We start from the raw sequence: 43,621 nt of genomic DNA, 5'->3' as shown, positions 1-43,621 counted from the left end.
CGGCAGCACTTCGTCCCGTGTCCTCACCCGCCAGCAAGTGCTCATACGCACACGCACGAACCGACCACGGCAACTTCTTGACCATGACACCCCTCCAACTACAGGGGTGTTGCACTAGCCACCTGAAGACGCCGCACCGGGACTGTCATTAAGTGCCACCTCGGGGAAGCTACGAAACCGGCTGTTGGAACACGTGGCGGCGCACCCACGCGTGCATGGCGATGGCCGCCGCGGAGGCCGCATTCATGGACCGGGTGGAGCCGAACTGCTCAATGGACAGGGTTGCGACGGCGGCATCGTGCACCTCAGGCGTGAGGCCGGGGCCTTCCTGCCCGAACACCAGGACGCAGTTCTTCGGGAGATCGTACGTTTCAAGCGGTACGGAATCCGGGAAGATGTCGATGCCGATCACGGCAAGCCCCTCCGCCTCGGCCCACTGGACGAAGTCCTCAACCGTGGGGTGGTGGCGGACGTGCTGGTAGCGGTCGGTGACCATGGCCCCGCGACGGTTCCACCGCCGTCGGCCAATAATGTGGACCTCCTTGGCGAGGAAGGCGTTGGCGGTCCGCACCACGGTGCCGATGTTGAGGTCATGCTGCCAGTTCTCAATGGCGATGTGGAAATCGTGCCGCTTCGAATCGAGGTCGGCGACAATAGCTTCGTGCTTCCAGTAGCGGTACTGGTCAACCACGTTGCGCCGGTCGCCGTCACGCAGGAGGTCCGGATCCCAGTGCTCGCCAACGGGCCACTCGCCTTCCCAGGGCCCGACGCCGACCTCCGCCTTCGCTTCGGCCTCGCCTTCTGCGGTGGTCCCCTCCGGGGATGCGGCAGGGGCGGGCAGGGCTGTGTTGGGGGGAAGGTCAGTCACCCCTCAACTTTAGCCCTGCCGTTTCCCCGCTTGGGCCCGTGCCCCGATTGAGCCCCTGGCCCGCTGAAGTGCGGGTTCCTAGCCCATCTTCCACTTGTTGATGCGGTAAGAGTTACCCAGCTGCTCGAAGAGACCCGGGTGCGCGTCCCAGTAGGTCTTGTGTCCGCTGACACCGAGCATCTGCGGAGTGCCCCATGGCGTCACGGAGAACAGGTTCACTGCCTGGATGGCCTCGCCGCGGGCGTTGGTGCAGGTGAATCCGACAACCACAGCCGCGCCACGACGGAACTCACGGATCTCCGGCATGGAGGTCTTGAAGTCCGAGGCGCACTTGTGGCCTACCAGGTTCTGCGGCAGTTCAGTGGTTGTCATGCCCTTGTACCGGGCCTCGATATCTTCCAGGGCCTTCTTGATTTCCGCCGGATCCTTGCCGAACTTGCCTTCCTCGGATTCAGCGAAGAAGGCATAGGCGAGCGCGATCCCGTCGCCGTCGGTCTCCACCGTGCCTTGGGCCTTCTTCTGGATCTCTTCGCCCGTGGTGGGGTCCTTGGTGATGCCGAATGATTCGTCGTGGGTCCACTCGGCCAAGTACTGGAAGGACGATTCGCCCGTGACCCATTTGCTGAACAACGGGTCGCCGTCCGCTGGAACGTTGCTGGGGCCCGCGAAGTTCTCCCATGCTGACGGCAGCGGGATGGCCCCGGCCGGGATGTCGGTGGACGCCGACGCGTCACCGGAAGGCTCAGCCTCAGCGGACGGATCCGCAGACGGCTCAGCGGCCGCATCCGACGCCTCGTCCGAGGACGTCACCGAAGGCGAAGGCGAGTCAACGGCAGTCGGCTTAGCCAGGGACGGAATCAACCAGGTGAACGCCACGACCAAGGCAATGATCACGACGACGGCGACACCGCCGAGGATCAGGAACAGGGACTTCCTGTTGTGGTCACCCGGGTTCTGGCCGGGTCCCGTTGGCTGGCCCGGGTAGGGGCCGCCGGGCGGTGGGAAACCCGGCTGGTTGGGGTTGCCAGGGTGGCCCGGGTAACCCGGCTGGTTGGGGTTGCCGTGCTGGGCCTGCTGCAAGGGGAAGGCCTGGGTGGGATCGTGCTGTGCAGGAAAAGCCTGCGTCGGAAAAGCCTGCGTCGGCGCGTCCTGCGGCTGGGCTGGCTGCGGCTGTGCTGGCTGCGGCTGGGCTGGCTGCGGCTGGCCTTGCTGCTGGGCCTCCGGCTGGTACATGGGCTGCGCTTGCCCGGGCTGGTACTGGCGGTACTGCTCTTTGCCCGTGTCGTAGCGTGGCTGCGGTACGCCGTCCGGATTGTAGGGAGGCTGGGGTACGCCGTTGTTGTTGCTCATGGCAAGGCCCTTTCACATGCTGTGGGCACCGGAACATCCTTGCGGACACAACCGGTGGTCTATCCGGAACGAGGGACCTGCTGAAGCGGACGGCGTGGTGCTCACCGTGTCGATCCCCCGACCCACGGTGCCGGCGCGCAGCCACCAGCGTAGTGCAGGACGTCGAGGACGGCACAAGTCAAAGCCGATATCCGCATGGGCAGAACTACCCACATAAGCAGAACTACGTGATGTCCGGCAGCCCGAATGATGAAAGACTGGGAAGCAGTGCATGAACAACCCCAGCCGGAGGCAAATATGGCAGAAGAAACCACGCCCCACCCGTCCACGTCGGTTTACCGTAATGGCCACGAGATCGAATGCTGGCTCACGGACATGGACGGCGTCCTCGTCCACGAAAACCAGGCCATCCCCGGCGCAGCCGAGCTCATCCAGCGCTGGGTGGATACGTCCAAGCGCTTCCTGGTGCTGACCAATAACTCCATCTTCACCCCGCGCGACCTCGCAGCCCGCCTTCGTGCGTCCGGCTTGGAAGTCCCCGAAGAGAACATCTGGACCTCCGCACTCGCCACAGCCCAGTTCCTCAAGGACCAGGTGCAGTCCTCCGATTCGGGCAACCGCGCGTACACCATCGGCGAGGCCGGCCTCACCACCGCCCTGCACGAAGCCGGATTCATCCTCACGGACACCGACCCCGATTTCGTGGTCCTCGGCGAAACCCGCACCTATTCCTTCGAAGCGATCACCATGGCCGTCCGCCACATCCTGGCCGGCGCCCGCTTCATCGCCACCAACCCGGACGCCACCGGCCCTTCCAAGGACGGTCCCATGCCCGCTACAGGTGCCATCGCGGCCATGATCACCAAGGCCACGGGCCGCGAACCGTACATCGTGGGCAAGCCGAACCCCATGATGTTCCGCTCCGCCATGAACCAGATCGATGCCCACTCGGAGACCACGGCCATGATCGGCGACCGCATGGACACGGACATCGTGGCCGGCATGGAAGCGGGCCTGCACACGGTCCTGGTGCTCAGCGGAATCACGCAGCGCGAGGAAATCGTGTCCTTCCCCTTCCGGCCCAACCAGATCCTGAATTCAGTGGCCGACCTGAAGAGCCAGATCTAAGAAGGAACCACCATGGCTGTGCTCAATCTGCGTCCCCTGGCCGGGGGACGGATTCTCAGGGGGAGCCAGCCGTTCGGCTTGGATGCCGCGGCAACGTCAGGGTTCCTGGTGGAACACGGCATCCAAGCCATCGTTGACCTGCGCAGCGAGCTGGAGCGCTCGCTGGTTCCGTGGTTGGTTCACGACGGCGGCGGCGGGCCGGCCGCTGCAGCCCCACCCGCCGTCGAACTCATCCATAACCCACTGGACCCCAACGCCATCGCGGGGTCGCTCCAAGCCGTGGAGACGGCCGAGGACCTGGGCGAGCTGTACCTCGGCTGGATCCGGCTGCGGCCCGAATGGGTGGCCGACGCCCTGCGACCCGTGGCGCGTGGCAAACGCACGCTGGTGCATTGCTCACTGGGCAAGGACCGGACCGGCGTGGTTTCCGCGGTCGGGCTCCTGGCAGCAGGCGGGACCGAGGACGACGTAGTAGCCGACTATGTGGCGACCACCGCCAACCTGCCGGACGTCCTGGAGGTCATGGCCGAAACATGGCGGCTCAGCGTCCCATCAACTCCGGCAGAGTATTTCAGCCCCGACCTCATGATCCTGCAGAGCCCGGAAGCTGCCATGCGGCACTTCCTGGCCGGATTCTCCAAGGAATTCGGCGATGTCGGCGGCTTCCTGCGTGAAGCGGGCCTCACCGCCGTCGAGGTTGAAGCGTTGCGCTGAACGCTCCAGCCACCTTACGCAGGCCTGATGATCTTCCCATTGGGCTCCTGGTACGACGGTTCCTCCGGTTCGGGCGGCAGGGGCAGGAGCTCATCCTGTACCTTTTCCAGCAATGGCCGGTATACGCCGGCGTTCCACTGCGGACTCGCGTGCGCCGGCCGTGCGCCCTCGGTACTCAGGGTGGGCAGGGCCATGTTGGCGCCGAAAACCTTGCTCCATCCCGCACGCGCCGATTCGTAGTCCACGGTGCCGTCCTTGGAGTTGCCCATGAACGCCATCTTGGCGCCGCCGATCTTGCCCGCGAACCGCAGCCCGTCAAAGTGGTAGATGTAGGCCGACTCTGTCTGGATCAGCACACTGGAAGGCGCGATGGGCGAAAGCTGTTCCATCGTCTGATCGAGGATCTGCCGCCACGTGCGCTCGTCCTTGTGAACCACGCGCTCCCCCAGCTCATAGCCCCCGCGCAGCACCGAAGGAATGCGGAAGCCGTTCTCATAAAGGAACACAACGCCGTCGAACCAGCTCTGGTCCAGGACATCTGCGCGGCTGAACGGACTCGAATCCAGGACGATCACCTGCGTTTCCACGCCATGGAGTTCCAGCAGGCGTGCAGCAACCTGGGTCGCGAGCATTCCGCCAAAGCTGTGACCGTAAAAGTACAGCTTCTCCAGTTCCAGCTCGCGGACATGCAGGATGATTGCGCGGACTACTTCATCGACGTCCAGGCCCAGATTGGAATATCCGACGGCGGCCAGGCGGCCGCGTTGGTGCAGTGCAGGACGCAGCGAGTTGAGGATCCACTGCGCTTCTTCCCAACTGGTTTTGTACCCGGGAAAGAGGATCCAACTGGCTTTGGGAAAGTACAGGTCCGAGTACGGATCCGGAACCCGAAGGATCTTGGTGGCCCGGCGCTCCGCCTGGACGCGCCTGGTGAATAGCATGTCCCCGGCCAGGGCTGCGGAAATGCCGGCGTAGGTCAGGAAATTACGGCGGGACGTCTTCTTGAGCCGGGCAGCGTAAGGCAGGATCCGGGCCCAGGAGCCCGGATCCCCCGCCGTTTCAGGTTCCGGAGTTACCGGCGCGGGAGGGTTTTCAGTCACCTCCGGCGGTGCCGGCAGCTTCCCTACTTGAACGTCCACGCAGCAAGCATAGGCTTCGGCGGCACTGCCTTACATCCCCGCAGTTTGCGCACAGCCGGTGCCCTTAGGATGTGCTCTTGCAATCAGTAACCGGACGGAATCTGTTTAGTCCAGGCCCAGTTCGTCCTTGCCGAAAGCGAAGAGGTACGGAACGCCGGTTTCGGCTTCGATCTTCTCTTTGGCACCGGTGTTGCGGTCCACGATCACAGCCACGGCCACCACGTTGCCGCCCGCCTTGCGGACACCTTCGACGGCGGTCAGCGCGGACCCGCCGGTGGTGGACGTGTCCTCGAGGACCACCACGTTGCGGCCTTCGACTGAGGGACCTTCCACCTGGCGGCCCATGCCGTAGGACTTCTGGGCTTTGCGGACGACGAAGGCGTCCACGGCACGGCCGGCGTCGGCAGCAGCGTGCATGACAGCGGTACCGACGGGGTCGGCACCCATGGTGAGTCCGCCTGCGCACTCAACCGCAACGCCGGCGTCGTCGATCATTGCCAACATGACCTGGCCTACCAGCTTGGAGGCCTCGTGGTGCAAGGTGATGCGGCGCAGGTCGATGTAGTAGTCCGCTTCCTTGCCGCTGGAGAGGATAACCTTGCCGCGGACCACCGCCAGCTCTTTGATGAGTTCAAGAAGGCGGGCACGGGCAGCAGCAGTGTCGACTGCAGGGAAACTGGTGGAAGTCATGGCTCCTAGTTTAGTGTGCCGGTGCAGCCGTGGTTGCCCTGATGACCAGGCGCGGATCCACGATCTGGTCCCGGGTTCCTGCTTTCCCCTCCAGCTGGTGCAGCATCTCTTCCATGGTTTTTCGCCCGAGTTCTTCGAAGTCCTGCTTGATGGTGGTCAAGGGAGGCATGAAGAACCCGGCCTCCGGCTGGTCGTCGTAGCCCACCACGCTGATATCGCCTGGTACGTGGCGGCCGGCTTCCTGGAGGGCGCGGAGGACTCCGACGGCCATCTGGTCATTCGCTACGAATACAGCGGTTACGGAGTCGTGGTCGATGAGTTCCCGTCCGGCCTGGTATCCGGATGCGGCATCCCAGGCACCCTGGAGCAGGACGCTCGCCTCGAGTCCGGCCGTGTCCATCGCCTCCCGCCAGCCCTCAATGCGCTCCGCGGCGTCGATCCAGTGCGTGGGCCCGGAAATGTGGGCGATGCTGCGATGCCCCAGCCCGATCAGGTGCTCCACGGCCAGCCTGGCTCCCAACCGCTGGTTGAGGGACGCTCCGGTGAGCTGGTTTCCCGCACCGGCGCCTACGGCCACGATCGGCACAGGGACTGAAACGTCATGCAAGGCCGCAAGGACATCGGGATGCGGAACCAGGATGACGATGCCGTCCACGGATTGGCTGCGGAAGTGGCCCATGGCGTCGTTGATACTGTCACTGGTCACTTCGCGAAGATTCGCGATGCTGACGAAGTACCCGGCTTCCCTGCCCGCCTGCTCGACTCCAAGCAACGTGTTCGCGGGCCCGAACTGTCCCGTTTCGCAGGCAAGGACACCAATGGTCCGCGACCTCCGCGTCACCAGGCTCCGTGCTGCGGTGTTCCGGCGATAGCCGAGGCGGGCTATCGCCGCTTCCACCCGTTGCCTGGTGTTGTGGCTGACGTTCGGATGGTTGTTCAGGACACGGGAAACCGTTTGGTGGGAAACCCCGGCCATTTTCGCCACATCCCCCATTACCGGGGGCCGGCTCGGTGAGTCGGGGGCGGCCCCGGGCAAAACCCGGGGCCGCAGTGTTGGCGGTTGCTCACCGCGTGGCATCAGATGCTACTTCGCGTCGACGCCCACAGGCTCCGCCGTGGAAGCGGGTGCCGCTTCGGCAGCTGGAGGCGTGGTCTTCCACTTGAACCGGCGGCCCATGGAGGAACCTCCGCCGGCACCGGTCCGGTTCTTGTTGAAGATGTCGAAGCCGACAGCCAGCAGGAGCACCAGGCCCTTGATGAGCTGCTGGTAATCAGTGCCCAGGCCGAGAATGGACATGCCGTTGTTCAGGACGCCCATGATCAGGCCACCGATCATGGCTCCTGCCACGGTGCCGATGCCGCCCTGGACAGCTGCGCCGCCGATGAACGCTGCAGCGATGGAGTCCAGCTCGAACCCGGTACCGCCGGCAGGCTGTGCCGAGTTCAGGCGGGCCGTGAAGACCAGGCCCGCCAGCGCGGCCAGGACGCCCATGTTGACGAAGAGCCGGAAGGTGACCTTCTTGGTCTTGATGCCGGACAGCTCGGCGGCGTGGAGGTTGCCGCCAATGGCATAGGTGTGGCGGCCAAAGATGCTGTTGCTCATCAGTGCCGAGTACAGGATCACAAGGACTGCCAGGACAACCAGGACAATCGGGGTTCCACGGTAGCTGGCCAGCAGGAAGGTGATGATGAGCATCAGGAGTGCGATGAAACCGTTCTTGACGGCGAACCACGCCATCGGTTCGTTCTCCAGGTTGAACTTGCGGCGCACCCGGCGTTCCTTCAAAGCCTGGAAAAGGATGGCTGCCGTACCGCCGACACCCAGGATCACGGTCAGCCACTCAAGGACGGACGTGCCACCGGAGATGTCCGGCAGGAAGCCGCCGCCCAGGGCGCGCAATTCGTTCGGGAACGGGGTGATCTGCTGGTTCTTGAGGGTAATCAGGGTCAGGCCACGGAAGATCAGCATGCCGGCAAGGGTGACGATGAATGCGGGGATACCAACGTAGGCAATCCAGTAACCCTGCCAGGCACCCACGAGGGCTCCCACCAGGAGGCACGCCGGGATGGCGAGCCACCAGGCCCAGCCCCAGTGCACGATCATCACACCGGCCACGGCGCCGATGAAGCCGGCAATCGAGCCGACGGAGAGGTCGATATGACCGGCAATAATGACCATCACCATGCCGATGGCAAGGATCAGGATATAGCTGTTCTGGACCACCAGGTTGGTGACGTTCTGGGGCTGAAGGAGGATGCCGTCGGTGAGGACCTGGAAGAGGATGACAATCAGGATCAGGGCGACGAAGATGCCAACCTGGCGGAGGCGGCTTGTGAGGAAGCCAAGGGATTCTCGTAGGGCGGACATGGTGGCTATTCCTTCTCTTGAGTCATGTAGTGCATGAGGGTTTCCTGGGTGGCTTCGGCGATGGGGACCTCGCCGGTGATGCGGCCCGCTGAGAGCGTGTAGATCCTGTCGCAGATGCCCAGGAGTTCCGGCAGTTCGGAGGAGATCACAATGACCGCTTTCCCCGAGGCCGCCAGCTCGGCGATGATCGTGTAGATCTCAAACTTGGCGCCCACATCGATCCCACGCGTGGGTTCGTCCAGGATGAGGACGTCGGGGTCGGAGAACATCCACTTGCTGAGCACCACCTTTTGCTGGTTCCCGCCGGAGAGCTTGCCCGTGATCGCAGCGACCGAAGGCGCTTTGATGTTCATGCTCTTGCGGTAATGGTTGGCCACCGTGGTTTCCTGGTTGCCGTCCACCCAACCGCGTTTGGCCAACTTGTTCAGGGCAGCCATGGAGATGTTCCGCTTGATGTCTTCAATCAGGTTCAGGCCGTAGTGCTTCCGGTCCTCGGTGGCGTACGCAATTCCGTGCTCGATTGCATCCGAAACCGTGGACGTGTTGATCTCCTGGCCGTACTTGTAAACCTTGCCGGAGACCGCACGGCCGTAGGTACGGCCGAAAACGCTCATCGCGAGCTCAGTCCTGCCCGCACCCATGAGGCCGGCCAACCCAACAACCTCACCCTTACGGACCGTCAGGTTGGCGTTGCTGACCACCATCCGCGAGTGGTCCTGTGGATGCTGGACCGTCCAATCCTCGATGCGGAGGACTTCTTCACCGATGTTTGGTGTCCGGTCCGGATACAGGCTTTCGAGATCGCGTCCCACCATGCCCCGGATGATGCGTTCCTGGGTGATCTGTCCCTGGTCCAGGCGCAGTGTCTCGATTGATTTGCCGTCGCGGATGATGGTGACGGCGTCGGCCACTTTGCGGATCTCGTTGAGTTTGTGGCTGATGATGATGCTGGTGACGCCCTGGCCTTTGAGGTGCAGGATGAGGTCCAGCAGGTGGTCCGAGTCTTCGTCGTTCAGCGCCGCCGTTGGCTCATCGAGGATGAGCAGCTTCACCTCCTTGGAGAGCGCCTTCGCGATCTCCACCAACTGCTGCTTACCCACGCTGATGTGCTGGATGGGCGTTACGGGATTCTCGCTGAGACCCACCCGGGCCAGCAGTTTGGCGGCCTCCAGGTTGGTCTTCCGCCAGTCCACCCAGCCGTTCTTCGCAAGCTCATTGCCCAGGTAGATGTTCTCGGCGATCGACAGATACGGGCTCAGGGCCAGTTCCTGGTGGATGATCACGATGCCGCGCTTCTCGCTGTCCGTGATGCTGGAAAATTCGCAGGGTTCGTTCTCGAACAGGATGTCGCCGTCGAAGGTGTTGTGCGCGTAGACGCCGGACAACACTTTCATGAGGGTGGATTTCCCGGCTCCGTTCTCACCACAAATGGCGTGAACCTCACCTCGGTTGACGTCCAGGGTGACGTCCTGAAGGGCTTTTACACCGGGGAAGGTCTTGGTGATTCCTCGCATTTGAAGAATGGGTACGTTCATCGTCAATTCCCGCTGACTGGTTGAAACTGGGCCGGGTCGAGGACTCGACAGGCACTGGGATGCTGTGGCCCCACCGCTGCGCGCTGCAACACAGGGCGGTGGGGCCACAGATTGGGGAGGTGGTTACTTGACGTCGGCTTCGGTGTAGTAGCCCGAGTCGATGAGTTCCTTCTTGTAGTTGTCCTTGGTGATGATGACTGACTTCAGAAGGTATGCCGGAACAACCTTGACCTTGTTGTTGTAGGTCTTGGTGTCGTTGGTTTCGGGCTCACTGCCCTTGAGTACGGCGTCTACCATTTTCACGGCCTGGGCGCCGAGCTGGCGGGTGTCCTTGAAGATGGTGGAGTACTGCTCGCCGGCGATGATGGACTTCACGGAACCCTTTTCAGCGTCCTGGCCGGTCACGACCGGGAGCTTTCCGGTGGAGTAACCGCCGGTGCTGGTAAGAGCGGAAATGATGCCGATGGACAGGCCGTCATACGGGGACAGCACGCCGTCGAGCTTGGTGCCGGAGCTGTAGGCGGAGGTGAGGATGTCTTCCATGCGCTTCTGGGCAACGGGTGCCTGCCAGCGGAGGATGGCTGCCTGCTCGAACTTGGTCTGGCCGCTGGGGACCTTCAAGGTGCCTGCATCCAGGTACGGCTTGAGGGTATCCATTGCGCCGGTCCAGAAGAAGTTGGCGTTGTTGTCATCCGGGCTGCCCGCGAACAATTCGACGTTGAACGGGCCCTTGCCCTCTACCTTCTTGCCGCTGGCATCAACGAGTCCCAGACCCGTCAGCAACGACGTGGCCTGCTGGACGCCCACGGTGTAGTTGTCGAACGTGGTGTAGTAGTCCACGTTCGGCGTTCCGTTGATGAGGCGGTCGTAAGCGATGACCTTGACGTTCTGTTCCTTGGCCTTGGCTAGGACGTCCGTCAGCGTGGTGCCATCGATGGCTGCGATGATGAGTGCCTTCGCACCCTTGGTCAGCATGTTCTCGATCTGGGAAACCTGCGTGGGGATGTCATCGTTGGCGAACTGCAGGTCCGTCTTGTAGCCGAGGTCCTTCAGGGATTTCTCAACATTGGCACCGTCTGCGATCCAACGCTCGGATGTCTGCGTCGGCATCGAAATGCCTACCAGCGAATCGCTGGGCTTTGCGGTGCTGGAAGACTCCGCCGCGCCTCCACGGCTGCCGCAGCCTGTGGCTCCGACGGTCAAGGTTAGGACGACCGCTACGGCGCCCAGGAGTTTTTTCAATCTCACGATGCTCTCCTTCCGCGGCAGCAGTGCCGCGAACTCTGATGCAGCCGGAGCATCTGCGCGTCCGGCACGGTGAAGCTGGATGTGGCCTGCGTGCTGGGGGCTGCACAAGCCATTGAAAAGGTATTGCGAATGCCATTGTGAACGCTAACAATACCCGGGGTCAAGTGCTGTAGATCACGAATTGGTTGCAGGCGGCGCCCCTTCGCCAAAGTCTTGATTTACAACGTTGTTAGCGTTCACAATGACCCGCGTCACTCTCCGGAACAACAAAACCCGGCACCGCCTGGTGGGCGATGCCGGGTTTGAGGTGTTGCTCCGCGGTGGCAGGGAAGGACAATGGCGATTCAGACGCGCTCCGTTGTTGGGGTATCCAGGCCAGCCAGCGCTGAGTCCACCTCATTCACGATGTCCTCGACGGGCTGTGCGATGTCCACCACTACCCCGGCTTCGTCATTCTGCAAGATTTCCAGCGTGGCCAGTTGGGAGTCCAGCAACGAAGGCGGCATGAAGTGCCCGGGCCGCGCCTTCATCCGGGCGTCCAGCAGTTCGCGCGTCCCTTGCAGGTGCACGAAGACCACGGACGGGTCGGCGCTGCGGATGATGTCCCGATAGGAGCGCTTTAGCGCGCTGCACGCGATGACAAGAGAAGATTCCGACGCCGGGAATCGCCTGCCGATCTCGGCCAGCCATGGTGCGCGGTCGTCGTCGTTCAGCGGGGTACCCGCTGCCATCTTGTCGATGTTCGCCTGCGGGTGCAGCGAATCGCCGTCGAGGAATCCAGCGCCGAGGCGTTCGGCGAGGGCCGCACCCACGGTGCTCTTTCCGCAGCCTGCGACGCCCATCACCACGATGTGGTGATAGGCGCTCGCACGGGACAGAGGTTTACCAGTCATGAACGGTGCCGTCCACGAGGCGGTTGTAGGGCAGGTAGGCCTGCTGGTACGGGAATGCGGCAGCGGCCTCCTCATTGAATTCGACGCCGATGCCGGGGTTGTCGCCGGGGTGCAGGTAGCCGTCCTTGAAGGTCATGGACTGCTGGAAGACCTCGTTGGTCTTGTCCGAGTGCTGCATGTATTCCTGGATGCCGTAGTTGTGGATGGCCAGGCCCACATGCAGCTGCGCGGCGAAGCCCACCGGGGAAATGTCCGTGGGGCCGTGGAAGCCGGACTTGATCTGGTACTGCGCAGCGAAGTCCATGACCTTCTTCAGCGGTGAGATGCCACCGAAGTGGGTGGAGGCCGCCCGCACGTAGTCGATCAGCTGTTCCTTGATGAGGGTCTGGTAGTCCCACACGGTATTGAAGATTTCGCCAATGGCCAGCGGGGTGGTGGTGTGCTGCCGGACCAGGCGCAGGCCTTCCTGGTTCTCGGCAGGAGTGCAGTCCTCCAGCCAGAAAAGGTCGTAAGGCTCCAGGGCCTTGCCGAGTTTGGCGGCCTGGATGGGGGTCATGCGGTGGTGGCCGTCGTGCAGCAGCGGGATTTCCGGACCGAACTCGTTGCGCACCGCTTCAAAAACGGTGGGCAGGTGGCGGAGGTACGCGCGGGTGTCCCAGTCCTCTTCCTGCGGGAAGGCACCGCGTCCGGCGGGCTCGTAGTCGTAACGCTCGCCAGAGGCTTGCGCCTGCGCGGCCACACCGTAGACGGCCTTGATACCGGGGATCGCGGTCTGGATACGGATGGACTTGTAGCCCAACTCCAAGTGCTCCCGGACCGAGTCGAACAGCGACGGAATGTCCGCCCCCGAAGCATGGCCGTAAGCGCGCAGCCCATTACGGGAAGCCCCGCCCAGCAGTTGGTAGACCGGCATCCCGGCGACCTTGCCCTTGATGTCCCACAGAGCCATGTCGACGGCGGCAATCGCCGCCATGGTGACGGGGCCACGGCGCCAGTAGGAGCTGCGGTACAGGAACTGCCAGGTGTCCTCGATCCGGTGCGGGTCCTTACCGATCAGAAGCTGCGCGACGTGTTCCTTCAGGTACGCGGCAACGGCGAGTTCACGGCCGTTGAGCGTCGCGTCCCCGATGCCCGTCACACCGTCCTCGGTGGTGATGCGCAGGGTGACGAAGTTGCGGGACGGGCTGGTCACGAAGACTTCAGCGGCAACGATTTTCATGGTGTGGCATTCCTTCCAATGGCTATGCGTGGGTGCGGGCAGCGGCGATGGCGTCTTGCTGCCGGTGAACATGGGAAACCAAGGCACTGTCCCCGGCCAGCCCTGGGCTGAGGAGTGCCAGCAGCGCAGCGGTGCGTTGTTCGCCGTCGAGCGTCTTTGCGGTTTTGATGTCGTCTGCCAGGGGGTCCTGGAAGTCTTCAGCCGCGGACAAGTACGCGGCCCAGGCCGCGATCATGCGGGCAGCGCCGTCTCCTGAACGGCCAAGGGCACGTTCAGCGGCCAGGACAGGCAGGGCGCGCATACGCAATTTGGTGGTTCCGTCCATGGCAATCTGCGCCAGATGATGGGCAATCCGCGAGTTGCCAAAGCGGTCCAGGAGGGCCCTGCGGTATCCGGGAATATCCAGGCCTTCGCCGGGCAGATGGCGGGATGCTTCATCCCAAAATGCCTCCACGGCGGCCCTGCAGGTCCCGTCGGACAGCGCTTCTGCCACGGTTGTGTGGCCCCGGACCAAGCCAGCATAGGCAAGGATTGAGTGCGCGCCGTTGAGGAGCCAGAGCTTACGGTTTTCGTAGGGCTCAATGTCGTCCACGAAAACCGCGCCGGCATCCTCCCACCGAGGACGGCCGCCCGGAAAGTCACCGCTGAGGATCCAGTTGTGGAAGGGTTCAGCCACCACGGCGGCCTCATCCCGGTAGCCGCACTGTTCGGCCACTTCCGCAAGGTCCTCCGGAGTGGTGCGCGGCGTGATCCGGTCCACGGAGGTACCGACAAAGCTCACGTTGGCATTGATCCATTCGCCCAGGGCCGGGTCAGTCGCCTCTGCGAGGGCCCGCACCGCCTTCCCGGCAACCAGGCCGTTTTCCGCAAGGTTGTCGCAGCTGACCACGGCGATCGGACCGGCGTCGGCGTCCTTGCGGGCAGCGAGCGCCGTGACCAGACGGGCCAGCGGCGTTTCCGCGCCAACCGCCGCATACGCCGCTTCCGTGATGGTCAGCGTGACCACAACCGTGGCGGGTGCTGCCAGAAGCCCGGCCAGCCGCCCGATGTCGGAACCATCCACGGCTTCCACAATGCTGCCGATGACCTCGAAGGTGTCGCCCGCGCCCGAGCGCTCCACCACAGTGAATACACCGTCCTGCCCGGCCAGCAGGTCAGCCGCGTCGGGCCTGCGTCCGGTGAAGGCCGCGATGCCCCAGTCAGCGGCATCGCCGGCGTGATGGGTGTACCAGGCCTGGTGGGAGCGGTGAAACGCCCCCAGGCCAAGGTGCACTATCCGGACCGGCGGTGTGGCTTGCCCCGGAAACGCGCTGGCGCGGCTGAGCCGCGGGGTCGTCTGGGCACTCACAGTTTGAAGACCCTTCGCGGGGAAGAATCGACGACGTCGACAATCAGCTCGTGTGCGCGGTCCTCACTGATGCGGTGCTCGGCAACGAGCCGTGCCAGGAACGAGGCCTCGATCCGTCGTGAGGCGTCGTGCCGGGCGGGGATGGAGCAGAAGGCGCGGGTGTCATCGATGAACCCGGATGACCTGGAGAAGCCTGCGGTTTCCGTGACGGCTGAGCGGAACCGGAGCATGGCATCCGGGGCGTCAAGGAACCACCAGGGCGCCCCGATGTAGACCGAGGGGTAAAAGCCTGCCAGTGGTGCGAGTTCGCGGGAGAAGACGGTCTCATCGAGCGTGAACAACACCAAATGGAAGTCCTTGGCAGTGCCGAAGTCCTGCAGCAACGGCCGGACCGCTTCGGTGTAATTGACGGCGAACGGGATGTCGTGGCCCGTGTCGGCGCCGAAGGCTTCGAACGTGGGCTGGTGGTGGTTCCGGAAGGAGCCTGGATGGATGGTCATCACCAGCCCGTCCTCCACCGACATCCTTGCCATCTGGTACATCATGTGGGCTTCGAAGGCATCACGGTCCAAGGCCGTGGCGAGGCCGGCACGGGCCTTGTCGAACAGGGCCTCCGCTTCGGCCTCGTCCAGTTTCAGGGTTGCCGGTGTCCTCACGCCATGATCTGCGGACACTGCCCCGTGATCCACGAAATAACGACGGCGATTCTCCAGGGCGGTGAGGTATCCCCGGTAGCCTGTGCCGCCGTCGGACGCTTCGGCAATGAGCCGATCGACGTTGGCCGCCCACGCCGGGTGCGCGATGTTGATATACGCGTCCGGGCGGAAAGTCGGCAGCACGCGGCCGTGGAAGGACGGATCAGCGGCCAAGGCGGCATGGCTGTCCAACGAGTCAAGGGGATCATCGGTGGTGGCGAGGACCTCAATATTGAAGTCCTTGAACAATTCCCGGGGACGGAACCCGGGCTCCACCAGCTTGGCGGAAATGGCATCGAAGCTCGCGTCCGCGGTCTCCGCGGACAACTCCCCCTGCCACCCAAAAACCGACTCGAACTGCGTCCGCAGCCAGTACCCGGAGGCGGTGCCATCGAACAAGGGCCACGCCTCACAGAAGGACCGCCAGATACTGCGCGCCCCTGCCTGCGGCTGCAGCTTTTCCAGCGGAACACCGGAAGCATGAATCAGTCGCGTCACGTAGTGGTCCGGGGTGACCAGCAATGCCGCGGGATCAGGGAACGGCGTGTTCTGTTCGATCACTGCCGCGTCCACGTGGCCATGCGGGGAAATGATGGGCAGGTCCTGGACACGCCCCAGCAAGGAACGCGCGATGCTGCGCGTCCCCGGATCCGCTGGAAGGAGGCGGTCGGGATGGGTGGCAAGGGAATGGGACATGGTCAGCCTTTCGGGATGGAACCGGCGGAGAGATCGGCGCTGGCAGGAACTGACAGTCCGGCCAGCTCTGCTACCCGGCGCAGGTACTGCAGGTTTCCGGCGGTGCGTTCAGGGAGCGGGACATCCGTGGAGAAGTCCTCTACTGTTACCCATTCGTCGTAGCCCACCTCGGCCAAGGCTTTGAAGTAGCCAAGGACGCTCCCCTGCCCCTCGGCCAGCGGCGCCCACTCATTCACCCAAACAGCAGCTCCGGCTTCGTCACGTTCCTCCGTACGGATCCACCGGGCATTCTTGACGTGGATGTGGGCAAGATACGGGCCGAGCAACTGCAGGGCGGGCAAAGGTGATTCCCAGCCTTCGATCAACAGGTTGCCCAGGTCATGGATGACCCCAACGTGCTGCGGGTCCAGGCCTTCCAGGAGCCTGCGGGCCGATGATGCCGAGGCCGTCACCGTGCCGTGGTGCAGCTCCACGAGTGCCTTGACGCCATGGTGCGCGGCGCGTTCGGCCACCCACTCGTAGTGTTCCCGGGTGGCCGCAAACAGCTCAGGGTAGGACAGGCCGCTGGGCTCGCCGCCCCCCATGGTGGAGTTCCCGAGCGGCAGGACGTTGACCCGGACCTGGCGTGCGCCCAAAGCGGCGGTGGCGGCAAGAACGCGCTCCACGCCGTCGTGATTGTCGCAGCGGGCGTAACCGCCCAAGCCGGAGTACTCCAAGCCGGCATCCGTGGTGATCCGGGCAATCTCCGGCAGCGAATCCTCAAGGCCGGTCATGGGCCAGGTGGCCCTGTTCCCTGCCCAGAAGCCGGGTTCGGGCGAATCAGCCTGGTCGGTGACCCGCCATTCGATGCCGTGCCAGCCCTGGGCCGCCAGCTCCGTCGCAGCTTCCTGCGGTGACCATTCCGGTGTGGAGGCCGTGAAGACCGAGAATTTCATGCCGTGACCTCCTCAAAGTGGCCGTTGCCGGTGCGCACCTCAACGTCGTTGTACTTGCCCGCAACCACGTCGGCGATGAGCACGGGGCGGCCAAGCGTGGCCGAAACGTACAGCGCGCGTACCGTGGCCAATGCCGTGACGGCATCCTGGATGGTGACGCCTGCCGGCCGGCCGTTCCTGATGGCGTCCACCACGTCCCGGTATTGGCGGATGTGGCCGGCGGGATAGAGGGTTGGGTCGAGCTTTGCTTGCGGTGCCGGGTCCGCGAACCTGGCCAGTTCCGCCTCAGCCTGGTTGCTGGCGCCGGGCATCCCCATCGGTCCGCTCTGTGTCTCTTCTTCTGAGGCCGCAGTGTGGAAGAACTGGAGGTTGTCGCTGTCGATGACGGCTGATCCCATGCTGCCCATGACCTGCAGCCTGACGCTCAGTCCCGGGTAGGCGGCGGTGGTGGCGTGAAGTACTGCGAGGGCACCCGATTCAAAGGTCACGGTGGCCACCGCGGTGTCCTCGACTTCAACGCCGGTGTGTGCCAGGAGGGCCGTTTTGGCACTGATTTCGACCGGGGTGCCCAGGAACCACAGCAGGAGATCGACGGTGTGGACGCCCTGGTTCATCACTGCACCTCCCCCGTCCATGGCCCAGGTGCCACGCCAGGCGCCGGAGTCGTAGTAGCCCTGGCTGCGGTACCAGCTCACGGAGGCGATGGCCGATGTCAGCCGGCCGAAGCGCCCCGCACGATTGGCTTCGTCCACCACGATGCTCGCGGGATCAAAGCGGTGCTGGCTGATGACGCTGGCTACAAGTCCCTTCTCTTCCGCTGCTTTCGCTGCAGCGAGGATTTCGTCGGCGCGGTTGAGGTTCACGTCCAGGGGCTTTTCGATCACCACGTGCTTGCCGGCGTTGAGTACCTCCAAAGCCTGCTCGATGTGCAGTCCGCTGGGGGTAGCAATGATGACAAGATCGACGTCGGCACCTGCGAAAGCTTCGTCCAGACTCCGGAACGTGGCCGGCCGTGCCGCCCCCTGGTCTTCTATGTGCTGGGCCAGCGCGTCTGCAGCTTCCGCGATCTCATCCACCAGGGCCGTGACCTGCAGATCACCGATTTCGGCGACGGATGCCGCATGGGTGCGCCCGATAGTGCCGCAGCCGGCAATGGCGACGTTGAGGATGGGGTTGGACGTTTCGGTGCTCACTTGGTTTCCACTCCTGCTTCGTTAACGACTTTGGCAAAGGCCCGGGCGGCCATCCCGAAAGCGGTCGGTCCCGAAAAACCGCCCAGGCCATGGGCTCCGGCCAGATGTGGTTCAAGGCTCGCGAATCCTTCGAAGCCGTCAGCTTTCAACGCCTCCACGGTGCGGAGCAGATCGCCGTCGCCCTCACCGGCAGGAACCACGACGCCGTCCGCGAACCGTGCGTCTTTGACCTGCAGGTACTCGAGGTGGGGGCGGAGTTTGGCGTAGCCCTCGTCGAAGGGCTTGACGCCCACCTGGACGAAGTTGGCCGGATCCCACGCGACTTTCAAAGCCGGCGAGTTCACGGACTCGATGATGTCGAGCACACGATCGGGGGTGTCTCCGAAAATGTCCTTCTCGTTCTCGTGCAGGAGTACCACTCCGGAGTGTTCAGCGACGTCGGCCAGAGCACGCATCCGCTCGATGACATCGTCCCGGATGCTGTCCACGTCCACGCCTTCTCCGTAGTAGAAGGAGAAGATGCGGATGTAGCGGGAGCCGAGAACTTGCGCTGCGTTGGCTGCACGGCGAAGGCGTTCAACCTCGTGTTCCACCGGCAGCGTCACGTCCACCTTGCCGATGGGGGAAGCAATCGCCGAAACTCCCATGCCTGCCGCATCCAGGAGCTTCTTTAGTTCCGCCAACTGTTCGGGATCAAGGTCCACGATGTTGGTCCCCCATGCACTGCGGACTTCGATGTGGTTCGCGCCCAAAGCCTGGAGCACCGCGATCTGCAGGACCGGGTCGTCGTCGATCTCGTCTCCGAAGCCCGAAAGCGTCCACTGGACTGTTGCTGGACCGGTCATTGCTACTTAACTCCTCCGGCGGTGAGACCGCCCACTAGGTAACGTTGGAAAATCAGGTAGAGAATCACGACGGGCGCCGCACAAACGAGCGAGGCCGCCATCATTTGCCCGTACAGGGGAATGGCTCCACCCTCCTGCGAGGCTCCGAAGACCTGGAGGGCCACTGCTGCCGTCTGGCTGTCGGGCCGGGTCATCACCGAGGCGAACAGGACATCGTTCCAGCCGAGCAGGAAGGCAAAGATCCCCGAGACCACAATTCCGGGCCAGCTGAGTGGAAGGATGATCCGGACCAGGACGCCCAGGTTGCTGGCGCCGTCGATCCTTGCAGCCTCTTCCAGTTCGCGTGGCAGCCCACGCAGATAGGTGACCATCACCCAGGTGGAGAAAGGCATCGCGAACGTCAGGTAGGTGATGAACAGTCCCCACTGCGTACCGATCACCTGGACGCCAAGGTAGCTGGCGGCCGAGGAAAAGAGCACGAAGACCGGAAGGACCATCAGGGTTCCCGGGACCGACTGCAGGGCAAGAAGTCCACGGAGGATGGAGAGCCGGCCACGGAACTGGTAGCGGACCAGGACATAGGCAATGGAGACGGACATCGCAGCCGAAACCACCGCAGTGGCTCCCGCGACCAGGACACTGTTGCCGAGGCCCTTCGCCAGGCCCACGCTGGACCAGATCTTGGTGTAGTTCTCCAGGGAGAACGTGGAAGGCCAGAACTCACCATTTGCCACGCCGATGTCAGAGTTGACCGAGGCCAGGAAGATATAGGCCACGGGGATCAGGACGATGGCACTCAGGACTGTCAGGATGATCGCCAGCATGGGGCCGGGCAGGAGACGGGTTACTTCGTGCTGCCGCCGGGAACCGGGGCGGAACGTGGTTCCGGCCGGGACTCCGCGCGACGTGCCGCGGACCGAGGTGGTTGATGCGCTCACTTCTTGCCTCCCGGCGTCTCGGCGTCGTCCAGTTTGACGGCGCGCAGGTAGATGAACAGCGGAATGGCGATCAGCACCAAGGACACGAACGCCATGGCGGCGCTGAGGCCGAAGCGGAAGCTCTGGAAGCTGGTGACGTAGGTGAGGATCGGAAGCACTTCGACGTCGGACGGCGCCGGGACCCCGAACAGCACGAACGGGAGCGTGAAGTTGTTGATGTGATGGAGCATGCCGATCAGGAAGGCGAGTGCCAGCGGCCCCTTGAGATAGGGGAAGATGACGTACCGCAGCTTCTTCCACCACAGCGCTCCGTCCAAGGCGGAGGCCTCGTGTACCTCGTGGTCCACGGATTGCAGGCCGGAAAGGGCCAGCAGGTAGATGAACGGCCAGGAAGCCCAGATCTGGACCAGGATCAGCGTCCAATACGTTTGCGGTCCGTTGAGCCACAATCCACCGTCCATGCCAAAGACACCCAGCGCCGAGTTGACCACTCCGTCCGGCTGGAACATGGTCCGCCACACCGTTGCCACCACGAAGGAGGGCAACACGTACGGGATCAGGAAGATCGAACGGACCAGCGCGCGGCCCTTGAAGGCATTCTGCGTGGCTACGGCCGCGGCGATCCCCAACGGCAACGTGACCACCATGGCGATCAGGGAGTAGCTGACGCTCAACCACACCGAGTGGAGCAGCGGTGAATCAGTCAGGGCCTCCACAAAGTTGTCGACACCAATGAACGGTGCGCTGACCCATTTGCGCAGTGAGTATTGGTCGAGGTTGAGCGCCGACATGTAGATGCCCAGGAACAGCGGGACCACGATGATGACGAACATCAGGACGCCGCCGGGGATCAGCATCCACAGTGGACGGTTGCGCTCACTCAGGCCCTTGCGACGGGCGGGTTTCCGGCCATTGCCGGCCGGCTGGGTGGCTCCTGTGCCTGCGTTTGGTGAGGCACCGGCGTCGAGCGCTGGTTCTGTCGGCCCGGACCGGGCCAGCTGCCCGCGGGCAGCCGGACCAGCCACGGTTTTCATTTCCCTGAAGGAATCAGTGGACATGGGAAACCCTGCCTAGGACTTTGCGGCCCGGTCGAGGGAGGCCTGGCCCTTGGACTGTGCATCCTTCAGCCGTGTCTCCAGTGCGCCGTTATCTACAGAGCCCTTGGCCAGGTCCGGAATGGACTGGACGGTGACGTTCAGGAGGCCCAGCTGGATATCGCCCCAGGCGCCTGTGAAGGGGGTTGCCTTCGACTTGCTTGCGGCATCGGCGATGGGCTGCAGTTTGGGATCAGTCAGGGACGCGAGCGCCTCGGCATTCGCAGGGAGCTCACCGAAGATCTTCTGGTAGTTCAGCTGCTCTTCCTTGGAGGTGATCAGCTCGATGTAGGCGAACGCAAGGTCCTTCTGCTGGGAGTAGTCGGCAACCACTACGTTGTCGCCGGAGAGGATGCTCGCGGCCTTGTCGCCGTCGCCCTTGGGGGAAGATTCCCCGGGAGCCGTAGTGGGCATGATGGAGTAGGCGTACTTACCGGCGATGGCTGACTTGTCCAGGGTGGGGATCGAACTGGATGTGGTCATCATCAGGTATCCGGCCTTGCCGGACGCGAACGCCGCTACCGCGTTGCTGTTGCTCCAACCGATGGCTGCCGGATCCACTACCTTGTCCTTGGTGAGCCAGCCGAAGTAGGTCTCGTACGCTTTCTTGACGGTGGGGTCATCCATCTTCAGCTTGTCGCCGTCCACCAGGGGGTTTCCTGCCTGCACGGACATGGCCCAGATGAACTTCCACGGGTCGAAGTTGTCCTTGTACCCGGTTGCCAGGCCATAGGTTCCGGTGCCTGCGTTGGTCATCTTCTTGGCCTGTTCGGCAAGCTCATCCCAAGTGGTTGCGGGCTTTTCGATTCCTGCGGCGGCGAGGAGGTCCTTGTTGTACGCCATGACAAACGGGCGGCTGACGAAGGGGATGCCGGCCTGGTGCTCGGAGTCAGGACCTGAAATGCCCAGTGCGGCCGGGTTGAAGCGGTCCTTACCGCCGACCTTCTTCCAGTCATCCTCCGACAACGTCACGAAGGCCTTGGTGGCGTAGGCGGTGGGCGTGAAGGTGGTGCCCAGGCTGTAGACGTCCGGGCCCTGGCCGGAAACAACGGAAGTCTGGATGCGGGTCAGCTCATCGTTGGCTGAAGCAAAGGTCTCGAACTCGACGTCGGCTCCGGTCTTCGCCTTGAACTTTGCGGCGATGTCCTTGAACCATTCCTTCTGCTGCTCGGGGTACTGGTTGTTGACGCCGGTCAGGATGTTCAGTTTCTTGCCCGTTCCGTCAACGGCGCCCCCGGAGCTGTTGGACGTGCTGCTGTTGTCGCTCCCCCCACACGCTGTCAGTGCCAGGGCCGCCGTCAGAGCGACGGCGGCAAGTTTGGCTGATGGTGCAAACCTCATTGTTTCCTCCTTGGATACACAGCCCGTTAGTGGTCTACGTCACAGGGGCTTCGGCATCGAGTCTATGAGTCCGGCAATGGTGCGGCAAGCGGTTGCCAAAAGTTGCCATGAATGGTGCAATCTTCCTATGGCTGAGACAAACGCGCGGGGATCCGCACCCACCATCCGGGACGTCGCCGCATTGGCGGGAGTGGCCACGTCCACTGTCTCCCGGGCCCTGTCCAACCCCGACCGCGTCAACACGGCCACCCGCGAACGCATCGAAAAGGTGGCTGCCGAGCTCAACTACGTCCCCAGTTCACAAGCCCGTGGACTCAGCTCGGGGCGCACCAACGCAATCGCGCTCCTTGTTCCCGACGTCACCAACCCGTTCTACTTCGACATCATCCGGGGCACCCAGAACCAGCTCAAGGCAGCGGGTTACACGCAGTTGCTGGTTGACACCGAAGAGTCTGCGGAAATGGAGGCCGATACGCTCCAGAAGATGCAGCGGACAGCTGACGGGTTCATCCTGGCCGCCTCCCGCCTCACCGACGCCCAGATACTCGAAGCGGCAACGTCGCAGGCAATCGTCACCATCAACCGGTCATCAGCCAATGCCCCCACAGTCGTCATCGACACCCCGGGCGCCGTCGTCCAGGCGCTTGAGCACCTGACATCACTGGGCCACACCAGGATCTGCTACGTCGGTGGTCCGGCGTCGTCATGGTCGAACGCCAAGCGTTGGAAGACCTTCGAAGACGAAAGCCGCGACAGGGGACTGACGACGTCCCGCGTCGGGCCCTTCACGCCTAAGACGACCTCCGGGGCAGCAGCAGCCGACGCTGCGGCGCGCACCGGGGCAACGGCGTGCATCGTATTCAACGACCTGCTGGCCATCGGCATGTTGCAGCGCCTCAGGGAACGCGGGATCCGCGTGCCGGAAGACATGAGCATTGTGGGTTGCGACGACATCTTTGGCGCCGACTTCTGCAATCCGCCGCTCACCACCATGGCTTCACCGATTGAACAGGCAGGGCGGGTGGCCGTTTCGATGCTCCTGGCGCAACTCGACCCCCTGCACGCAGGCTCCAGCCGGCGCCTTGCGGTCATGCCCACCCATCTCACCGTGCGGGGGTCAACGGGGCCGGTGTCCCCCAACTAGCTGACACGTGGGCTGGATGTGTGCAATATGGTTGAGCGTCCGCAGCCATGCTGACTAGTGTGGAACACATGCGCGAACTCCAGGCCAAGATCATTGAGGAAATGGGCGTCCAGCCCCGGATCGATCCTGCGGAGGAGATCCGCAAGCGGGTCACCTTCCTGAAGGATTACTTGAAGGCAACAGGAACCAAAGGCTTTGTCCTGGGCATTTCGGGCGGCATCGATTCGTCGTTGGCCGGCCGCCTCGCCCAGCTCGCAGTGGAGGAACTGGAGGCCGAAGGTGTCGATGCAAACTTCGTGGCTGTCCGTCTTCCCTACGGCGTGCAGCACGACGAGGACGACGCCCAGGCAGCACTGGACTTCATCAAGGCCAAGACCGAATGGACCTACAACATTTCCCGGGCTGTTGACGGTTTCGAGGACGAGTTCGAGAAAACCACCGGCGCTCCGATCTCCGACTTCCACAAGGGCAACACCAAGGCGCGCGCACGGATGATCGCCCAGTACGCACTGGCCGGCGAACACAACTACCTGGTGATCGGAACCGACCACGGCGCCGAGTCCGTGACGGGCTTCTTCACTAAATTCGGCGACGGCGGCGCGGACATCCTGCCGCTGTTCGGCCTCAACAAACGCCAGAACCGCGCACTCCTTGCCGAGCTCGGAGCTCCGTCGCGCGTCTGGGAGAAGGTCCCCACGGCCGACCTCCTGGATAACAAGCCCGGCCGCACCGATGAGGACGAGCTCGGCATTACCTACGACCAGATCGACGACTACCTTGAAGGCCGCGACGTCGACCAGGCGTCAGCGGAACTGATCGAGCAGAAATATCTCCGGACCCGCCACAAGCGGACGGTGCCGGTCACGATCTTCGATACCTGGTGGAAGTAGGCGCAGCCTTCCAGGGACGCCACTAAAGACATCCACGACGGCGGGTGCGGACTTAGCGATAAGTCCGCACCCGCCGTCGTTCTTTAACCCTCCCTCACCTCCCGCGCCCTTCAACCAAACCCTCCCTCACCTCCATTGACACTGCGATAGCTACCGATATATCGTTAACTATCGCCGATACTCCTTCGGTGACAACTATCGAAAGGACGATGCTGTTATGAAAGGCATCCACAATCACGAAGAAAACTCTTTCCCGGAACACGGCGAAGGTCCCCACGGCCGCAGCCGCTTCAACCGCAGTAAGGGCCGTCGCGGTCCGGGCGGGCACGGCGGAGGCGGCTTCGGGCCAGGGCGCGGACCAGGCTTTGGCCCGGGATTCGGCCCCGGCGGATTCGGTCCCGGCGGATTCGGGCCGAGAGGGTTCGGCCCGGGCGGCCCCCGCCGTAACCGCGGCGATGTCCGCGCGGCAATCCTCTCCCTGCTCGCTGAGGCTCCGTCCAACGGCTACGGCCTGATCAAGACCATTGCCGAGAAGACGTCCGGAGCGTGGCGCCCGAGCCCCGGCTCCGTCTACCCCACCCTCCAGCAGCTGGTTGATGAAGAGCTCATCACGGCAGTGGGCGAGGGGCGCCGGACGGAATTCACCCTCACCGATGACGGCCGCGCCTACGTTGCCGAGCATGAGGAAGAACTCGCCAACGCTTGGAATACCGAGGCCGACGGAAACATGCAGGAGTTCCACCAGAGCATCGGCAAGCTGATGGGGGTCATCCACCAGTTCCGCGGCGCGGCCACGGAGGAACAGCGCCGGGCCGCAATCGAGAAGCTGGACGAAACCCGCCGGGCGCTCTACCTGATCCTGGCCGACTAGTGGCAGGCACAATCCCCTTGACCTTGACGTAACGTCAACCTCTAATGTCGAAGCACAAGGAGGAGACGGAGGACAGATGGACTGGTCAATCCAGGAAATCGCAAGGATCGCAGGGACTACCAGCCGCACACTGCGTCACTACGACGACATCGGGCTGCTCAAGCCAAGCCGGACCGGCCATAACGGCTACCGCTACTATGACGGTCCGGCCTTGGTCCAGCTCCAGCGCATCCTCCTGCTCCGGGAACTGGGGCTCGGCCTGCCGGCCATCGCCGAAGTGCTCCATCGCGAGACGGACACGGTCAAAGCACTGAGCAGCCATCTGGAATGGCTCGGCCAGGAGCGGGACCGGCTTGCCCGGCAAATCGCCTCAGTCCGGCAAACAATCGACACGATGCAAGGGGATGGAAAGTACATGGCACAGGACATGTTTGATGGCTTCGACCACACGCAGTACAAGGACGAAGTCGAGGAACGCTGGGGCAAGGATGCCTACGCCGCCGGCGATTCCTGGTGGCGCGGCATGAGCGCCGAAGAAAAGCAGCAATGGAAGGACCGTGTCCGGCAGCTCGGCTCGGACTGGATTGCGGCCGCCGAATCCGGCGTCGCACCGGACAGCGCTGAAGCGCAGGACCTCGCGAAACGGCACGTCGAGTGGTTGCGCGGCATCCCGGGAACCCCGACGGCGGCACCTGGCGGAGACGTCAAAGGTTACGTCACGGGCCTGGGCGAAATGTATGTGGCAGATCCGCGTTTTGCCGCCAATTACGGCGGGGAATCAGGGGCCGCTTTTGTGCGGGATGCCCTGCGTATCTACGCGGAAAGAAACCTCTAGGCGGTCGGGATGCGCTGATCCGGGTTTGGCAATAGTCTGGCCGAATGGGTACAAGCACCGTAAAAACCGGCGAACAGGCTGACAGGCAGACACGCATCCTCGAAGCAGCCCTGGAGTTGCTGTCCCGCCACGGCATTTCGGGCATCAACATGCGTGCGGTGGCGCGCGAAGCCGGCGTCGCCCTGGGGCTTGTGAACTACTACTACGAGGACAAGTCGAGCCTGATCCGTGCGGTGCTGCACCAGATTGAGGAACACGACCTTCTGTTGGTGGAGCCCGAACCGGCTTCAAATCCCGAGGAGCAGCTGCGGGAGGCTCTTCGGCGCGTTGCCGACCCCGGACTCCTGACAACGAGGTATTTGTCCCTTCGCCTTCACTTGTGGGCCCTCGCCCAGGCCGATGAGGAGTTCGCACAAATCAACGCCGCAGCCTTTGACCGGTACCTGCAGGGGCTGGCTGCACTGATCGGAAACGCAGTTCCCGGGCTCTCCGCCGATGAATGCAAGGCCCGGGCAGACGACGTCGTCGTCGTGCAAAACGGCATGTGGCTCACCACGCTTCTGGGCATCGACAAGGCGGCCATCGAGCGGGGAATTGCGCGCACGGAAGAGATTGCTTTTGGCTCTGCCCTTCAGGGCGAGCACCGCTAGGTAGCCGGAAGGCAGTCAGGGACGTTCGCGGAGGACCGTGCTTGCCGTCTCGATGGCCCTGACCCAGCCGGCGGTGGCAGCGCAGCGCATGTCCACTAGTTCGACCACTCTCTTCAGATCGTCGGCGAGGTGTCGTTTGAAGATTGGTTCATGGTGGGCGATACGGTTCCGGAGCAGACGAATTGCATCCAAGTCTGCATAGATCTGTCCACGCAAGGCCTCTGCGGTCTTGGCTGATGCATGAGGGAACAGGGATAAAATGGCTTGATCCCAAAGGCGTTCGTCATGACGCGCGGTGAACATCTTCTGCCAGAAGACGAACTTCAATTCAGCGATGACTTTGCCCGTTGTAGGTTGGCTAGTACGGGTCGAGACCAAATCCCACCGAGGACTGTAACGTCCACGAGGCCCCCCTGGGAGGCTGCCCTCGAACGTTGGGTTCCATGGCCAGTCCGGACCGTAAAGTCCGGTCAAGGCATCAGACACAGCGTTCCGAACGATAACTTCGGCGAAATGCGCTGGCAGCATCAGGGCTGCCGACGCCCGAGCATTCCATCCGTAGAGGTCCAACGCTCTTTTCGAGTCTCCAGAGGTGGCCTGAAGGTAGGTGGACATGCGGGGTCCGGACAGGGACGCGTGAATCGCGGCCGGTGCAGCTGAATTGGCATATGGCACATATTTATCCTAAAGTGATTACCACGAGTCGCGTGTTTCGTGGGCTTAGGCCTCCCCTCGCGGACAAAAGATTACGAAAGAGCCCGCTGTCCAGCGGGCTCTTTCTCTTTCCGAAACCATCTCTTGGTTCCCGGCCGCATCGTCACGGATGAGCAGACACTCCGAATAGCTCGTTGACGAGTACCCGCACCTACTCCACCGTCACCATCACCGACGGCCAGCCGGAGGCGCCGTCAGGTACAGGATCTGCGCGCTTTTCCGTTTGGACTTCTCCGGTACCGTCGGTGGCGCGGGCCTTGACGTAATGGATCCCGGGTGTGGCATCCCATTCATAGGACCACTGGCGCCAAGTAATTGTGGATGCCTCGTCGGAGAGGGTTGCTTCGACCCACTCGCCGTCGTCGATCTGCACTTCAACCTTGGTGATTCCCCGCGTCTGCGCCCATGCACTGCCACCCACGGCGACCTTGCCTGCCGGGAACTTTGCAAAGGACTTGGGTACGTCCACACGTGCCATGGTCTTGATGGGGCCGCGCTCCGACCAGCCACGCTCAGTCCAGTACGCCTTACTGTCCGCGAAGCGGGTGACTTCAAGGTCCACCACCCATTTAGTGGCTGAAACGAACCCGTACAGCCCCGGAACCACCATCCGCACAGGGTATCCGTGCTCCACCGGAAGCGGCTCCCCGTTCATGCCGATCGCCAGCATGGCATCGCGGTCATCCTGAAGGACCTCGAGCGGGGTGGAAGCACTGAAGCCGTCGATGGATTTCGAAAGCACCATGTCCGCGCCTTCCTTGGGTTTGGCCCTGGCCAGGACCTCGCGGATGGGAAGACCCAGCCACTTGGCGTTGCCTGCCAGCTTTCCGCCCACAGGGTTGGACACGCAGGTCAGCGTTACATGCGATTCGATCAGTTCGGCATCGAGCAGGTCCTGGAAGCTGAGGGTGACCTCTTCCTCGACCATTCCGTGCACCCGCAACTGCCAGTCATCAACGTTGATTTCCGGGACACTCAGGGCGGTATCAATACGGTAGAACTCGCTGTTGGGTGTCAGCCATGGAAAGACTCCCTCAACCGGTGACTGGACGCCGGCCGGCACGGGAGGCGCGGCCTTGACCGGCGCGGGGAGCTTCAGCGCGTTCCGGGCCTCGGCTATGTTGTTGCGCGCGGCTCCGAGCAACCGCCCACCGGTTGCGGCGATGCCGGCAGCCACCGCGGTGATTCCGGCAGCGGCAAAGAAACGACGGCGGCTGGTCCCGGCGGTGCCAACGCCGGCACTGCCGTTGCGGACTTCGGCGTCGGCCGCCATGTCCGCGGGAGCTTCCGGCCACGCCTTCATCCCCCACAACGGCACCATGAGGCGCCGCAGGACCAGAAGCCCGGCGATGGTTCCCAGGATCGAGGGGATGGCGTCGGCGAAACCCACCCCTGCACGGGTCAGGACGCAGGCCACGATCACTGCGCCCATGAACAGCACGCCCAGGACGCCGAGGGCCCACTTACGGTAGGCCACCACACCCAGTACGCAGGCAAGCACGGCGATGGTTACGCCCATGCCCACGAACAGGGCGGCCTTGTCGTTGGTGCCGAACGTGGCGATCGCAAAGTCCTTCATCCAGGGCGGCGTGAAGTCGATGAAGGTGGATCCCAGTGCAAACACCGGGGTTGCCCTGGCAGTGAAGAATGCGCCGATCAGTTCCGCTACGGCGAGCACGACGCCGGCCGACACCACGCCTGCCAGCGCCGCCATGCTGTCGGTACCTCTGGTCCGGGATCCAAGCTTTTTCATGCAACTGATTCGTAGCGGCCCGGGGCTTGGATGGGTTGACGAATGCCGCGTCACTGGAAGGACAAGACAGCTACCACTTTGAACATCTGTTCATGATTTTCCTTGAACAGATGTTCAAAGTGAACTAACCTGCTTCGTATGACCCAAGCCACATTTTCTGATTCCGCATCCACTCTTTTCATCAACGGATCGTGGGAGCCGGCTGCGTCCGGCGCGGTCCGCGACATTCACAACCCAGCCGACGGCGAGTTGGTCGCCACGGTATCCGAGGGCGGCCGCGAAGACGCCGAGCGCGCTATTGCCGCAGCCCGCGCGGCCTTCGACTCCGGAGTCTGGTCCTCCGTCCCGGCACCCGAGCGGGGCGCATTCCTGCTCAAAGTCGCCGCGGAACTGCGCGAACGCCGCGAGAAGTTCGCCCGCGCAGAATCCCTGGACACCGGCAAGCGCATTATCGAGAGCCGGATCGACATGGACGACATCGCGGCCTGCTTCGAATACTTCGGCAGGCTCGCGGGCCAGCAGCCGGGCCGCGTTGTGGACGCCGGAAGTCCCGACGTCGTCAGCCGGATCGTCTACGAACCCGTAGGCGTCTGCGGCCTGATCACACCGTGGAACTACCCACTGCTGCAAGCAGCCTGGAAGATCGCCCCGGCACTGGCCGCCGGCTGCTCTTTCGTCCTCAAGCCCGCCGAGCTGACGCCGTCCACCGCCATTCTCACCATGCAGCTGCTGAAGGATCTTGGCCTGCCCGACGGCGTCGCGAACCTTCTCACCGGACCCGGCCGCAAGGTGGGCGCACCGCTGACGGAACATCCCGACGTCGACCTCGTTTCCTTCACCGGCGGACTGGAAACCGGCAAGAGCATCGCCGCGGCCGCAGCCGCCACCGTCAAGAAGGTGGCGCTGGAACTCGGTGGCAAGAACCCCAACGTTGTCTTCGCCGACGCCGACTTCGATGCCGCCGTCGACAACGCCCTCAACGGAGCCTTCGTCCACTCCGGGCAGGTTTGCTCCGCAGGTGCCCGCCTGGTGGTGGAGGAGTCCATCGCAGAGCGTTTTGTCGACGAGCTTGTCCGCCGCGCCGAAACCATCCGCCTGGGCGGGCCGTTCGATGAGGACGCCGAAACCGGCCCCCTGATCTCCGCCGAACACCGCGACAAAGTCCACGAGTACGTCCAGCGCGGCATCGCGGAAGGCGCCCGGCTGCGGACCGGCGGCTCGGCGCCTGAAGGACAGAAGTACGACGCCGGGTTCTACTACCAGCCGACCATCCTGGACCGCGTCACCCGGGGAATGTCGGTGGTGGTCGACGAGGCGTTCGGCCCGGTAGTAACCGTTGAGACCTTCCGGACCGAGGACGAAGCCGTGGCCATCGCCAACGACACCATCTACGGACTGGCTGGAGCAGTCTGGACGCAGGACGCCGGCAAGGCACAGCGCGTGGCCGGCCGGTTGCGCCACGGCACCATCTGGATCAACGACTACCACCCCTACCTCCCCCAGGCGGAGTGGGGCGGCTTTGGCCAATCGGGAGTGGGCCGCGAGCTCGGCCCCACCGGCCTGGCTGAGTACCAGGAAGCCAAGCACATCTACCAGAACACCAGCCCCCAGGTGACCGGCTGGTTCGCTGACCACGGCAAGGAGAACTAGATGCACAGCGACAACATCGAAACCCTCGGCGAGCGCGCGTTCGACTACGTCGTCATCGGCGGCGGGTCCGCAGGGGCCGCGGTTGCCGCCCGGTTGAGCGAGGATCCGGACGTGACGGTGGCCCTCGTTGAAGCGGGTCCGGATGACCGCAACCTGCCCGAAATCCTGCAGCTGGACCGCTGGATGGAACTGCTGGAGTCCGGGTACGACTGGGACTACCCGGTGGAACCACAGGAGAACGGCAACTCCTTCATGCGTCACGCCCGCGCCAAGGTCATGGGCGGCTGCTCCAGTCACAACTCCTGCATAGCTTTCTGGGCTCCCCGCGAGGACCTGGACGAATGGGAATCCAAGTACGGGGCCACTGGATGGAACGCCGACGCCGCCTGGCCGCTGTACAAAAGGCTCGAAACGAACGAGGACGCCGGCCCGGACGCTCCCCACCACGGCGATTCCGGCCCGGTCCACTTGATGAATGTCCCCCCGGCGGACCCTGCCGGAGTGGCCTTGCTTGATGCCTGCGAGCAGACAGGGATCCCCCGGGCCAAGTTCAATACGGGCACCACTGTTGTGAACGGAGCCAATTTCTTCCAGATCAACCGCCGCTCGGACGGAACCCGCTCGTCCAGCTCGGTGTCTTACATCCACCCGATCATTGACCGCCCCAACTTCACGCTCCTCACGGGCCTCCGGGCCCGCCAACTGGTGTTCGACGCGGACAAGCGCTGCACCGGCGTCGACGTGGTTGATTCAGCCTTCGGCCGCACCCACCGCCTCTCGGCACATCGCGAGGTGATCCTCTCCACCGGCGCCATTGATTCCCCGAAGCTCCTCATGCTCTCCGGCATCGGCCCCGCTGACCACCTGGCGGCCCATGGCATCGAGGTGCTGGTGGATTCGCCCGGCGTGGGCGAGCACCTGCAGGACCACCCGGAAGGCGTCGTCCAGTTCGAAGCCAAGCAGCCGATGGTGCAAACCTCCACCCAATGGTGGGAAATCGGCATCTTCACCCCCACCGAGGAGGGCTTGGACCGTCCGGACCTGATGATGCACTACGGCTCGGTCCCCTTCGACATGAACACCCTGCGCTACGGCTACCCCACCACGGAGAACGGCTTCAGCCTCACCCCGAACGTCACCCATGCCCGTTCCCGCGGGACTGTGCGGCTCCGCAGCCGGGACTTCCGCGACAAGCCCATGGTGGATCCCCGGTACTTCACCGATCCGGAAGGCCACGACATGCGCGTCATGGTTGCCGGCATCCGCAAAGCCCGGGAAATCGCGGCCCAGCCGGCCATGGCTGAATGGGCCGGCCGGGAGCTCTCCCCCGGCATCGAAGCGCAGACCGACGAGGAACTGCAGGATTACATCCGCAAGACGCACAACACCGTCTACCATCCCGTCGGGACAGTCCGCATGGGCCCGGTGAGCGACGACATGTCGCCCCTGGATCCCGAGCTGCGCGTCAAGGGCGTAACGGGCCTTCGCGTGGCCGACGCCTCCGTTATGCCCGAGCACGTCACGGTAAACCCCAACATCACCGTGATGATGATTGGCGAGCGGTGCGCAGACCTCATCCGCGCCGGCCGGTTGGGCGAAACGACGACGACGGAGGCGGACTTCAGTTTGTCCCTTGCCTGAGCGGGCACGGGACATCATCCGAAACCAGCGGTGAAGAGGGCGCGCCTTCACCGGCGCTTCCGCGCACCCCCAGGGGCGCGGCGGTGAACGGAAAGGCGCGCATTATTCTTGAACATTTGTTCATTCACAAGTCTTGAACGCATGTTCAAACTGAACTAACCTGCTTCTTATGACCCACGCCACACTTAAACGGAAGTGGCTTGGCGGACCGGCCCGGACATCGACCACCTCGAACGTCCCGGCCAGCCACGCAACATCAACGGGGGAAACAGCCTGAGGCACGCAGATGTGCCCGGCCTTTTGATTTCGACTGCGACCAATGGCGGCCGCAGGTCATCACCATTCGTGCATGTCTGAGTTAGGAGTTCGAATGTCAGAACCCAGCAAATTAGGACCCTGCAAGAGCGATGCAAGCGGTATGGACGAGTTTGGCTATGCCCAAACCCTGGACCGCAGCATCGGAAAGTTTGCCAGCTTCGCAGCCGGCGTCAGTTACATCTCCATCCTCACCGGCGTTTTCCAACTGTTCTACTTCGGCTTCTCCACGGCCGGTCCCGCGTACGCGTGGTCATGGCCCATTGTGTTCGTCGGCCAACTCATGGTTGCCCTGTGCTTTGCGGAATTGGCCGGACGCTACCCCGTGGCCGGCTCGGTCTACAACTGGGCCAAGCGGCTCTCAACAGGAACCTGGGCGTGGCTGGCCGGATGGCTGCTGCTGCTCTCGTCCATCATGGCGCTGGGATCTGTTGCCCTGGCCCTTCAAATCACCCTGCCGCAGATCTGGAGCGGTTTCCAACTGGTCGGCGACGGTACCGGCCCGTACGACTTCGCCGTCAACGGGGTCATCCTTGCCAGCATCATGATCGGCATCTCCACGCTCATCAATGCGTTCGGCGTAAAGCTCATGACCATGATCAACAGCGTGGGCGTGTTCGTGGAACTGGTGGCGGCCGTCCTGCTCATCGTGGCCCTCATCTGGCACTCCGTGCGCGGACCGGAAGTTCTCCTGGACACCGCCGGGTTCGGCGAGGAACACCCCTTGGGCTTCTTCGGCGTGTTCCTCATCGCCGCAATGGCTTCCGGCTACGTCATGTACGGATTCGATACCGCCAGTTCACTCGGTGAAGAAACCAAGGACCCCAAGCGCACGGCCCCCAAAGCGATCCTGCGTGCCGTCACAGCATCCTTCCTGCTGGGCGGGCTGCTCCTCCTGGGCGGAATCCTGGCAGCCCCGGACCTTTCCGATCCCAAAATCGGAGCGGCCGATGGCGGTTTGCAGTACATCGTGCTTTCGGTGCTGGGCGRCCCCTTCGGCAAGGCCTTCCTTGTCTGCATCGTCGTGGCCGTCGTCGTCTGCACCCTGGCCGTCCACGCAGCCGCCATCCGGATGATGTTCGCCATGGCGAGGGACAACAACCTTCCCTTCAGCCGCCAGCTCAGCAAAGTGCATCCCACCCGGAAAACCCCCACGGTGGCCGCCATCGTCATCGGCGTCGTGGCAGTGATCCCGCTGATCGTCAACATCTCGCAGCCTGCAATCTTCACTATTCTCTCCAGCATCAGCATCGTCCTGATCTACCTCTCCTACCTGCTGGTCACCGTGCCGATGCTGCGGCGCCGGTTCCTCAAAAAGTGGCCACTGAAGGACGACGGATCAGAACCCGGATTCAGCCTCGGCAAGTGGGGGCTGCCCGTGAACATCCTGGCAGTCCTGTGGGGCGGCGCGATGACGCTGAACCTGGTGTGGCCGCGACCGGAGATCTACAACTCAGTCCCGCCCTTCGAGTGGTACCTGCAATGGGGCGGTGTGATGTTCGTTGCCGCAGTGGTGGTGGGCGGAGCCCTCCTCTACCGCCTCCGCATCAGGCACAAGACAGGGGTCCTGGCCGAACACGCTGCCGTGCCGGCTGCCGCGCCGGAAGACCAGGCAGACCCGGCAAAGGCCGACCCCTCCCTCGCCGCGGCCCGCAATTCCTAGCAAGCACACCCCTGGCAATCACACCCCATAGCAAGCACGATAAGGGCATCCCTTCGCTGGTTCCGCACCAGCGAAAGGGATGCCCTTTCCACTTTTAGACGAACGCCGACTTCCCCGTCACCGCGCGGGCCACGATCATCGAGTTGATCTCGTAGCTGCCCTCGTAGGTGTAGAGGATTTCGGCGTCACCGAACAGCTTTCCCATCTCGTAATCGGTGGTGATTCCGTTCCCGCCCAGGAGGGACCGGCCCATGGCCACCGATGAACGCGCCAGGCGTGTGGTGGTGGCCTTGCACATGGCGGCCTGCACCATCTGGAGCTTTCCCGCCTGCTGGATCCGCGCCAGTTCAACCATCATGGACAGGGAAGCATTGGCGTTGCCCAGGATGTCGGCGAGCTGCTGTTGCACCAGCTGGAAGCGGGCGAGTTCCTTGCCGAACTGCTTCCGCTCCAAGGCGTAGGACCGCGCAATATCAAAAGCGGCCAACTGGATGCCCGCAGCCTGCCAGCCCACCCACGCACGGGAATCCCGCAGGAGATCGTTCGCCCGGGAGAACTCTGTTGCGCCCGGCAGGAGGTTCGACGCCGGGATCCGGACCTCCTCCAGGACAATATCGGCGTTCTGCATGATGCGCAGGCCGATTTTGTTGGAGATTTTCGTCGCGGAATAGCCCGGCCGGTCCGTTTCAACAATGAAGCCCTTGACGTGGCCGTCGGAAACATCACGCGCCCAGACCAAAGCGAAGTCGGCGATGGTGCCGGCCCCGATCCAGCGCTTGGCACCGCTGATGACCCATTCGCCGCCGTCGCGCCGCGCCGTCGTCGAGAGTCCGCCGGCGATATCCGAACCGTGGTCCGGTTCCGTCAACGCGAAGGCGCCCAGCTGGGTGAAAGCCTGCAGGCCGGGCAGCCACTTGCGCTTCTGCTCCGGTGAGCCGAGCTCGTTGATCATGCCGACGATGAGTTCATTGTGGATGCCCACCAACGCGGAAAGGGACACGTCGGCGCGTGCAACTTCGGTGTACATGAGCCCCTTGTACAGCTGCGAGGAGCCGTCCGTTTGCAGCCCGCCCAGCCCGAACCCCGCCATCTCCGCGAGCAGTCCGAAGGGAAATTCTTCCCGGTTCCAGTAGTCGATACTGGCTGCACGGATGTGTGACTGCAGGAACTCCCTGATCTGCACGTACCGCTCCCGTTCCCCGTCGGGGAGCAGGTCGACCACATGCATGAGGTCCGCCTCCGGGTAAGGAGGGAGGACGCGTTCTGAAGCTGGACCGCTGGTAACGGTGCCGGCAGCTTTTTGCTCGAGCATTAGACCCCTTCGTCATGTCCCGGAAGGCTCTTCCAAACCCTTGGATRTCCTAGTATATTGCAAGGTGATGTGGATCACTAGGCGGGATGCCAGGCAAGGGTGCCCTGGCAATCCCACAGCGAAAGGCGGACTATGACAGTCACAGAAGACTTCCGTGCGGCCCGCGACCGGCTGCTGGCATTGCGCGAGGACTACGCGACCGCACACGCAGAATTCCAGTGGCCCCGCTTCGATGAGTTCAATTTCGCCTTGGATTGGTTCGACCAACTCGCAGCGGACGGGGAACGGGGCAACAAGCCCGCGCTCATCATCGTGGAGCAGGACGGCAGCTCCACGCGGCGCACGTTCAAGGAACTGTCGGACAGGTCGTCACAGCTCGCCACTTGGCTCCGTGGCCAGGGGGTACGGCGCGGCGACCACATGATCATCATGCTCGGCAACCAGGTGGAGCTCTGGGAACTCATGCTGGCGGGCATCAAGCTGGGCATCGTCATGATCCCCACCACCACGCTCATGGGAGCCAGGGACCTCCAGGACCGTGTCGAGCGGGGCGGCGCAGCCTGGGTGGCGGTCGGCAGTGCCAACATCGGCAAGTTCGCCGACGTCGAGGGCAACTACCAACTCATTGAGGTCGGCGCGGAACGCACCAACGCGGACGCCAAACAGTACACGGATTCCTACGACGCCGGCACGGACTTCACTCCCGACGCACCCACCAAGGCGGACGAGACCCTTCTGCTCTACTTCACGTCCGGCACCACATCCCGCGCCAAGCTGGTGGAGCACACCCACACTTCCTACCCAGTGGGCCACCTTTCCACCATGTACTGGATCGGCCTGGAACCGGGCGACGTGCACCTGAACGTCGCGTCCCCGGGCTGGGCAAAGCACGCCTGGTCCAACGTCTTCACACCATGGATCGCCGAGGCTACGGTCTTCATCTACAACTACGAACGCTTCGACGCAGCAGCCCTCATGGAACAGATGGGCCGGGAGGGCGTCACCAGCTTCTGCGCACCTCCCACCGTTTGGCGGATGCTCATCCAGGCCGACCTCACCCAGCTGGCCACCCCGCCACGGAAGGTAGTCTCGGCAGGCGAACCGCTCAACGCGGAGGTCATCGGCCAGGTGGAGCAAGCCTGGGGCGTCACCATCCGCGACGGCTTCGGCCAAACCGAATCGACAGTCCAGATCGCCAACACCCCCGCCCAGCCGGTCAAGATCGGTTCCATGGGCCGGCCGCTGCCCGGGTACGACGTCGTCCTGGTGGACCCGGTCACCGGAGAGGAAGCCGACGACGGCGAACTTTGCCTGCGCTTGGACCCCAGACCCGTGGGGCTGATGAAAGGCTACTTCGGCGATGCAGCCAAGACGGCCGATGCCTTCCGCAACGGCTATTACCACACCGGCGATATGGCCAGCCGGGACGCCGACGGGGTGATCACCTACGTCGGCCGGGATGATGACGTCTTCAAGTCCTCCGACTACCGGTTGTCTCCCTTCGAGCTCGAAAGCGTCCTGATCGAGCATCCCGCAGTGGCGGAGGCCGCCGTCGTGCCTTCGCCTGATGCCGTGAAATTGTCGGTGCCGAAAGCTTTTGTGGTGCTGGCCGCGGGCTACGAGCCCGGCCCTGCCGTGGCGGAGGACATCCTTAGATACTGCAGGGAACAACTTGCACCCTTCAAGCGGATCAGGCGCCTGGAGTTCGGCGAATTGCCCAAAACGATTTCAGGCAAGATCCGGCGGGTGGAGCTCCGGGGAACGGAAGTTGCCCGGCATGGAGACGGTCCGCTTCCCACAGGTTTAGGGGTGGAATACACCGAAGAAGAGTTCCCGAATCTGAAAGACTAAGCACCCGAGCAACCAAGGAGGCCCATGGGCACCCCACTCCCCCGCGATCCCATCGCCGATGCCCAGCGCAACTGGGAACGGCATGGTTGGGGCGACGTCGCCGCGCCCATGGCAGCCATCACCGCGATCATGCGCACGCAACAGATCCTGCTCGCGCGGATCGAAACCGTTCTCAAACCGTTCGGGCTGACGTTCGCAAGGTACGAGCTCCTGGCGCTGCTGAGTTTCGCCCGCAGCGGCGCGCTGCCCATGAACAAAGCCAGTGCGCTCCTGCAAGTGCACCCCACCTCGGTGACCAACGCCGTCGACCGCTTGGAAAAGGCCGCCCTGGTGGCGCGTTCACCGCACCCCACTGACGGCCGCACCACGCTCATTGAGCTGACTGCTGAGGGCCGCACCCTCGCGAAAAAGGCGACGGCGGCTCTCAACTCGGAGGTGTTTGGCAAGTCGGGTTTCGGGGACGACGACGTCGACCACCTCATCCGCGTACTCGGCGCCTTCCGAAGGGATGCCGGAGACTTCACGGAAGAATAACGCCCACGTCAACGCCGAGGGCAATGAGGGCCCTACGTTCTGGATGGTCGGTATCCAGGTAGTGGCGGGGCCTTTGACCGGTAGCTGTGTCCTGTGGGGGTTCTGATTTCGAGCGTATGCACGTCACCGTGGATGGCTCTGGCGGACCAGCCGGGGTTTTCCTTGGTGTGATTGCAGGCTTCGCACAGTCCTGCGCCGTTGGCGAGGTTGGTCTCGCCTCCGGAACGCCAAGGCACAATGTGGTCGATATGCCGGATGGGTGCATCGCAATACGGTGTCCGGCAGGTATCGTCGCGGGTTCCGATGAATCGCCGAAGTCGACCAGTAAAGAGCCGCGCTTTGGAATCGGTGGCAAGCAGCTCTCCCGTGGACGGCGCGGTGTATAGCCGGCGAAGCCAGACAGTGAGCTCGTTGGCATGGTTCTGATCAGGTTGATCCTGCTCAACTTGGCCCTCGGCGACCATTGATCTGGCCCACTCGGCAGGGACGATTCCGTAGCCGTTGAGGCGTGCTGGTTCGCTATCGCCCTGAAAAAGGGTCCGGTCGGTCATGACGAGGTCCAGATTGATCCCGGAGATTCCGCCCGGGGTACCAGTGACGCGCTCAACCAGAGTATCGGCCATGAGCTGGCCGCGTGTCGGGACGACCCCGGCAGATACGGCATCCCCACCAGCCAGTTCACTGTGGCAGCGGGCCGAATCAGCAGCCCTGTTCAGGGCTGCGTAGACCGCCACTCCTTGGGCGACGGGAAGCAGCGCGGTCAGGTACGTCATGGTGTCCGGCGCAGGACGCAGGCTCACGGTTCGGTCGGCCGCGGCACGGCTGGCACGCCCGACCACCGACCTCGGATCCCGTCGATACGCCGCCGCCTTCGCAGCTGCAATGATCGCCCGGTCGCCCTTGCCCGCAAAGGTCCCGGTATCGGGCGCGAGTTCCTCATCCACTGCGCACCGATCCTCAACAGACAGACACGCAGTCTCCTTCACCAGCAGTGTGGCCCGCCACTCATTCAGCTGCCCGGACTGCAGCGCTGCCAAAGTCCGCGGCATCTCCATAACGAGGGCTTTCGCCAAACCAAGCGGCCGGGAACCACGGTTCGGTGACTCCCGCCGGGCCAACGCAACCTGGGCACCTACTCCTTGGCCACGCTTCGATGCGGGGACGTTGGCCTCGGCTTGTTCGGCGCGCTGGGCAAGGTCAAAGGCGACGGCAACCCGCGCCTGCAATCCGCAGATGGCTGACTTCATCTCCTCCAGGACACGCAACTGCTCGATCAAGTCCGCGCTGACGGTGCTGGCCGGAAGTACGCCGACACCGGGCGGAAGCAAGCCCGGTTGACCAGCATCCGGCGCGGAGCGACCACGCCCAAGCGCCACTGCTGCGCCCGGTCCATTCTCCCCAATCAGCCCCATGTCCCAACTCTGGCAGCAGGCACCGACAATATAACGAAGGAAGTCGCAGGGGCCTTGGACCTCCATGGCGGAGGGGGCAGAGCCCCGCTGCTAAGCTCCGAAGGCCGACAACTCAGGAGGAAACAGCGTGAGCTTTGCCAATGAACTCAGGAACCAGCACGCCGAGGACTGGGACGCCGCCGTCAACCATTCGTTCGTAGACCAGTTGTTGGACGGTTCCCTCCCCGATGAAAACCTGCGCCACTACCTCGTGCAGGACTATCAGTTCTGTGATGCCTTCACAGCCCTGCTGGGCCAAGCGGTGGCGTCGGCGCCGTCGTTGCCCTCCCGGCTGGTCTTCGCCGGCGTACTGGGAGCCTTTGCCTCCGATGAGAACACCTACTTCCAGGATTGCTTTGCCGAGCTCGACGTTCCCGAGGCAGATCGCGCGGCGCCCGCACTCCACAGGGTGACCCGCGACTTCGATGCCCTCATGCGCAGCGCCCTCGGCACTCGCTCCTACCCTGAGGTCCTGGCGGTCCTTCTGGTGGCAGAGTGGCTGTACGGCGACTGGGCTGACCGCGCCGGCGACCCCGCTCAGTGGCCCGCCTCGGCAAAGCACGCCGAGTGGATCCGCCTGCACAACAACCCGGAGTACAACGCATGGGTGACCTGGCTGCGCGACGAGTTCGACGCCGTCGAGCCTTCAGACGCCGCGGCACGGGCGCGGGTCGCCGCCACTTTCGGGGAGGCCGTGCGGCTGGAGCGCGCGTTCTTTGACGCGGCGCTGGTCCCGGCGGAGGTCCGGGGGATGGAACGTGAGCCGGGCCCCGCTGCATTGCGGAAGTAAACGCGGAGAACCGCCGCTGCGTGTCGGCCGGCCCGGTTTGAGCGATCTCCTACCGGTGCTTGAACTCCGGCTCCCGTTTTCCGCTGAACGCGGCCATGCCTTCCTTCTGGTCTTCGGTGGCGAAGAGCGAGTGGAAGATCCTGCGCTCGAAAAGTACCCCTTGGGCCAGCCCGGTTTCGAAGGCCGCGTTGACGGCTTCCTTTGCCATCATCGCCACGGGCTTGGACTTGGACGCGATGACTTCGGCCGCTTTGACGGCTTCCTCAATGACCTCCGCGGCCGGCACCACCCGGGACACCAGCCCGGAACGCTCAGCCTCTTCAGCATCCATGTACCGTCCGGTCAGCACCATGTCCATCGCTTTGGCCTTGCCGACGGCGCGTGTCAGCCGCTGCGAACCGCCCATGCCCGGAATGACGCCCAGGTTGATTTCGGGCTGGCCGAACCGTGCGTTGTCACCGGCGATGATGAAGTCAGCCATCATGGCGAGCTCGCACCCTCCACCCAGGGCAAAACCGGAAACGGCCGCGATGACGGGGATCCTCAATCGGGTGAGGTCCTCCCAGTGCCGGAACCAGTCCGCCGCGTACATTTCCATATAGCTGTTGGAGGACATTTCCTTGATGTCGGCGCCTGCCGCGAAGGCCTTGGCGGATCCCGTGATCACTACCGCCCCAACATCGGGATCGGTGTCCATGGCGGACACGGCTTCCACGAGTTCGTTCATGAGAGCAGTGTTCAGCGCGTTCAGCGCCGACGGCCGGTCCAACGTCACCAAGCCAACCCTGCCCCGCCGTTCCACCACAATGTTCTGGTACTGCTCCGTCATGCTCTCCCTCTCGTCAAAACCCTCATGGACACAGCTCAAACTCTCACACGGATTTGTCCCGGATCTCGGTGATGATTCCGGAGAAGTCCCTCCCCGCGCCCTCGCCTGCCGCGAAAGCGTCGTAGATCCGGGAGGCCAGCGGACCCATCTCGGCGGCAACGCCTGTGCTTTCCAAGGCGTTCACGGCCAGCCGCAGGTCCTTGGCCATCAAAGCGCCGGCGAACCCGGGCTGGTAGTCACGGTTGGCGGGGCTGGTGGGAACCGGCCCTGGGACCGGGCAGTTGGTGGTCAGTGCCCAGCACTGGCCGGAGGCATTGGAGGCGACGTCGAACAGCGCCTGGTGCGTGAGGCCCAGCTTCTCGCCGAGTACGAAGGCTTCCGCAACTGCGATCATGGACACCCCCAGGATCATGTTGTTGCACACCTTTGCGGCCTGCCCGGCACCGTGGTCACCGCAATGGACAATCCTCTTCCCCATCAGTTCAAGGATCGGCTTTACGGTTTCGAAGTCCTCCGGCAAAGCACCCACCATGAAGGTCAGCGTGCCTGCCTCGGCCCCCACCACACCACCGGAAACCGGCGCGTCCACGGACCGGTGGCCTGCTTCCACGGCAATGACGGCGGCCTGCCGGGCCTCGTCAACGTTGATGGTGGAACAATCCAGGAACAAGGTGTCCGGCTTGGCGACGGAAAGCAGTCCCGGCCCGTCCACACCGCGGTACGCATCCAGCACGTGCTTGCCGCTGGGCAGCATGGTCAACACCACCGCGGCTTCAGCTGCAGCCTCGTGTGCCGAGGCGGCCATGGGAATCCCGTGCGCTTCCGCAGCCTCAACGGCCGCGGGGACGGGGTCATAGCCAATCACCTGGTGGCCGGCCTTGATCAGGTTGGCGGCCATGGGTCCGCCCATATGACCCAGGCCGAGGAAAGCGATGAGTCCCGTTGCGGATGCTGCGTTCTCTGTCATGTCGTCTCCTTCGACTGGCTGCTGAATAGCTGCTGACTGCAGGTCATGTGGTTTTCGCGCCCAAAGCGGCGAGGCCCAACTCCCGTTCGCCGAGCGGCGCAAAGTAGCCCTCGACGTCGGATGCCTGGACGTCCGCGAGGGTTGCCGGCTTCCATTGCGGATTGCGGTCCTTGTCCACCACCTGGGCCCGGATGCCCTCCCGGAAATCGGGCCCGGCCAGGCAACGCAGCCCCACACGGTATTCCTGGTCCAGCGCTTCCTCCAGCGTCACTCCCCGGACGCGGCGCAAGGACTCCAAGGCCACCTTCACGGACGTGGGCGATTTTGCCTCGATCGTGTCCGCCGCGGACGCTGCCTCTCCCCCAGCTTCGCGCAGGCTCCGCACGATTTCCTCCGCGTCGTCATACGCGTAGGCGGGATCGATCCACCCCCGCTGTGCCGCAAGCGCCGAGTCCGGCGCGGCTTGCGCAAAGCGCTCGACGGCGGCCTCCGCCGTCGAGCTTTCCAGCGCTTCTGCCAGCGCGGGGAGGCTGTCGGACGGCACAAAGTGATCGGCGAGCCCAAGGAACAGGGCATCCCCACCGGATAGGTGGGCGCCGGTGAGTGCAGCGTGGGTGCCCGCTTCACCAGGTGCGCGGGACAGCAGGAGCGTGCCACCGACGTCGGGCACGAAACCGATGGTGGTTTCCGGCATCCCGGTGCGGGTCCGTTCGGTGACCACACGGACCGAGCCATGGGCCGAAACGCCAACGCCCCCGCCCAAAACCAGCCCATCCATGAAAGCCACATAGGGCTTGGGGTATTGCGAAATGAGCAGGTTCAGCCGGTACTCGTCAGCCCAGAACGCAGCCGTTTCCGTGCCGCCGTGCAGCATGTCCTTGTAGATGGCCACGATGTCGCCGCCGGCGCAGAGCCCACGGTCTCCGGCACCGCGCACCAAGACAGTTTGCACCGAATCGTCATCAGCCCAGGCAACCAGTTGTCGAAGCATGGCTTTGACCATGCCGTGATTCAGGGCGTTGACCGCTTTGGGACGGTTGAGCGTGACAACCCCCAAGTGTCCGCGACGCTCAAACAGGACTTCGTCTTCCTCCTGCGGATCTCCCATCAGCTGCCTGCCGGCATCACGAAGCTGGCGCCCTGGCGGATGCCGGAGGGCCACCGCGAGGTGACGGTCTTGGTCTTGGTGTAGAAGCGGAAAGCGTCGGCGCCGTGCTGGTTCAGGTCGCCAAACCCGGAGGCCTTCCAGCCACCGAAGGTGTAGTAGGCAATCGGGACGGGAATCGGCACATTGATCCCCACCATGCCCACCTCGACGCGGCTCGCGAAGTCGCGTGCGGAGTCGCCGTCGCGGGTGAAGATTGCGACGCCGTTGCCAAACTCGTGCTCGCTGCAGAGCCTCAGCGCTTCGTCGTAGTCAGCTGCCCGCAGCACGCTGAGGACGGGGCCGAAGATCTCTTCCTTGTAGATCTTCATGTCCTTGGTGACGTTGTCGAAGAGTGTGGGGCCAACCCAGAACCCGCC

At 63.6% G+C, this 43,621-nt stretch carries 39 protein-coding genes (1 of these 39 running past the window's edge); 13 read left to right on the top strand and 26 right to left on the bottom strand.

The annotated features are described in order from the left end of the window. Positions 1–169: 169 nt before the first annotated feature. Together AB4Y81_RS16715 and AB4Y81_RS16710 are read right to left on the bottom strand one after the other, a co-directional pair. Positions 170–868 (bottom strand): TrmH family RNA methyltransferase, encoded by a 699-nt coding sequence (locus tag AB4Y81_RS16715; protein ID WP_441996292.1) that lies wholly within the window; start codon positions 866–868, stop codon positions 170–172. A 78-nt stretch (positions 869–946) separates the two neighbouring features. Continuing rightward, positions 947–2,218 (bottom strand): hypothetical protein, encoded by a 1,272-nt coding sequence (locus tag AB4Y81_RS16710; protein WP_413307627.1) that lies wholly within the window; start codon positions 2,216–2,218, stop codon positions 947–949. Positions 2,219–2,515: 297 nt separating this feature from the next. Between AB4Y81_RS16710 and AB4Y81_RS16705 the strand changes: the two genes are divergently transcribed. Both AB4Y81_RS16705 and AB4Y81_RS16700 read left to right on the top strand, forming a co-directional pair. Further along, positions 2,516–3,346, top strand: a complete 831-nt coding sequence (locus tag AB4Y81_RS16705) for an HAD-IIA family hydrolase (protein ID WP_110505386.1) — start codon at positions 2,516–2,518, stop codon at positions 3,344–3,346. A 12-nt stretch (positions 3,347–3,358) separates the two neighbouring features. Next, positions 3,359–4,060 (top strand): tyrosine-protein phosphatase, encoded by a 702-nt coding sequence (locus AB4Y81_RS16700; RefSeq protein ID WP_189076698.1) that lies wholly within the window; start codon positions 3,359–3,361, stop codon positions 4,058–4,060. Between the two features lie 14 nt (positions 4,061–4,074). On the opposite strand, the gene AB4Y81_RS16695 is transcribed toward AB4Y81_RS16700, so the two are convergent. From AB4Y81_RS16695 to AB4Y81_RS16620, 16 genes are all read right to left on the bottom strand, one after another. Further along, the gene (locus AB4Y81_RS16695) at positions 4,075–5,199 is read right to left on the bottom strand and encodes a thioesterase domain-containing protein (protein WP_039239485.1); all 1,125 of its coding nucleotides are present in this window, start codon (positions 5,197–5,199) and stop codon (positions 4,075–4,077) included. Positions 5,200–5,304: 105 nt separating this feature from the next. Next, the gene (gene pyrE, locus AB4Y81_RS16690) at positions 5,305–5,889 is read right to left on the bottom strand and encodes an orotate phosphoribosyltransferase (RefSeq protein WP_018779451.1); all 585 of its coding nucleotides are present in this window, start codon (positions 5,887–5,889) and stop codon (positions 5,305–5,307) included. A 10-nt stretch (positions 5,890–5,899) separates the two neighbouring features. Further along, positions 5,900–6,883, bottom strand: a complete 984-nt coding sequence (locus AB4Y81_RS16685) for a LacI family DNA-binding transcriptional regulator (RefSeq protein ID WP_039239484.1) — start codon at positions 6,881–6,883, stop codon at positions 5,900–5,902. A 90-nt stretch (positions 6,884–6,973) separates the two neighbouring features. Continuing rightward, positions 6,974–8,257: a multiple monosaccharide ABC transporter permease gene (gene mmsB / locus AB4Y81_RS16680; protein WP_018779453.1), complete on the bottom strand. Its 1,284-nt coding sequence runs from the start codon at positions 8,255–8,257 to the stop codon at positions 6,974–6,976. A gap of 5 nt (positions 8,258–8,262) precedes the next feature. Beyond that, on the bottom strand, positions 8,263–9,792 hold the full coding sequence (gene mmsA / locus AB4Y81_RS16675; RefSeq protein ID WP_020608553.1) for a multiple monosaccharide ABC transporter ATP-binding protein: 1,530 nt from the start codon (positions 9,790–9,792) through the stop codon (positions 8,263–8,265). A 123-nt stretch (positions 9,793–9,915) separates the two neighbouring features. Then, positions 9,916–11,040 carry a multiple monosaccharide ABC transporter substrate-binding protein gene (gene chvE / locus AB4Y81_RS16670; protein ID WP_026267409.1) on the bottom strand — a complete coding sequence of 375 codons (1,125 nt, stop codon included), beginning with the start codon at positions 11,038–11,040 and terminating at the stop codon, positions 9,916–9,918. 344 nt (positions 11,041–11,384) lie between these two features. After that, a complete protein-coding gene (locus tag AB4Y81_RS16665) occupies positions 11,385–11,933 on the bottom strand; it encodes a gluconokinase (protein WP_416429985.1) in 549 nt (182 codons plus the stop codon). Continuing rightward, on the bottom strand, positions 11,923–13,152 hold the full coding sequence (manD, locus tag AB4Y81_RS16660; RefSeq protein ID WP_039239482.1) for a D-mannonate dehydratase ManD: 1,230 nt from the start codon (positions 13,150–13,152) through the stop codon (positions 11,923–11,925). Before manD ends, AB4Y81_RS16665 begins: the two co-directional genes overlap by 11 nt. 22 nt (positions 13,153–13,174) lie before the next feature. Continuing rightward, complete coding sequence (locus tag AB4Y81_RS16655) at positions 13,175–14,500, bottom strand: mannitol dehydrogenase family protein (RefSeq protein WP_189076699.1); 1,326 nt, start codon at positions 14,498–14,500, stop codon at positions 13,175–13,177. Further along, the gene (uxaC, locus tag AB4Y81_RS16650) at positions 14,497–15,891 is read right to left on the bottom strand and encodes a glucuronate isomerase (RefSeq protein WP_193590784.1); all 1,395 of its coding nucleotides are present in this window, start codon (positions 15,889–15,891) and stop codon (positions 14,497–14,499) included. Before uxaC ends, AB4Y81_RS16655 begins: the two co-directional genes overlap by 4 nt. Positions 15,892–15,893: 2 nt before the next feature. Further along, complete coding sequence (locus AB4Y81_RS16645) at positions 15,894–16,826, bottom strand: sugar phosphate isomerase/epimerase family protein (protein ID WP_018779460.1); 933 nt, start codon at positions 16,824–16,826, stop codon at positions 15,894–15,896. After that, entirely contained in the window at positions 16,823–18,019 is a 1,197-nt protein-coding gene (locus AB4Y81_RS16640) for a Gfo/Idh/MocA family protein (RefSeq protein WP_018779461.1), read from the bottom strand. Before AB4Y81_RS16640 ends, AB4Y81_RS16645 begins: the two co-directional genes overlap by 4 nt. Continuing rightward, positions 18,016–18,864 (bottom strand): sugar phosphate isomerase/epimerase family protein, encoded by an 849-nt coding sequence (locus AB4Y81_RS16635; protein WP_079582481.1) that lies wholly within the window; start codon positions 18,862–18,864, stop codon positions 18,016–18,018. Before AB4Y81_RS16635 ends, AB4Y81_RS16640 begins: the two co-directional genes overlap by 4 nt. A gap of 2 nt (positions 18,865–18,866) precedes the next feature. Continuing rightward, the gene (locus tag AB4Y81_RS16630; protein WP_018779463.1) at positions 18,867–19,802 is read right to left on the bottom strand and encodes a carbohydrate ABC transporter permease; all 936 of its coding nucleotides are present in this window, start codon (positions 19,800–19,802) and stop codon (positions 18,867–18,869) included. Further along, positions 19,799–20,860, bottom strand: coding sequence for a carbohydrate ABC transporter permease (locus AB4Y81_RS16625; RefSeq protein WP_039239471.1), 1,062 nt, complete (start codon positions 20,858–20,860; stop codon positions 19,799–19,801). The genes AB4Y81_RS16630 and AB4Y81_RS16625 overlap by 4 nt, the downstream gene beginning before the upstream one ends. Positions 20,861–20,872: 12 nt before the next feature. Continuing rightward, on the bottom strand, positions 20,873–22,237 hold the full coding sequence (locus tag AB4Y81_RS16620; RefSeq protein ID WP_055973789.1) for an ABC transporter substrate-binding protein: 1,365 nt from the start codon (positions 22,235–22,237) through the stop codon (positions 20,873–20,875). 127 nt (positions 22,238–22,364) lie between these two features. On the opposite strand from AB4Y81_RS16620, the gene AB4Y81_RS16615 reads away from it, so the two are divergent. The 5 genes from AB4Y81_RS16615 to AB4Y81_RS16595 all read left to right on the top strand — a co-directional run bounded on the left by AB4Y81_RS16615 (position 22,365) and on the right by AB4Y81_RS16595 (position 26,627). Then, entirely contained in the window at positions 22,365–23,381 is a 1,017-nt protein-coding gene (locus tag AB4Y81_RS16615; RefSeq protein WP_441996291.1) for a LacI family DNA-binding transcriptional regulator, read from the top strand. Positions 23,382–23,449: 68 nt separating this feature from the next. Beyond that, entirely contained in the window at positions 23,450–24,271 is an 822-nt protein-coding gene (gene nadE / locus AB4Y81_RS16610) for an ammonia-dependent NAD(+) synthetase (protein WP_018779467.1), read from the top strand. A 217-nt stretch (positions 24,272–24,488) separates the two neighbouring features. After that, positions 24,489–25,142 (top strand): PadR family transcriptional regulator, encoded by a 654-nt coding sequence (locus tag AB4Y81_RS16605; protein WP_018779468.1) that lies wholly within the window; start codon positions 24,489–24,491, stop codon positions 25,140–25,142. 76 nt (positions 25,143–25,218) lie between these two features. Then, the gene (locus AB4Y81_RS16600; RefSeq protein ID WP_434327948.1) at positions 25,219–25,977 is read left to right on the top strand and encodes a MerR family transcriptional regulator; all 759 of its coding nucleotides are present in this window, start codon (positions 25,219–25,221) and stop codon (positions 25,975–25,977) included. Positions 25,978–26,021: 44 nt separating this feature from the next. Further along, complete coding sequence (locus AB4Y81_RS16595; RefSeq protein ID WP_039239464.1) at positions 26,022–26,627, top strand: TetR/AcrR family transcriptional regulator; 606 nt, start codon at positions 26,022–26,024, stop codon at positions 26,625–26,627. A 15-nt stretch (positions 26,628–26,642) separates the two neighbouring features. Here AB4Y81_RS16595 and AB4Y81_RS16590 read toward each other — a convergent pair whose 3' ends face one another. Together AB4Y81_RS16590 and AB4Y81_RS16585 are read right to left on the bottom strand one after the other, a co-directional pair. Continuing rightward, the gene (locus tag AB4Y81_RS16590; protein ID WP_200888217.1) at positions 26,643–26,954 is read right to left on the bottom strand and encodes a hypothetical protein; all 312 of its coding nucleotides are present in this window, start codon (positions 26,952–26,954) and stop codon (positions 26,643–26,645) included. 538 nt (positions 26,955–27,492) lie between these two features. Then, positions 27,493–29,094 carry a molybdopterin-dependent oxidoreductase gene (locus tag AB4Y81_RS16585; RefSeq protein WP_026267410.1) on the bottom strand — a complete coding sequence of 534 codons (1,602 nt, stop codon included), beginning with the start codon at positions 29,092–29,094 and terminating at the stop codon, positions 27,493–27,495. 138 nt (positions 29,095–29,232) lie between these two features. Between AB4Y81_RS16585 and AB4Y81_RS16580 the strand changes: the two genes are divergently transcribed. The 3 genes from AB4Y81_RS16580 to AB4Y81_RS16570 all read left to right on the top strand — a co-directional run bounded on the left by AB4Y81_RS16580 (position 29,233) and on the right by AB4Y81_RS16570 (position 34,363). After that, on the top strand, positions 29,233–30,744 hold the full coding sequence (locus AB4Y81_RS16580; RefSeq protein ID WP_441996290.1) for an aldehyde dehydrogenase family protein: 1,512 nt from the start codon (positions 29,233–29,235) through the stop codon (positions 30,742–30,744). Then, positions 30,745–32,385 (top strand): GMC family oxidoreductase, encoded by a 1,641-nt coding sequence (locus AB4Y81_RS16575; protein WP_110505368.1) that lies wholly within the window; start codon positions 30,745–30,747, stop codon positions 32,383–32,385. It begins immediately after the preceding gene. A 370-nt stretch (positions 32,386–32,755) separates the two neighbouring features. Next, positions 32,756–34,363, top strand: a complete 1,608-nt coding sequence (locus AB4Y81_RS16570) for an APC family permease (protein WP_441996289.1) — start codon at positions 32,756–32,758, stop codon at positions 34,361–34,363. Between the two features lie 94 nt (positions 34,364–34,457). Here AB4Y81_RS16570 and AB4Y81_RS16565 read toward each other — a convergent pair whose 3' ends face one another. Then, positions 34,458–35,675, bottom strand: a complete 1,218-nt coding sequence (locus AB4Y81_RS16565) for an acyl-CoA dehydrogenase family protein (protein ID WP_189076705.1) — start codon at positions 35,673–35,675, stop codon at positions 34,458–34,460. A 132-nt stretch (positions 35,676–35,807) separates the two neighbouring features. Between AB4Y81_RS16565 and AB4Y81_RS16560 the strand changes: the two genes are divergently transcribed. Together AB4Y81_RS16560 and AB4Y81_RS16555 are read left to right on the top strand one after the other, a co-directional pair. Beyond that, positions 35,808–37,526 (top strand): AMP-binding protein, encoded by a 1,719-nt coding sequence (locus tag AB4Y81_RS16560; protein WP_189076706.1) that lies wholly within the window; start codon positions 35,808–35,810, stop codon positions 37,524–37,526. Between the two features lie 24 nt (positions 37,527–37,550). After that, a complete protein-coding gene (locus tag AB4Y81_RS16555; RefSeq protein ID WP_018779478.1) occupies positions 37,551–38,060 on the top strand; it encodes a MarR family winged helix-turn-helix transcriptional regulator in 510 nt (169 codons plus the stop codon). 32 nt (positions 38,061–38,092) lie between these two features. Here AB4Y81_RS16555 and AB4Y81_RS16550 read toward each other — a convergent pair whose 3' ends face one another. After that, positions 38,093–39,472, bottom strand: coding sequence for an HNH endonuclease (locus AB4Y81_RS16550; protein WP_441996288.1), 1,380 nt, complete (start codon positions 39,470–39,472; stop codon positions 38,093–38,095). 127 nt (positions 39,473–39,599) lie between these two features. Here AB4Y81_RS16550 and AB4Y81_RS16545 point away from each other — a divergent pair, with 127 nt between their 5' ends. After that, the gene (locus AB4Y81_RS16545; protein WP_441996287.1) at positions 39,600–40,301 is read left to right on the top strand and encodes a TenA family protein; all 702 of its coding nucleotides are present in this window, start codon (positions 39,600–39,602) and stop codon (positions 40,299–40,301) included. A gap of 49 nt (positions 40,302–40,350) precedes the next feature. Here the strand turns inward: AB4Y81_RS16545 and AB4Y81_RS16540 are convergent, their stop codons facing one another. The 4 genes in view from AB4Y81_RS16540 to AB4Y81_RS16525 are tightly spaced (at most 43 nt apart) and all read right to left on the bottom strand, a layout consistent with a single transcriptional unit that may run on beyond the window. After that, entirely contained in the window at positions 40,351–41,130 is a 780-nt protein-coding gene (locus AB4Y81_RS16540) for an enoyl-CoA hydratase (protein WP_018779481.1), read from the bottom strand. Between the two features lie 43 nt (positions 41,131–41,173). After that, positions 41,174–42,097 carry a 3-hydroxyisobutyrate dehydrogenase gene (gene mmsB, locus AB4Y81_RS16535; RefSeq protein WP_079582492.1) on the bottom strand — a complete coding sequence of 308 codons (924 nt, stop codon included), beginning with the start codon at positions 42,095–42,097 and terminating at the stop codon, positions 41,174–41,176. A 43-nt stretch (positions 42,098–42,140) separates the two neighbouring features. Further along, a complete protein-coding gene (locus AB4Y81_RS16530) occupies positions 42,141–43,205 on the bottom strand; it encodes an enoyl-CoA hydratase/isomerase family protein (RefSeq protein ID WP_441996286.1) in 1,065 nt (354 codons plus the stop codon). Further along, on the bottom strand, positions 43,205–43,621 hold the final stretch of the coding sequence (locus AB4Y81_RS16525; protein WP_441996285.1) for a CoA-acylating methylmalonate-semialdehyde dehydrogenase. 1,083 nt of this gene lie beyond the right edge of the window; the window shows 417 of its 1,500 coding nt (coding positions 1,084–1,500); the start codon falls outside the window, past its right edge — the gene reads right to left on this strand; it ends in the stop codon at positions 43,205–43,207. Before AB4Y81_RS16525 ends, AB4Y81_RS16530 begins: the two co-directional genes overlap by 1 nt.

Origin of the sequence: Paenarthrobacter sp. TAF1 (assembly GCF_052113825.1) — a bacterium.
GTDB classification, from domain to species: Bacteria; Actinomycetota; Actinomycetes; order Actinomycetales; family Micrococcaceae; genus Arthrobacter; species Arthrobacter nicotinovorans.
This window is presented reverse-complemented; position numbering and strand designations above follow the sequence as displayed.

Excerpts from the sequence above, each read along its gene's own strand:
- nadE (WP_018779467.1), top strand. The coding sequence starts at position 23,450 with ATGCGCGAACTCCAGGCCAAGATCATTGAGGAAATGGGCGTCCAGCCC.
- AB4Y81_RS16575 (WP_110505368.1), top strand. The coding sequence starts at position 30,745 with ATGCACAGCGACAACATCGAAACCCTCGGCGAGCGCGCGTTCGACTAC.
- AB4Y81_RS16700 (WP_189076698.1), top strand. The coding sequence starts at position 3,359 with ATGGCTGTGCTCAATCTGCGTCCCCTGGCCGGGGGACGGATTCTCAGG.
- AB4Y81_RS16530 (WP_441996286.1), bottom strand. The coding sequence starts at position 43,205 with ATGGGAGATCCGCAGGAGGAAGACGAAGTCCTGTTTGAGCGTCGCGGA.
- mmsA (WP_020608553.1), bottom strand. The coding sequence starts at position 9,792 with ATGAACGTACCCATTCTTCAAATGCGAGGAATCACCAAGACCTTCCCC.
- AB4Y81_RS16665 (WP_416429985.1), bottom strand. The coding sequence starts at position 11,933 with ATGACTGGTAAACCTCTGTCCCGTGCGAGCGCCTATCACCACATCGTG.
- AB4Y81_RS16600 (WP_434327948.1), top strand. The coding sequence starts at position 25,219 with ATGGACTGGTCAATCCAGGAAATCGCAAGGATCGCAGGGACTACCAGC.
- AB4Y81_RS16540 (WP_018779481.1), bottom strand. The coding sequence starts at position 41,130 with ATGACGGAGCAGTACCAGAACATTGTGGTGGAACGGCGGGGCAGGGTT.
- AB4Y81_RS16685 (WP_039239484.1), bottom strand. The coding sequence starts at position 6,883 with ATGGGGGATGTGGCGAAAATGGCCGGGGTTTCCCACCAAACGGTTTCC.
- AB4Y81_RS16645 (WP_018779460.1), bottom strand. The coding sequence starts at position 16,826 with ATGAAATTCTCGGTCTTCACGGCCTCCACACCGGAATGGTCACCGCAG.
- AB4Y81_RS16580 (WP_441996290.1), top strand. The coding sequence starts at position 29,233 with ATGACCCAAGCCACATTTTCTGATTCCGCATCCACTCTTTTCATCAAC.
- pyrE (WP_018779451.1), bottom strand. The coding sequence starts at position 5,889 with ATGACTTCCACCAGTTTCCCTGCAGTCGACACTGCTGCTGCCCGTGCC.
- AB4Y81_RS16620 (WP_055973789.1), bottom strand. The coding sequence starts at position 22,237 with ATGAGGTTTGCACCATCAGCCAAACTTGCCGCCGTCGCTCTGACGGCG.
- AB4Y81_RS16615 (WP_441996291.1), top strand. The coding sequence starts at position 22,365 with ATGGCTGAGACAAACGCGCGGGGATCCGCACCCACCATCCGGGACGTC.
- AB4Y81_RS16710 (WP_413307627.1), bottom strand. The coding sequence starts at position 2,218 with ATGAGCAACAACAACGGCGTACCCCAGCCTCCCTACAATCCGGACGGC.
- AB4Y81_RS16625 (WP_039239471.1), bottom strand. The coding sequence starts at position 20,860 with ATGTCCACTGATTCCTTCAGGGAAATGAAAACCGTGGCTGGTCCGGCT.
- AB4Y81_RS16705 (WP_110505386.1), top strand. The coding sequence starts at position 2,516 with ATGGCAGAAGAAACCACGCCCCACCCGTCCACGTCGGTTTACCGTAAT.
- AB4Y81_RS16560 (WP_189076706.1), top strand. The coding sequence starts at position 35,808 with ATGACAGTCACAGAAGACTTCCGTGCGGCCCGCGACCGGCTGCTGGCA.
- AB4Y81_RS16595 (WP_039239464.1), top strand. The coding sequence starts at position 26,022 with ATGGGTACAAGCACCGTAAAAACCGGCGAACAGGCTGACAGGCAGACA.
- AB4Y81_RS16555 (WP_018779478.1), top strand. The coding sequence starts at position 37,551 with ATGGGCACCCCACTCCCCCGCGATCCCATCGCCGATGCCCAGCGCAAC.
- AB4Y81_RS16550 (WP_441996288.1), bottom strand. The coding sequence starts at position 39,472 with ATGGGGCTGATTGGGGAGAATGGACCGGGCGCAGCAGTGGCGCTTGGG.
- AB4Y81_RS16605 (WP_018779468.1), top strand. The coding sequence starts at position 24,489 with ATGAAAGGCATCCACAATCACGAAGAAAACTCTTTCCCGGAACACGGC.
- AB4Y81_RS16565 (WP_189076705.1), bottom strand. The coding sequence starts at position 35,675 with ATGCTCGAGCAAAAAGCTGCCGGCACCGTTACCAGCGGTCCAGCTTCA.
- mmsB (WP_018779453.1), bottom strand. The coding sequence starts at position 8,257 with ATGTCCGCCCTACGAGAATCCCTTGGCTTCCTCACAAGCCGCCTCCGC.
- manD (WP_039239482.1), bottom strand. The coding sequence starts at position 13,152 with ATGAAAATCGTTGCCGCTGAAGTCTTCGTGACCAGCCCGTCCCGCAAC.
- AB4Y81_RS16585 (WP_026267410.1), bottom strand. The coding sequence starts at position 29,094 with ATGAAAAAGCTTGGATCCCGGACCAGAGGTACCGACAGCATGGCGGCG.
- AB4Y81_RS16635 (WP_079582481.1), bottom strand. The coding sequence starts at position 18,864 with ATGACCGGTCCAGCAACAGTCCAGTGGACGCTTTCGGGCTTCGGAGAC.
- uxaC (WP_193590784.1), bottom strand. The coding sequence starts at position 15,891 with ATGTCCCATTCCCTTGCCACCCATCCCGACCGCCTCCTTCCAGCGGAT.
- mmsB (WP_079582492.1), bottom strand. The coding sequence starts at position 42,097 with ATGACAGAGAACGCAGCATCCGCAACGGGACTCATCGCTTTCCTCGGC.